Source organism: Streptomyces sp. NPDC048331 (assembly GCF_043201215.1).
Taxonomy (GTDB): domain Bacteria; phylum Actinomycetota; class Actinomycetes; order Streptomycetales; family Streptomycetaceae; genus Streptomyces.
Window position 1 is genome coordinate 130,705 of the sequence record NZ_JBICYT010000013.1, and the last position, 54,900, is coordinate 185,604.

Annotated in this window: 58 protein-coding genes (1 of these 58 only partly in view); 24 read left to right on the forward strand and 34 right to left on the reverse strand. The window is 70.9% G+C overall.

Translation table 11 applies throughout. The features are described from left to right. Positions 1-207: 207 nt before the first annotated feature. Complete coding sequence (locus tag ACGFYY_RS20475; RefSeq protein WP_393711069.1) at positions 208-1,935, reverse strand: lytic transglycosylase domain-containing protein; 1,728 nt, start codon at positions 1,933-1,935, stop codon at positions 208-210. Between the two features lie 366 nt (positions 1,936-2,301). Here ACGFYY_RS20475 and ACGFYY_RS20480 point away from each other — a divergent pair, with 366 nt between their 5' ends. Continuing rightward, positions 2,302-2,898: a dihydrofolate reductase family protein gene (locus ACGFYY_RS20480; RefSeq protein WP_393711072.1), complete on the forward strand. Its 597-nt coding sequence runs from the start codon at positions 2,302-2,304 to the stop codon at positions 2,896-2,898. Between the two features lie 28 nt (positions 2,899-2,926). On the opposite strand, the gene ACGFYY_RS20485 is transcribed toward ACGFYY_RS20480, so the two are convergent. From ACGFYY_RS20485 to ACGFYY_RS20500, 4 genes are all read right to left on the reverse strand, one after another. Continuing rightward, positions 2,927-3,457: a hypothetical protein gene (locus ACGFYY_RS20485; RefSeq protein WP_393711074.1), complete on the reverse strand. Its 531-nt coding sequence runs from the start codon at positions 3,455-3,457 to the stop codon at positions 2,927-2,929. 105 nt (positions 3,458-3,562) lie between these two features. Next, complete coding sequence (locus tag ACGFYY_RS20490) at positions 3,563-5,197, reverse strand: alpha/beta hydrolase (RefSeq protein ID WP_393711076.1); 1,635 nt, start codon at positions 5,195-5,197, stop codon at positions 3,563-3,565. A 94-nt stretch (positions 5,198-5,291) separates the two neighbouring features. Beyond that, entirely contained in the window at positions 5,292-7,163 is a 1,872-nt protein-coding gene (locus ACGFYY_RS20495; protein ID WP_393711194.1) for an AMP-dependent synthetase/ligase, read from the reverse strand. A 99-nt stretch (positions 7,164-7,262) separates the two neighbouring features. Beyond that, positions 7,263-8,174: an NAD(P)H-binding protein gene (locus ACGFYY_RS20500; protein ID WP_393711078.1), complete on the reverse strand. Its 912-nt coding sequence runs from the start codon at positions 8,172-8,174 to the stop codon at positions 7,263-7,265. Between the two features lie 244 nt (positions 8,175-8,418). Here ACGFYY_RS20500 and ACGFYY_RS20505 point away from each other — a divergent pair, with 244 nt between their 5' ends. From ACGFYY_RS20505 to ACGFYY_RS20525, 5 genes are all read left to right on the forward strand, one after another. After that, positions 8,419-9,207, forward strand: a complete 789-nt coding sequence (locus ACGFYY_RS20505; protein WP_365267691.1) for a septum formation family protein — start codon at positions 8,419-8,421, stop codon at positions 9,205-9,207. A 229-nt stretch (positions 9,208-9,436) separates the two neighbouring features. Then, positions 9,437-9,880 (forward strand): hypothetical protein, encoded by a 444-nt coding sequence (locus ACGFYY_RS20510; RefSeq protein ID WP_393711080.1) that lies wholly within the window; start codon positions 9,437-9,439, stop codon positions 9,878-9,880. Beyond that, the gene (locus tag ACGFYY_RS20515) at positions 9,877-11,277 is read left to right on the forward strand and encodes a hypothetical protein (RefSeq protein ID WP_393711082.1); all 1,401 of its coding nucleotides are present in this window, start codon (positions 9,877-9,879) and stop codon (positions 11,275-11,277) included. Before ACGFYY_RS20510 ends, ACGFYY_RS20515 begins: the two co-directional genes overlap by 4 nt. Beyond that, positions 11,274-11,594, forward strand: coding sequence for a hypothetical protein (locus tag ACGFYY_RS20520; RefSeq protein WP_393711084.1), 321 nt, complete (start codon positions 11,274-11,276; stop codon positions 11,592-11,594). The genes ACGFYY_RS20515 and ACGFYY_RS20520 overlap by 4 nt, the downstream gene beginning before the upstream one ends. A 7-nt stretch (positions 11,595-11,601) precedes the next feature. Further along, positions 11,602-11,925, forward strand: a complete 324-nt coding sequence (locus ACGFYY_RS20525) for a hypothetical protein (RefSeq protein WP_393711086.1) — start codon at positions 11,602-11,604, stop codon at positions 11,923-11,925. A gap of 87 nt (positions 11,926-12,012) precedes the next feature. Here the strand turns inward: ACGFYY_RS20525 and ACGFYY_RS20530 are convergent, their stop codons facing one another. The 5 genes from ACGFYY_RS20530 to ACGFYY_RS20550 form a co-directional block, all read right to left on the reverse strand. Then, complete coding sequence (locus tag ACGFYY_RS20530) at positions 12,013-13,332, reverse strand: dicarboxylate/amino acid:cation symporter (RefSeq protein ID WP_030757993.1); 1,320 nt, start codon at positions 13,330-13,332, stop codon at positions 12,013-12,015. A 371-nt stretch (positions 13,333-13,703) separates the two neighbouring features. Then, positions 13,704-13,976 (reverse strand): DUF4229 domain-containing protein, encoded by a 273-nt coding sequence (locus ACGFYY_RS20535; protein ID WP_393711196.1) that lies wholly within the window; start codon positions 13,974-13,976, stop codon positions 13,704-13,706. A 146-nt stretch (positions 13,977-14,122) separates the two neighbouring features. Further along, a complete protein-coding gene (locus ACGFYY_RS20540; protein ID WP_393711089.1) occupies positions 14,123-14,647 on the reverse strand; it encodes a GNAT family N-acetyltransferase in 525 nt (174 codons plus the stop codon). Between the two features lie 109 nt (positions 14,648-14,756). After that, positions 14,757-15,920, reverse strand: coding sequence for an aminofutalosine synthase MqnE (gene mqnE / locus ACGFYY_RS20545; protein WP_150258694.1), 1,164 nt, complete (start codon positions 15,918-15,920; stop codon positions 14,757-14,759). 64 nt (positions 15,921-15,984) lie between these two features. Then, the gene (locus ACGFYY_RS20550; protein WP_030710106.1) at positions 15,985-16,440 is read right to left on the reverse strand and encodes an Lrp/AsnC family transcriptional regulator; all 456 of its coding nucleotides are present in this window, start codon (positions 16,438-16,440) and stop codon (positions 15,985-15,987) included. A gap of 122 nt (positions 16,441-16,562) precedes the next feature. On the opposite strand from ACGFYY_RS20550, the gene ACGFYY_RS20555 reads away from it, so the two are divergent. Beyond that, positions 16,563-16,700, forward strand: a complete 138-nt coding sequence (locus ACGFYY_RS20555) for a hypothetical protein (RefSeq protein ID WP_167745572.1) — start codon at positions 16,563-16,565, stop codon at positions 16,698-16,700. On the opposite strand, the gene ACGFYY_RS20560 is transcribed toward ACGFYY_RS20555, so the two are convergent. Continuing rightward, a complete protein-coding gene (locus tag ACGFYY_RS20560; RefSeq protein WP_365267676.1) occupies positions 16,697-17,386 on the reverse strand; it encodes a UbiX family flavin prenyltransferase in 690 nt (229 codons plus the stop codon). The genes ACGFYY_RS20555 and ACGFYY_RS20560 overlap by 4 nt on opposite strands. 86 nt (positions 17,387-17,472) lie before the next feature. Here ACGFYY_RS20560 and ACGFYY_RS20565 point away from each other — a divergent pair, with 86 nt between their 5' ends. Beyond that, the gene (locus ACGFYY_RS20565; RefSeq protein WP_393711093.1) at positions 17,473-18,057 is read left to right on the forward strand and encodes a rhomboid family intramembrane serine protease; all 585 of its coding nucleotides are present in this window, start codon (positions 17,473-17,475) and stop codon (positions 18,055-18,057) included. Between the two features lie 40 nt (positions 18,058-18,097). Here ACGFYY_RS20565 and mqnP read toward each other — a convergent pair whose 3' ends face one another. From mqnP to ACGFYY_RS20580, 3 genes are read right to left on the reverse strand one after another with little or no spacing between them, the layout of a single operon-like run. Further along, complete coding sequence (gene mqnP / locus ACGFYY_RS20570) at positions 18,098-19,018, reverse strand: menaquinone biosynthesis prenyltransferase MqnP (RefSeq protein ID WP_393711095.1); 921 nt, start codon at positions 19,016-19,018, stop codon at positions 18,098-18,100. Continuing rightward, positions 19,015-19,515 (reverse strand): hypothetical protein, encoded by a 501-nt coding sequence (locus ACGFYY_RS20575; protein ID WP_393711097.1) that lies wholly within the window; start codon positions 19,513-19,515, stop codon positions 19,015-19,017. Before ACGFYY_RS20575 ends, mqnP begins: the two co-directional genes overlap by 4 nt. Further along, the gene (locus tag ACGFYY_RS20580) at positions 19,512-20,969 is read right to left on the reverse strand and encodes a menaquinone biosynthesis decarboxylase (protein WP_365267671.1); all 1,458 of its coding nucleotides are present in this window, start codon (positions 20,967-20,969) and stop codon (positions 19,512-19,514) included. The genes ACGFYY_RS20575 and ACGFYY_RS20580 overlap by 4 nt, the downstream gene beginning before the upstream one ends. 91 nt (positions 20,970-21,060) lie before the next feature. Between ACGFYY_RS20580 and ACGFYY_RS20585 the strand changes: the two genes are divergently transcribed. Continuing rightward, positions 21,061-21,381: a PLD nuclease N-terminal domain-containing protein gene (locus ACGFYY_RS20585; RefSeq protein WP_393711100.1), complete on the forward strand. Its 321-nt coding sequence runs from the start codon at positions 21,061-21,063 to the stop codon at positions 21,379-21,381. A gap of 49 nt (positions 21,382-21,430) precedes the next feature. Here ACGFYY_RS20585 and ACGFYY_RS20590 read toward each other — a convergent pair whose 3' ends face one another. Next, positions 21,431-21,796: a cupin domain-containing protein gene (locus ACGFYY_RS20590; RefSeq protein WP_393711102.1), complete on the reverse strand. Its 366-nt coding sequence runs from the start codon at positions 21,794-21,796 to the stop codon at positions 21,431-21,433. A 97-nt stretch (positions 21,797-21,893) separates the two neighbouring features. On the opposite strand from ACGFYY_RS20590, the gene ACGFYY_RS20595 reads away from it, so the two are divergent. Both ACGFYY_RS20595 and ACGFYY_RS20600 read left to right on the forward strand, forming a co-directional pair. Further along, a complete protein-coding gene (locus ACGFYY_RS20595) occupies positions 21,894-22,358 on the forward strand; it encodes a MarR family winged helix-turn-helix transcriptional regulator (protein WP_393711104.1) in 465 nt (154 codons plus the stop codon). A 44-nt stretch (positions 22,359-22,402) separates the two neighbouring features. Then, positions 22,403-22,945, forward strand: coding sequence for a hypothetical protein (locus ACGFYY_RS20600; RefSeq protein ID WP_393711106.1), 543 nt, complete (start codon positions 22,403-22,405; stop codon positions 22,943-22,945). Here the strand turns inward: ACGFYY_RS20600 and ACGFYY_RS20605 are convergent. From ACGFYY_RS20605 to hemL, 8 genes are all read right to left on the reverse strand, one after another. Next, positions 22,921-23,424, reverse strand: a complete 504-nt coding sequence (locus ACGFYY_RS20605) for an SRPBCC domain-containing protein (protein ID WP_393711108.1) — start codon at positions 23,422-23,424, stop codon at positions 22,921-22,923. The two genes, ACGFYY_RS20600 and ACGFYY_RS20605, sit on opposite strands and share 25 nt — an antisense overlap. Before the next feature lie 25 nt (positions 23,425-23,449). Continuing rightward, positions 23,450-24,553, reverse strand: coding sequence for a c-type cytochrome biogenesis protein CcsB (gene ccsB / locus ACGFYY_RS20610; RefSeq protein ID WP_393711110.1), 1,104 nt, complete (start codon positions 24,551-24,553; stop codon positions 23,450-23,452). Beyond that, positions 24,550-26,268: a cytochrome c biogenesis protein ResB gene (locus ACGFYY_RS20615; RefSeq protein ID WP_365267659.1), complete on the reverse strand. Its 1,719-nt coding sequence runs from the start codon at positions 26,266-26,268 to the stop codon at positions 24,550-24,552. The genes ccsB and ACGFYY_RS20615 overlap by 4 nt, the downstream gene beginning before the upstream one ends. Before the next feature lie 13 nt (positions 26,269-26,281). Next, entirely contained in the window at positions 26,282-26,989 is a 708-nt protein-coding gene (locus ACGFYY_RS20620; RefSeq protein ID WP_106983103.1) for a cytochrome c biogenesis CcdA family protein, read from the reverse strand. A gap of 70 nt (positions 26,990-27,059) precedes the next feature. Continuing rightward, positions 27,060-27,701 (reverse strand): TlpA disulfide reductase family protein, encoded by a 642-nt coding sequence (locus tag ACGFYY_RS20625; protein ID WP_365267657.1) that lies wholly within the window; start codon positions 27,699-27,701, stop codon positions 27,060-27,062. An 89-nt stretch (positions 27,702-27,790) separates the two neighbouring features. Continuing rightward, the gene (locus ACGFYY_RS20630) at positions 27,791-29,017 is read right to left on the reverse strand and encodes a hypothetical protein (RefSeq protein ID WP_393711198.1); all 1,227 of its coding nucleotides are present in this window, start codon (positions 29,015-29,017) and stop codon (positions 27,791-27,793) included. A gap of 220 nt (positions 29,018-29,237) precedes the next feature. Then, positions 29,238-29,936 (reverse strand): histidine phosphatase family protein, encoded by a 699-nt coding sequence (locus tag ACGFYY_RS20635; protein ID WP_030757955.1) that lies wholly within the window; start codon positions 29,934-29,936, stop codon positions 29,238-29,240. Beyond that, positions 29,933-31,255 (reverse strand): glutamate-1-semialdehyde 2,1-aminomutase, encoded by a 1,323-nt coding sequence (hemL, locus tag ACGFYY_RS20640; protein WP_393711113.1) that lies wholly within the window; start codon positions 31,253-31,255, stop codon positions 29,933-29,935. The genes ACGFYY_RS20635 and hemL overlap by 4 nt, the downstream gene beginning before the upstream one ends. Before the next feature lie 292 nt (positions 31,256-31,547). Here hemL and ACGFYY_RS20645 point away from each other — a divergent pair, with 292 nt between their 5' ends. After that, entirely contained in the window at positions 31,548-31,985 is a 438-nt protein-coding gene (locus ACGFYY_RS20645) for a hypothetical protein (protein ID WP_030008917.1), read from the forward strand. A gap of 20 nt (positions 31,986-32,005) precedes the next feature. Here the strand turns inward: ACGFYY_RS20645 and ACGFYY_RS20650 are convergent, their stop codons facing one another. The 5 genes from ACGFYY_RS20650 to ACGFYY_RS20670 all read right to left on the reverse strand — a co-directional run bounded on the left by ACGFYY_RS20650 (position 32,006) and on the right by ACGFYY_RS20670 (position 36,886). Continuing rightward, a complete protein-coding gene (locus ACGFYY_RS20650; RefSeq protein ID WP_393711115.1) occupies positions 32,006-33,262 on the reverse strand; it encodes an ABC transporter permease in 1,257 nt (418 codons plus the stop codon). After that, a complete protein-coding gene (locus ACGFYY_RS20655) occupies positions 33,252-33,932 on the reverse strand; it encodes an ABC transporter ATP-binding protein (RefSeq protein WP_393711117.1) in 681 nt (226 codons plus the stop codon). Before ACGFYY_RS20655 ends, ACGFYY_RS20650 begins: the two co-directional genes overlap by 11 nt. Beyond that, positions 33,925-35,478 (reverse strand): peptidoglycan-binding protein, encoded by a 1,554-nt coding sequence (locus ACGFYY_RS20660; protein ID WP_393711119.1) that lies wholly within the window; start codon positions 35,476-35,478, stop codon positions 33,925-33,927. The genes ACGFYY_RS20655 and ACGFYY_RS20660 overlap by 8 nt, the downstream gene beginning before the upstream one ends. 8 nt (positions 35,479-35,486) lie before the next feature. Then, entirely contained in the window at positions 35,487-36,431 is a 945-nt protein-coding gene (locus ACGFYY_RS20665; RefSeq protein WP_393711121.1) for a hypothetical protein, read from the reverse strand. Positions 36,432-36,502: 71 nt separating this feature from the next. Beyond that, positions 36,503-36,886, reverse strand: coding sequence for a peptidase inhibitor family I36 protein (locus ACGFYY_RS20670; protein ID WP_365267646.1), 384 nt, complete (start codon positions 36,884-36,886; stop codon positions 36,503-36,505). 580 nt (positions 36,887-37,466) lie between these two features. Between ACGFYY_RS20670 and ACGFYY_RS20675 the strand changes: the two genes are divergently transcribed. Beyond that, positions 37,467-38,033 carry a GNAT family N-acetyltransferase gene (locus tag ACGFYY_RS20675; protein WP_393711123.1) on the forward strand — a complete coding sequence of 189 codons (567 nt, stop codon included), beginning with the start codon at positions 37,467-37,469 and terminating at the stop codon, positions 38,031-38,033. 81 nt (positions 38,034-38,114) lie between these two features. Here ACGFYY_RS20675 and ACGFYY_RS20680 read toward each other — a convergent pair whose 3' ends face one another. After that, positions 38,115-39,011: an NADP-dependent oxidoreductase gene (locus ACGFYY_RS20680; RefSeq protein ID WP_393711201.1), complete on the reverse strand. Its 897-nt coding sequence runs from the start codon at positions 39,009-39,011 to the stop codon at positions 38,115-38,117. A gap of 152 nt (positions 39,012-39,163) precedes the next feature. On the opposite strand from ACGFYY_RS20680, the gene ACGFYY_RS20685 reads away from it, so the two are divergent. Both ACGFYY_RS20685 and ACGFYY_RS20690 read left to right on the forward strand, forming a co-directional pair. Beyond that, complete coding sequence (locus ACGFYY_RS20685; protein ID WP_365267642.1) at positions 39,164-39,580, forward strand: helix-turn-helix domain-containing protein; 417 nt, start codon at positions 39,164-39,166, stop codon at positions 39,578-39,580. Between the two features lie 41 nt (positions 39,581-39,621). Further along, positions 39,622-40,350, forward strand: coding sequence for a Mut7-C RNAse domain-containing protein (locus tag ACGFYY_RS20690; RefSeq protein WP_393711126.1), 729 nt, complete (start codon positions 39,622-39,624; stop codon positions 40,348-40,350). A gap of 56 nt (positions 40,351-40,406) precedes the next feature. Here the strand turns inward: ACGFYY_RS20690 and ACGFYY_RS20695 are convergent, their stop codons facing one another. Beyond that, the gene (locus ACGFYY_RS20695; protein WP_393711128.1) at positions 40,407-40,856 is read right to left on the reverse strand and encodes a hypothetical protein; all 450 of its coding nucleotides are present in this window, start codon (positions 40,854-40,856) and stop codon (positions 40,407-40,409) included. Positions 40,857-40,994: 138 nt separating this feature from the next. Between ACGFYY_RS20695 and ACGFYY_RS20700 the strand changes: the two genes are divergently transcribed. Together ACGFYY_RS20700 and ACGFYY_RS20705 are read left to right on the forward strand one after the other, a co-directional pair. Continuing rightward, positions 40,995-41,339, forward strand: a complete 345-nt coding sequence (locus ACGFYY_RS20700; protein WP_365267637.1) for a YnfA family protein — start codon at positions 40,995-40,997, stop codon at positions 41,337-41,339. 54 nt (positions 41,340-41,393) lie between these two features. Beyond that, positions 41,394-42,158, forward strand: a complete 765-nt coding sequence (locus tag ACGFYY_RS20705) for an SDR family NAD(P)-dependent oxidoreductase (protein ID WP_393711130.1) — start codon at positions 41,394-41,396, stop codon at positions 42,156-42,158. Here ACGFYY_RS20705 and ACGFYY_RS20710 read toward each other — a convergent pair. Beyond that, positions 42,088-42,600 (reverse strand): polysaccharide deacetylase family protein, encoded by a 513-nt coding sequence (locus ACGFYY_RS20710; RefSeq protein ID WP_393711132.1) that lies wholly within the window; start codon positions 42,598-42,600, stop codon positions 42,088-42,090. The two genes, ACGFYY_RS20705 and ACGFYY_RS20710, sit on opposite strands and share 71 nt — an antisense overlap. Positions 42,601-42,711: 111 nt before the next feature. On the opposite strand from ACGFYY_RS20710, the gene ACGFYY_RS20715 reads away from it, so the two are divergent. After that, complete coding sequence (locus tag ACGFYY_RS20715; RefSeq protein WP_393711134.1) at positions 42,712-43,545, forward strand: hypothetical protein; 834 nt, start codon at positions 42,712-42,714, stop codon at positions 43,543-43,545. A gap of 68 nt (positions 43,546-43,613) precedes the next feature. Here ACGFYY_RS20715 and ACGFYY_RS20720 read toward each other — a convergent pair whose 3' ends face one another. Beyond that, positions 43,614-44,807: an RtcB family protein gene (locus ACGFYY_RS20720; RefSeq protein WP_393711136.1), complete on the reverse strand. Its 1,194-nt coding sequence runs from the start codon at positions 44,805-44,807 to the stop codon at positions 43,614-43,616. Positions 44,808-44,997: 190 nt separating this feature from the next. Here ACGFYY_RS20720 and ACGFYY_RS20725 point away from each other — a divergent pair, with 190 nt between their 5' ends. From ACGFYY_RS20725 to ACGFYY_RS20735, 3 genes are all read left to right on the forward strand, one after another. Continuing rightward, positions 44,998-45,846, forward strand: a complete 849-nt coding sequence (locus ACGFYY_RS20725; protein ID WP_393711138.1) for a DUF3558 domain-containing protein — start codon at positions 44,998-45,000, stop codon at positions 45,844-45,846. A gap of 115 nt (positions 45,847-45,961) precedes the next feature. Then, positions 45,962-46,726: a DUF3558 family protein gene (locus ACGFYY_RS20730; RefSeq protein ID WP_365267628.1), complete on the forward strand. Its 765-nt coding sequence runs from the start codon at positions 45,962-45,964 to the stop codon at positions 46,724-46,726. Between the two features lie 166 nt (positions 46,727-46,892). Then, positions 46,893-48,239 (forward strand): DUF2637 domain-containing protein, encoded by a 1,347-nt coding sequence (locus tag ACGFYY_RS20735; protein ID WP_393711140.1) that lies wholly within the window; start codon positions 46,893-46,895, stop codon positions 48,237-48,239. Between the two features lie 94 nt (positions 48,240-48,333). Here the strand turns inward: ACGFYY_RS20735 and lysS are convergent, their stop codons facing one another. Further along, complete coding sequence (gene lysS / locus ACGFYY_RS20740) at positions 48,334-50,061, reverse strand: lysine--tRNA ligase (RefSeq protein WP_393711142.1); 1,728 nt, start codon at positions 50,059-50,061, stop codon at positions 48,334-48,336. A 91-nt stretch (positions 50,062-50,152) separates the two neighbouring features. After that, positions 50,153-50,701 carry a hypothetical protein gene (locus ACGFYY_RS20745; protein ID WP_393711144.1) on the reverse strand — a complete coding sequence of 183 codons (549 nt, stop codon included), beginning with the start codon at positions 50,699-50,701 and terminating at the stop codon, positions 50,153-50,155. A 118-nt stretch (positions 50,702-50,819) separates the two neighbouring features. Between ACGFYY_RS20745 and argS the strand changes: the two genes are divergently transcribed. The 3 genes from argS to ACGFYY_RS20760 form a co-directional block, all read left to right on the forward strand. After that, positions 50,820-52,589: an arginine--tRNA ligase gene (gene argS / locus ACGFYY_RS20750; RefSeq protein WP_365267620.1), complete on the forward strand. Its 1,770-nt coding sequence runs from the start codon at positions 50,820-50,822 to the stop codon at positions 52,587-52,589. Between the two features lie 154 nt (positions 52,590-52,743). Further along, positions 52,744-54,252: a hypothetical protein gene (locus ACGFYY_RS20755; RefSeq protein WP_393711146.1), complete on the forward strand. Its 1,509-nt coding sequence runs from the start codon at positions 52,744-52,746 to the stop codon at positions 54,250-54,252. Positions 54,253-54,453: 201 nt separating this feature from the next. After that, positions 54,454-54,900, forward strand: the start of a protein-coding gene (locus tag ACGFYY_RS20760) for a hypothetical protein (protein ID WP_393711148.1). Its footprint extends 1,698 nt past the window's final position; only the first 447 of its 2,145 coding nucleotides appear in the window; it begins with the start codon at positions 54,454-54,456; its stop codon lies off the right edge, out of view.

Below are 54,900 nucleotides of genomic sequence, written 5' to 3' on the forward strand. Positions count from 1 at the left end.
CCCGCGCCCCCCCCCCGGCCCCTGTCGCCCCGGCCGCCCACACTTAGCCCCCCCGGCGGGGGGGGGGCGCCCCCGCGCGGGGGCCCGCCGCGGGCCCCCGGGGGGGCCCCCAGCGCGTACGCGGGCGGGACCGGCGGCAGCGGTGCCGGGTGACGCAGTGGCCCCCGGCACCGTGGAAACGGTGCCGGGGGCCACTGGCGTACGGCCTCAGGGGCGGGCCGGGTCCTTCGCGGGGACCGGGTCCGGGGTCGGGGTCGTCGGGGTCGTCGGGGTGGTGGGTGTGGTCGGGGTGGTGGCCGGAGCGACGACCTTGAGCTCCAGGACGAAGGTCACCTTCTCCTTGGTGGTCAGGCGCACGAAGTAGGTGCCCGGGGCCACGTCCGTGGTGAACAGCTCCGGCAGGACGATCTTGCCGTCGGCGGCGGTCTTGGCCAGCAGCCGACCGAAGACCGGCTTCCCGGCCTCGTCCTTGAAGAACGGGGCCTTCGCCGTCTCCGGGTCCACCGGGACCCACGTGCCGTCGGCGCCCTTCACGACCAGGTCGGCGATGGCCTCGGTACCCGCGACGGGCTTCCCGGCGGCGGTGGCGAAGACCTCCACACCGGTGAAGCTCTTGCCGGCGACCGCCTCCGGCACCTTCGCGCCGTCCGCGCGGGACAGCTTGTCGGCGACCGTCACCGTGACCTTGCCGTCGAAGTTCACGGTGAACCCGCCCTGCGGGTCGTAGGCCGAGGCCCGCAGCGTGAAGGTGCCGGCCTTGGCGCCCGCCTTGAGCCCGGGCGCGGCGGCGATGCCGTCGGCGCCCGCCTTGACCACCAGGGAGTCCGCGGTCCCGAAGCGCGTGCCGCCGGTGGTGTCCTTCTCGACCGCGAAGACCACCTCCTGGTTGACGGCGGGCTTGCCGTCGCTCAGGAGCACCTTGACCCGGGGGACCTCCACGAAGGCGGCACCGGCCTCGGCCGTGAGGCCGGGACCGCCGAGGACCGTCAGCTCCGCCAGGCGCGGGGTGGTCGGCTTCGGCTGCTCCGGGGTCGGAGTCGGGGTCGGCGTCGGCGTCGGCGTCGGCTTGGGGGTCGGCGTCGGCGTCGGTGTCACCGGATTCGACGGGGTGACCGGCACCTGCGGGGTGGGCAGGGTGCCGGGCGGCTGCGTCGGGTAGTCCCCGACGGGCGGGTTCGGCACCTCGCCGACGCCGCCGGTCTGGTACTGGCGCATGAAGCCGAGCACGGTGTTCACGTACTCGCGGGAGTTGTTGTAGCTGAGGATCGCCTGGTCGAGCTTGGCCTCGTTCGACAGGTCGCGGTCTCCCGCGCACAGGTAGAGACCCGCGCCCAGGGCCGCGTCGTAGATGTTGTTCGGGTCCCGCTTGGCGTCGCCGTTGCCGTCGGCGCCCCACTTGGCCCAGGTCGAGGGGATGAACTGCATCGGGCCGACGGCCCGGTCGTACACCGCGTCCGCGTCCCACTCGCCCTTGTCCGTGTCCCGGATCTCGGCGAAGCCGTTGCCGTCGAGGCGGGGTCCGCGGATGGGCTTCTCGGTATAACCGTCCGCCTTCAGCCCGTAGCCCGAGGCGTGGACGGACTCCACCCGGCCGATGCCCGCGAGCAGCGCCCAGGGCAGCTTGCAGTTGGGGAGCGCGGCGGCCACCGACAGCTCGGCGCGGTGGTAGGCGTCGAGGGCGGTCGCGGGTATCCCGCTGGCGCCCTCCGGAGCCCCCACCCCGGTGGGCGGCGGGTCGGCGACGATGTCGGGCAGGTCCAGCCGGGCGTCACCGCGGTCGGCGGCCTGCGGACTGTCCGGAGTGGGCTCGGACTCTCCCGCGTCGGCGGTCGACGGGTTGCTCACGACCGCGGCGGTGGTCAGGCTGGCCGCGAGCGCGGCCGTGCACAGGACCTTGCGCGAGGTGTTGACGAGGTGGCGGTGAAGCGGCTTCACAGTGCGGCGATCCCCCCAAGGAGCCGTCAAATGTATACGGCTGGTCCAGCCGTGAATATCCACTGTCTATCAGGTATTCGCCGCCGACTCGCCGTCGCCTCCGGAGAAGTGACACACCATTCGTCTCGACTTCACCCGGGTCTCACGACCGATTGGACAGACGTCCGACCCACTCGCCCGAATCACCCCGGCGACAGTGGATTTCTACCATCTCCCGCCGGTCGGGAAGGCGGCCGAAGGCACTACGACAGCCGCCGATGATGTGACCCAGCTCACTCGGCAAAGTCCGGCCGGGTGCGATGAGTTCAGGGGAGCGCGGCGGTCTCCCTTCCGTACACACCGGACCGAGGCAGAGGAACGAACCCCATGCGCATCGTCATCACCGAGTTCATCAGCCTGGACGGGGTCGTGCAGGCCCCGGGCGGCCAGGGCGAGGACGACGACGGCGGCTTCGCCCACGGCGGCTGGTCGCACCCGTTCTTCGACCCGGAGGTGGTCGGCGGCTCCTTCAGCGAGGCGATGGAGAACGCCGAGGCCCTGCTGTTCGGGCGCCGCACGTGGCAGACGATGGCCGCGGCGTGGCCCGACCGGGCGGGCGACCCGTTCGCCGACCGGATGAACTCCGTCCCGAAGTACGTCGTCTCCCGGACGTTGGACGAGGCCGATCTGACGTGGCACAACACCACGCTCATCGCCGGCGACAAGGCCGTCGACCACCTCCGGGAGCTGCACGCGGCCGAGGGCGGCGACCTGGTGGTCATGGGCAGCCCCACCCTCGTACGCACCCTGTTGGGCGAGGGCCTGGTCGACGAACTCCGGCTGATGGTCATGCCGGTGCTGCTCGGCGGCGGTAAGTCGATCTTCCCGGCCGACGGCGGGCTGCGCACGCTCGAACTGGTCTCCACGGCGATCAGCCCGGCCGGTGTGCACGTGTGCACCTACCGCCCGATCGCCGAGAGCTGAGCCGCGCGGACGGCGGGGGCCGCGGCGGTCAGAAGATCAGCATGCCGATCTCGACCAGGATTCCGGCGACTGCCGCCGGCACGATCGCGATGACCAGGCCGGCCAGGGCGAGGAGGACATAGCCTTCGCCGTCCGCCACCCTGCCCTGGCGCGCGCAGGCGAACAGCCAGGCCGCCAGGACCAGGAAGGGCACCAGCAGCAGGCCGATGACGGTGCCGAAGCGGAACACGGCGCCGCCCGACAGTTCGTACGCCCTCCCCCGCGCCGTCCTGACCTCCACCCGGGTCCCGGGCCGGTAGTCGTCGGCGGCCGTGTCCAGCACCATGTCGCGGGGCGGCCCGTCCGACCGCCGGGGGGTGTACCGGCCGGTGCAGTCGGTACCGGTCGCATAGCCCTCTGCGTCGCTCGCCTCGTAGCACTCCTGGATGGACACGACCCCGTCGACGGGCCCGAACCCGAGCACCGCGGCCATCTGCGGCCCGGGCAGCAGCCACGTCAGCCACCCCGCGAGGCCGAGGACCACCACCGTCCCGACCCCGGCGACCCCCCGCCCCCACACGCGCGCACCACGCCCCACCACGCCCCGCCCCCCTCGGTCCCTCGGTGGCGCATACCCACGGGGAGGGGCGGCGACGCGGGGTGTCGGCGGAGGCCCGACGTCCGGTCACTCTCCGGCCACGCAGGACCGGGTCCCGGACGGCAGCCGCCCGTAGAGCAGGAAGTCGTTGATGTACTCCCGTACGCAGGGCGAGCTCGCGAATCCGGTGTGCCCGTCGCCCTTGTGGTCCACGATCACCGCCGAGCCGAGCCGTTCGGCCGTCTCCTCCGTCCATTCGTACGGCGTCGCCGGGTCGCCGCGGGTGCCGACCAGCAGCATCGGCGGCGCCCCGGGGTGGTCGATCTTCCGGATGTAGTCGGTGCCGGCGGGCCAGCCGTAGCACGCGAGCAAGGTCACCAGCTGCCGCGGCCCGAACACCTCGGAGACCTGGCGGAATTCGCCGTCCAGTTGCTCGAACTCCCGCTCCAGCGCGGCCGGGTCGGCCTTGTCGATCGACCGGTCCGGGTCATCGGCGCAGGACACGGCGGCGAGTGCGGCGGCGGCGTTGTCGGCGGGCACCGACCCGAAGCCGTCGCCCTGCGCCGCGTCCGGTGACTCCGGTGACGTCGGCGGGTCGGTCGGCGCGGGCGGTCCGGTCGGGTCCGTCGGGTCCGGCGACTCCTCCAGGCCGAGCAGCGCCAGCAGCCCGGCCGGGTCCTCCTCGGTCTCCGCCAGGGCCAGCGCCTTGGCGAGCATCGGCCAGGCCTGCGGTGAGTACAGGGCCTCGCCGATCGCGAGGGAGGCGGCGAAGCCGGTCACGTCCGTGCCGTCGCGGCCGACCAGCGGCTTCTGGTCGAGCCGCTCCACCAGGGCCGCCACCTTCTCCTTGGCGGTGCGGGTGTTCGTCCCGTAGACGCAGTCGATCTGGTGGGCGCACCAGGTCAGGAAGTTGTCCAGGGCCCGCTGCTGGGCGCGGGCCGAGGTGAGGGCCTGCTCGGTCATCGGTTCGGTGAGGGTGTCGATGCCGTCGAGGACCATACGGCCGGTGGTACGGGGGAACTGGGCGGCGTACACGGCCCCGAGCCGGGACCCGTAGGAGAAGCCGAGGTAGTTGAGCTTGTCGTCCCCGAGGACGCGGCGGATCACGTCCATGTCGCGGGCGACGTCGACGGTTCCGATGTGCGCGAGCACCGGGCCGGAGGCGCGTCGGCACTGGGCGACCGCTTCCCGCATGGCGGCGAGGATCGCGGCGGTGTCGGCGTTCGGGTCGATCTCGGGTTCCCGGGAGCCGGCGCAGGAGACGGGGTCGCTGTGGCCCACACCGCGGGGGTCGAAGCCGATGAGGTCGTAGCGTTCGCCGAGGTCGGCGAACGACTTGGGGTCGGCGGCGAGGCCGGCCATGCCCGAAGCGCCGGGGCCGCCGAAGTTGATCAGGAGCGAGCCGATGCGCCGGTCCGGGTCGGTGGCCGGGAGCCGGCCCAGGGCCACCTCGACCGTGCCCTTGCCCGGGGCGGCGTAGTCGAGCGGGACCTTGACGACGGCGCACCGCATCTCGGCGGGGACCGGTTTGTCGGGGCAGGCGCCCCAGTGGACGGGCTGGGTGTGGAACCGCGCCAGGGGGTCGGCGTCACCGCTGGGGGCGGGCGTCGGGCTCGCGGCGGGGCGCGGGGTGGGCGGCGGGGCGGCCCCCAGCGAGCCCAGGATCAGCACGCCGGCCGCTGCGCCGGCGGCTATGACCGTACGGAATCGGGAACGGTGCACTGCGCCCTCCTCGGGCGGCCCCCCGGACCCATCTGCCCACCATAGACCGGGGCCGCGGGGCCCGCCGGCCCGGTGGGCGCGGCCCCGGGCTCGCTCAGTCCTCCCGGGGCCCCCGGTACAGCTCCTGGATCCGGTCCGCGTAGTCCCGGGCGATCGCGCCCCGCCGGAGTTTCAGGGACGGGGTCAGGTGGCCGCGCGCCTCGGTGAAATCGGCGGCCAGGACGGTGAAGCGGCGGATCGACTCGGCCCGTGAGACCAGCCGGTTCGCCTCGTCCACCGCCCGCTGGAGGTCCGCCCGCAGTTCCTCGTCCCGTACGAGCTCGCGCATCGGCATGTTCTGCTTCTTGTGCATCTGGCGCCAGTGCTGCAGCCCGTCGGGTTCGAGGGTGATCAGCGCGGTGATGTACGGCCGGTTGTCGCCGACGACCATGCACTGGCCGACCAGCGGATGGGCCCGCAGCCAGTCCTCCAGCGGTGCCGGGGCCACGTTCTTGCCGCCGGAGGTGATGATCATCTCCTTCTTGCGGCCGGTGATGGTCAGGTATCCGTCGGCGTCGAGCTCGCCTATGTCGCCGGTGGCCAGCCAGGTCCCGTACGGGGCCGCCTGCGCGGCGTTCCAGTAGCCGGCGAAGACGTGGCCGCCGCTCAGCAGCACCTCCCCGTCGTCGGCGATCCGTACACCGGTGCCCGGCAGCGGCCAGCCGACGGTGCCGAGGCGGGGCCGCTGCGGTGGGGTCACGGTGCTGGCGCCGGTGGTCTCGGTCAGCCCGTAGCCCTCGAACACCTCGATGCCGGCGCCGGTGTAGAAGGCGGCGAGCCGTCGGCCCAGCGGTGATCCGCCGCTCAGGACGTACCGGACGCGGCCGCCGAGCGCGGCCCGGATGCGCCGGTAGACGAGCGGGTCGTAGACGGATCGGGCCAGGCGCAGCACGGGTCCGGGGGTCTTGTCCTCGGCGATCTCGGCGAAGCGCTGCGCGATGCGGGCGGCCCGGTCGAAGGAGGCGGCCCGGCCCATCTTCTCGGCGGTGGCGCGGGCGGTGTTGTAGACCTTCTCCAGTACGTAGGGGATGGCCAGGAGGAAGGTGGGTCGGAAGCCGGCGAGGTCGGCGAGGAGGTCCTCGGTACGGATGCTGGGCGCGTGTCCGAGCTTGACGCGGGCCCGCATGCAGCCGACGGCCACCATCCGCCCGAAGACGTGGCTGAGCGGCAGGAAGAGCAGGGTGGAGGCGGGGTCCTTGCTGACGGATCTGAAGACGGGGTGCAGCAGCTCCACCGCGTTGTCCACCTGGGCGAAGAAGTTCGCGTGGGTGATCACGCATCCCTTGGGCCGGCCGGTGGTGCCGGAGGTGTAGATGAGGGTGGCGACGGAGTCCGGTGTGCGGGCGGCCCGCCGGTGGTGCACCACCGCGTCGGGGATGCGTTCCCCGGCCTTGACCAGCCGGGCCAGCGCTCCGGTGTCGAATTCCCAGAGGTGGGTCAGCCAGGGCAGGTTGCCGCGTTCGCCGCTGATGAGCCGGGCCTGTGCGGTGTCCTCGACGGCGCAGGCCACGGCCCCGGAGTCCTGGATGATCCAGCGGGCCTGGAGGGCGGAGGAGGTGGGGTAGATCGGTACGGTGACCAGGCCGGCGGCCCAGCCGGCGAAGTCGAGCAGGGTCCACTCGTAGGTCGTACGGGCCATGATGGCGAGCCGGTCGCCCTCCCGGAGCCCTTCGGCGATCAGGCCCTTGGCCACGGCGAGCACCTCGGACGCGAACTGCGCGGCCGACACATCGTGCCAGACGCCGTCCCGGTCCTTGCGGGCGAGCACCGCTTCCGTCGGGGCCTCCCAGGCGTTCTGGAAGGGGATGTCCCCGAGGGATCCCCGGTCCGGGGGGCCCACCAGTGCGGGTACCCGGACCTCGCGGACCACTCCGTCGATCACGGTCTTGACGGGTTCGACCGGTTGTACGGCCCCGACCTGCCTCAGCTCGGCTCCCACGGCGCACTCTCCTTGGCTCGGTGCGAGGGTTACCGCCGGTAATTTACGTAGGGGTAACCCGCTCCGACCAGCCCTCGGAGCCGTTCTTCACGGACGCTCCACGCCACCGCCACCGCCCCACACGCCGGACGCGGCAGCCGTCCGCACATAGTCGGCGAAGTCCCGGGGCTCCCGGCCGAGCACCCGCTGCACGCCGTCGGCGAGGGTGGCGAAGCGGCCCTCGGCGATCCAGCCGTAGAGCAGGTTCAGCAGGCCGACGAACTCCTCCGGCACACCGTGGCCCCCGGCGTAGGCGGCGAACTCCTCGGGCGGGAGCGGACGGTAGGTGATGACCCGGCCGGTGGCCCGGGCGATCTCGTCGACCACGGAATCCAGGCTCAGCAGGCGCGGGCCGGACAGTTCGTAGGCCTGCCCGCCGTGCCCCTCCTCGGTGAGGGCGGCCACGGCGACCGCGGCGATGTCCTCGGCGTCGATGAACGGCTCGACGCCGTCACCGGCCGACATCACGACCTCGCCGCTCTGGACCTGCGCGTGGAGGAACGGGTCCTCGCTGAAGTTCTGGAAGAACCAGGACGGCTTGAGGATGGTCCAGCTCGCACCGGACTCGCGGACCGCGCGCTCGCAGGGGAGCTTCTCCTCGCCCTCAGGCACCACCCAGTCGCGGGCGGAGAGCAGCACCAGCCGCTCCACCCCGGAGGCCACGGCCAGCCGGGTGAACGAGCGCATCGACTCGGCGGCGTCGGGGAGTTGCGAATCGACCAGATAGGCCGCGCCGGCTCCCTCCACCACCTGCTCCCAGGTGTTCCGGTCGTTCCAGTCGAAGGTGACGGGCCCCTTGCGGGAGGCGCCCCGGACCTCGTGTCCGCGCCGGCGCAGCTGCGCGGCCACGCGGCTCCCGGTCCTCCCGGTGCTGCCCAGGACCAGGATCGGCTTGGTGGTCGTGTCGTTCGCCGTGCCGTTCCCCGTGTTGTTCGCCGTGTTGTTCTTCGTCGTCGTCATGTGACCAGTCAATCCGCCGCCGTCTGGACGCGACATGGTCGTCCCGCTCAGATACATGTCCCGGCGTCCAGGCTCCGGTCGGGCGGGCCGGGCGCGGGATCACCGGGGCGGGCGGCCCGAGGGCTGTCGGCGGTGGCAGGTAGCGTAGGGGCGGCGTAAAGACCACGTGCAGGCATGCGTCGGTGCGTTGCGACTGCCGGGCCGTTCGTTGCGTCTCACCCTCTGAGCAAGGAGCTCCACACGCATGTCCATACCACCGCAGCCTCCGTCGTCCCCCGGCCCGTACGGACAGCCCGGCCCGTACGGACCGCCGGGACAGCCCGTCCCCCCGCCGTACGGCGGCGCCCCGCAGGGCTGGTACCCCCCGCAGCCGCAGAAGACCAACACGCTGGCCATCGTCGGGTTCGTCATGGCGCTGGTCTGCGGAATCCCGCTGGTGCCCATCATCCTCGGCATCATCGCCCTCTCCCAGATCAAGGCCCGCGGCGAGAAGGGCAAGGGCCTGGCCATCTCGGCGATCGTCATCCACAGCCTGGTCATCGTCTTCTACGGGACCTTCGTGGTCCTCGGCCTCACCGGCGCGCTGGACGACGACACGACGAAGAAGCGCGACTCCGGCGGCACGGTCACCGGCCCGACCTCCAGCGGCGTGACCGAGATCCGCAAGGGCGACTGCTTCAACACGAACGACGACCTGGCCCAGTACAACGACGAGGACGGCACCCAGGCCGCCCGCTCGGTGCGCATCGTGCCCTGCGACCAGCCGCACAAGGGCGAGGCGTACGCGGTGTTCGACCTGGACGGCGGCACGTACCCGGGCACGGAGAAGGTCACCGCGGCCGCCGAGGAGAAGTGCAGCGGCACCGACCTCGCCTCGTACGTGGGCGACAACGCGAAGTCCTCGGAGAAGCTGGAGGTCTACTACTACTACCCGCAGGCCGCCAGCTGGCTCCTCGGCGACCGCGAGGTCACCTGCTTCGTGGGTGACCCCGCCGGCCCCACGACCGGATCGGTCCGCGCCACCGGCTCCTGACCCGAGCCGCCGCATCACCACCGCTCACCACAGGCCTCGCCCCGACAGGGGGCGGGGCCTGCGGCATGCGAGGAGGTACACCCAGGCCCGTCGCGGAACCGGACGGGCGGCTACCGCGTCTCGGGTCCATAGCGGGACTGCGAGGTTCCGTAGGCGGAAATCCCCGTATTAGCATGCACATGACCAGCTGATTCTGGCCATGTCCAGTTATCAACTATCCAGGGGATACATGTCGTTCGACGCGGAATGGGCCCAGCACAAGGCCGCCGCCCTCGCACAGCACTCACCCGTCATGCGCATCGACCACGCGCCCGCGGACGGCGGTGCGCCGGGAAGCCCCGCCGGCACCCTGGTGGCCGGCGCCACCTCCATCAACGGCAACGCCAACCTGCTGATCGAGATCGCCGCCCTCCTCCACGAGGGCCGGCCCGACGGCGACGCGAGCACGATGGCCCGCGCGCCGCGCGCCCATGGCGACGTCTCGGCCCAGGTCCTGCGCTTCGCACGGTTCGCCGACGACCAGTTCAAGGACACGATCGGCCTGTTCGCCGCCCTGGCCACCCGACTGAGGACGACCGGCACCCACTTCGCCCAGGTCGATGACGACACCGCCCGGTCCTTCCTCTCGGGCCTCCTCGAATCGGGCCGGTACGTGGAACCGGAGGCCAAGTGAGCGGGATCAGCCACCGCAAGGACGTCGAGTTCCTGGAGGAGTGCAACCCGGCCCTGGTGGAGCGCAACGCCGCCGAGTTCAAGCGCCTGCGCGATCTGCTCGTGCAGGTCGAGGAGCCCGCCCGACGCGCCGAGACCGGTACCCGGTGGCAGAGCGACGGGAGCCACACCTACACCGCGCGCCTGTCCGAGGCCCGGCAGCTCGTGCAGCACATCGCCGAGGGGTACGACAAGGCCGCGAGCGCCCTGCACGCGTACGCGGCGGCCCTGACGACCGCCAAGTCCCACTACGCGAACGGCAAGGGATCCGAACGCAAACTCGCCTCCCTGATCGCCACGAAGGGCACCGCCGTCACGCGCACGGCTCAGGAGGCGGAGCCCATGCGCCAGTGGGAGGACATGCGGGCGACGACCGGTTTCCTCGACGGTCTCGCCGAGCTCACGATGGACGTGGACGACATCCGCGACGAGGCGAACCGCCTCCACGACGAGGCGGGCGGCGACTTCCAGCTGGCGAAGAACGTCGAGCGGGAGGCGCGCGGCGTATGCGTCCACGCCCTGAAGCAGGCGTACGAACTGCTGCCCGAGTTCCGGCTGAAGGGCGGCGGGGGCGGGGTCGATCTCTACGCGGCCATGGCCGACATCCGCCGCGAGGCGGCCGAGGCCCGGACCGACCCGCTGACCCATCTGCCGGGCAGCGGCCCGAAGAAGGACATGACCGGCCCGGTGGGGCCGGACACCCCGGTCTCCCCGCAGCTCCGCGACATCCGGATGCGGGTCGCCGGGCTGCCGGACGCCGCCGACAACTACTGGGTCCCCCTGGTCACGGACGGCATGCACGCGGAGTGGATCTCCCAGAACAAGGAGGTCCTGCGGGCGGCGGCCAAGAACGCGGGCCTGCCGGAGGAGTTGGTCGCGGGCGTGGCCTGGCAGGAGATCGGCGGCTACCAGCCCGGCCTGCTGGACGACGTGACCGGCACGATCCGCGAACAGGCCGCGGCCCCCTGGGGCCTGAGCCCGGTCACCCCCGAGAACCTTCCGTGGCGCCTGGGCGGCAAGCTGGACGAGACCTCGTACGGACCGATCGCCATCCAGCTCCGGCGCGGCGCCGAAGTGCTCGGCTACGATCCGGCGAACCTCAGCGACCACCAGCGGACCCTGGTGGAGGAGGCGCTCCAGGACCCCAAGCAGAATGCGTTCATAGCGGCCGGTTTCCTGGCCCAGATCAAGGCGGAGAGCGGTCTCGCCGACGTGCCGGCCGATCAGATGACGGAGGCCCAGATGCGGGAGATCGCCGCCCGCTACAACGGAGGTCCCTACTGGGACCTTCCCAAGGCCCAGGGCTACGGTGACCGCTTCGTCGGGAACCTCGGCCAAGCGAAGGACGCAATGCGATGACGTACCCCCGCGAGAGCATCGACCTGCCCGAGGACCGGGGTTGCCTGCGGTGGGTGCTGGGTGTTCCGCTCGGGATCATCCACCTGCTGAACGCCGCCGCCGTGTTCGGGGCCCTGTTCGCCGGACCCCGGGGCGAGTGGGACGACCAGGGCTACGAGAACGTCGGCGCCCTGTGCCTGGTCTCCGTGTCCTTGAGCGTGCTGGGCCTGCTGATCACCGCCGTACCGAGCGTGCGCCGGGCCATGGGCCCGTGGTGGTTCGCCCCGCCCCTGCTCCTCGGACTGATCGCGTTCGTCCGCGGCGCGACGCTCGGATGAGGCGCGGATGAGGCGGACGAGGCTTCCCCGCGAGAGCATCGACCTGCCCGAGGACCGCGGCTGCCTGCAGTGGGTCCTCGGGATACCGCTCGCCCTCTCCTACGTCCCGGCACTGTTCACCTGCTGCACCGCCCTGTCGATGCGGCCGGACCCCGACGACGACGTGCTGCGCGGGGACGTCCGCTTCCTGGCCGGCTGCTCCCTGGTGCTGTGCCTCGTAGGGCTGTTGATCACCATCACCCCGTTGTTCCTGCGGACCATGGGCCGTTGGTGGTTCGCCCTGCCGTTCCTGCTGGCGACGGTCGCCTACGTCCGCGCGCAGACGGTCTGACGCCGCGGTCCGAGGAAACGCGAACGCCGCGGCCCCCGCCCGGTGGGGGGCGGGGGCCGCGGCGGACGCTCTGCGGAGCGGTGCGGGTCAGGCCGCGACCACGACCTGCTCGGCGGCCGGGGCGGGCTCGTCCAGCGGGGAGGCCGAGGCGGAGGCGTAGGCCTCCTTGTCCAGGATCCCCTCGCGGGCCGAGACGATGACCGGGACCAGGGCCTGGCCGGCCACGTTGGTGGCGGTGCGCATCATGTCCAGGATCGGGTCGATCGCCAGCAGCAGGCCGACGCCGGCGAGCGGCAGGCCCAGCGTGGACAGGGTCAGCGTCAGCATGACGGTGGCACCCGTCAGACCGGCCGTGGCGGCCGAGCCGATGACCGAGACGAAGACGATGAGCAGGTACTCCTTGATGCCGAGCTGCACGTCGAAGATCTGCGCGATGAAGATGGCGGCGAGGGCCGGGTAGATCGCGGCGCAGCCGTCCATCTTGGTGGTGGCGCCGAACGGGACGGCGAAGGAGGCGTACTCCTTCGGGACGCCGAGGCGCTCGGTGACCTTCTGGGTGACCGGCATGGTGCCGACCGAGGAGCGGGAGACGAAGGCCAACTGGATGGCGGGCCAGGCGCCCTTGAAGAACTGCAGCGGGCTGACCTTGGCGACCGTCGCGAGCAGCAGCGGGTAGACGCCGAACATCACGAGGGCGCAGCCGATGTAGACGTCGGCGGTGAAGGTCGCGTACTTGCCGATGAGGTCCCAGCCGTACGTGGCGATCGCGGTGCCGATGAGGCCGATGGTGCCGATCGGGGCGAGGCGGATGACCCACCACAGGGCCTTCTGGAGCAGCTCCAGGGCGGACTCGGCGAGGTCGAGGACCGGCTTGGCCTTGGCGCCCAGCTGGAGGGCGGCGATACCGGCGACGACGGCCAGGAAGACGATCTGGAGGACCTTCAGCTCGGTGAACGGCGTGACGATGTCCGTCGGCACGATCCCGGTGAGGAAGTCGATCCAGGAGCCGGTCTTCTTCGGGTCCTTGCCGTCGGCCGCGGTGAGGCCGGTGCCGGAACCGGGGTCGGTCAGCAGGCCGATGGCGATGCCGATGCCGACCGCGATCAGCGAGGTGATCATGAACCAGAGGAGGGTGCGGGAGGCGAGGCGCGCCGCGTTGTTCACCTTCCGCAGGTTGGTGATCGACACCAGGATCGCGAAGAAGACGAGCGGGGCGATGGCCAGCTTCAGCAGCTGGACGAAGATGTCGCCGGTCTTCTCCAGGGTGGTGCCGAGCCAGCTGATGTCCTGGCTGCGGGCTATCCAACCGAAGAGGACACCGAGGGCGAGACCGGCGACGATCTGGGCCCAGAAGGGGAACTTGAACGAGGCCTTGGCGGGGGCCTGGGGGGTCGCGGACACGGACACTCTCCGGAGGTGGCGCACGTAGACAGGGGGGAAGTACTGCGGTGGTGAAGCGGTGCGGCAGCAGCCAGAAGGGCCGGCCGGGACGGCTGCTGTATCGATTCAGCTCAACAGCAACAGGCCGCGGACGCGCGGCGGCAGAGGTCGACGTGCAGGCGCGTCACGAGCGGAACGCTCGTGATCATGGGGTGCGCAGCTGTGGTCAACATGTTGAACACGCTAACACTTCCCCTTTGAGAATCTCAAAGGGGTGCTTTGAGACAACGGCGCACGAGGCCCTCTTGCGCCGACCCGGAAACCACGACCGCCCCAGCGTTACGGGCGGTATACCCGATGCTGGGGCGGTTCGATGTGTGATGAACCCAACTATGGCGTTACGAGGTGACGCGCGCCGCGTCGTCCGCCTGGTCCTCCTGGCTGCGGTTCGCGGCGAGCTTCTCCTTCGCACCCGCGACGCGCCCGGAGATCTGCGTGGACATCTCGTCGCGCTGCTTGCGCAGCAGGACGAAGGAGAGGGGGGCGGAGATCACGATGGCGAGCAGGACGACCCAGGCGACATTGGCCTCCCCGAGCCCCGCGGGCACCCAGCCGAGCCGGACGAGGCCCGCGACGACGACGAGGCATCCGACGAAGATGCCCAGGCGCATCGCGGTGTAGCGGATCGTTGCGCTCGGCTTGAGGGACACGGTGACCCCTTCTCTCTCGTCGTGGTCGGCGGCTGGTGCCCGTCCAGTGAAGCACGCCGGGGACCCGCTCCCGCCCTCCGGGGTGCGGCGGCGGGCACGGCCGCACGTCAGTGCAGCGGCAGCAGCATCGTGATGTCGTCCCGGTCGTCGCCGGGGGCCACCCGGAGGGCGCCGGGGACGCGCCCGACCTCCTTGTAGCCGCAGGCGGCGTAGAAGTGCTCCAGGCCGAGACCGCCGCGACAGCCGAGGCGGATGGCGTCGATGCCGTCCAGCGTGCGGGCGGCGTCGGCGACGGCCTCCATCAACGCGCGGCCGGCGCCCCGGCCCTGGAGGTCGGGGTGGACCATGACCGTGTAGACCCAGATCCAGTGCCGCTGCAGCCGGTGCGAGTTGAACGCGAGGAACGCGGCCGCCCCGATCCGGCCGTCCCGGTCGCGCCCCACGACCAGGCGGTGCCGACCCTCGATCAGCGCCACGAGGTGCTTGATCAGCTCGGGCCGGATGTCGTCGCGGGTGACGGGCGGTACGAAGCCGATGGCTCCGCCGGCGTTGGAAGCGTCGGTCCACAGGTCGACGAGGCCCTCGCGCAGGGCGGGGTCGACGTTCGGATCAAAGGTGAAAGTAAGGGGCACCCGCGCAGATTATCTATTACTCATGCGCGGGGCAACGACACCGGGGACGCCGGAAGCCCCGGTCCACCGGGGACCGGGGCTTCCGGCTGCTCGAACCGGGATCGGCGCGTCAGACGCGCATCGCCTGCGGGGTCTCGCGCAGGTTCGCGTCCGGACCGGGGTACTCGCGGATGATCTCGTAGCGCGTGTTGCGCTCGACCGGGCGGAAGCCGGCTTCCCGGATCAGCTCCAGCAGGTCGTCACGGCCCAGCTTGTTAGGGGTGCCGTAGTTGTCCGCGTCATGCGTGATCTTGTACTCGACGACCGAGCCGTCCATGTCGTCCGCGCCGTGCTGCAGCGCGAGCTGGGCGGTCTGCACGCCGTGCATCACCCAGAAGACCTTGACGTGCGGCACGTTGTCGAAGAGCAGTCGCGAGACGGCGAAGGTCTTCAGCGCCTCGGCGCCGGTCGCCATCGTCGTACGCGCCTGGAGCTTGTTGCGTACCTTGCCGTCCTGCATGTCCACGAAGTCGTGCTGGTAGCGCAGCGGGATGAAGACCTGGAAACCGCCGGTCTCGTCCTGGAGCTCGCGCAGCCGCAGCACGTGGTCCACGCGGTGGCGCGGCTCCTCGATGTGCCCGTACAGCATGGTCGAGGGGGTCTTCAGACCCTTCTCGTGCGCGAGCCGGTGGATGCGCGACCAGTCCTCCCAGTGGGTGCGGTGGTCGACGATGTGCTGGCGGACCTCCCAGTCGAAGATCTCCGCGCCGCCACCGGTGAGCGACTCCAGGCCGGCCTCGATCAGCTCGTCGAGGATGTCGGAGGCCGACATCCCCGAGATCGTCTCGAAGTGGTGGATCTCGGTCGCCGTGAACGCCTTCAGCGAGACGTTCGGCAGCGCCTTCTTGAGCTCGGAGAGCGAGCGCGGGTAGTAGCGCCACGGCAGGTTCGGGTGCAGACCGTTGACGATGTGCAGCTCGGTGAGGTTGTCGTTCTCCATGGCCTTGGCCAGGCGCACGGCCTCCTCGATGCGCATCGTGTACGCGTCCTTCTCGCCCGGCTTGCGCTGGAACGAGCAGTACGCGCACGAGGCGGTGCACACGTTCGTCATGTTGAGGTGCCGGTTGACGTTGAAGTGGACGACGTCACCGTTCTTGCGCGTGCGCACCTCATGGGCGAGGCCACCGAGCCAGGCCAGGTCGTCCGACTCGTAGAGGGCGATGCCGTCCTCACGGGTCAGCCGCTCGCCGGAGCGGACCTTCTCCTCCAGCTCACGCTTGAGCCCAGCGTCCATGTACCGGTCGCCTCCTCTAGATGCCTCTGTCTGCCTGTCCTGCAAACCCTGCCCAACCGTACTCTCAGGCTTCCTCGGGCAGCTCCCCGACCCGGTTCTCCCACTTGGTGGAGAGCACGATGGTGGTACGGGTGCGCGAGACGCCCTTGGTTCCGGAGAGCCTACGGATGATCTTCTCCAGGCCGTCCACGTCGTTGGCGCGCACCTTCAGCATGAAGGAGTCGTCGCCGGCGATGAACCAGCAGTCCTCGATCTCGTTGAGGTCGCGCAGCCGCCGGGCCACGTCCTCGTGGTCCGCGGCGTCGGACATGGAGAGCCCGATCAGCGCCGTGACGCCGAGGCCGAGCGAACGCGAGTCCACCGTCGCGCGGTAGCCGGTGATGACCCCGGCCGTCTCCAGTCGGTTGATGCGGTCGGTGACGCTGGGGCCGGAGAGGCCCACGAGACGGCCCAGCTCCGCGTACGAGGCACGACCGTTCTCCCGGAGTGCCTGGATGAGCTGCCTGTCCACCGTGTCCATTACGTGGAGCCTTCCATTATTCGGCGATCCTGCAAGTCTAGGTATAGAATCTAAGGCACACAGGGTCAACACCCTGTGAAATCTTTCAGCTGATCAATGACGATCTTCAGGAGTGGTTCACCGTGCTCACGATCGAGATGGCCTACGCACACATGCGGGAGCTCCAGGAGCTGGCCAACCGATCCCGCGCCCACCAGCCCGCCGCGGCCCACCGCGTCGACAAGGCCCGCAAGCCCCTCGGCCGTAAGAAGAAGGCCTAGTCACCGGCGCTTGCCTCCCGGGGGGTACGGGAGCCTCCCAGCTCCCCCTCCCACCGGCGGTACAGCTGGTGCGGCACCCCTGCCGCGTCCAGCACCCGCCCCGCGACGAAGTCCACCAGATCCTGGATGTGCGTCGCACCCGTATAGAACGCCGGAGAGGCGGGCAACACGATCGCGCCCGCCTCGTCCAGCGCCACCAGATGCCGCAGCGTCTGCCCGTTCAGCGGGGTCTCCCGCACCGCGACCACCAGCCGGCGCCGCTCCTTGAGCGTCACGCTCGCCACGCGCTGGAGCAGGTCCTTCGACAGTCCGAGCGCCACCCCCGCCACACAGGCCGTGGACGCCGGGACGACGAGCATCCCCTTGACCGGGTACGAACCCGAACTCGGACCCGCCGCCAGGTCACCCGCACCCCAGTACCGGACGTCCTCCAGCTCGGGGCGCGCGAAGGTCTCGGGCTTCCCGTCGGCCCCACGCCCCAGCCACTCCGCCAGGTCCTCGCGCCAGTGCGCGTCACGGAAGGCGATCCCGGTCTCGTCCAGCAGGGTGAGGCGCGAGGCGCGGCTCACCACCAGGTCGACACTCTCCCCCGCGGCCAGCAGCCCGCGGAGCACCGCCGCCGCGTACGGCGTCCCGGATGCCCCGGAAACCCCGACCACCCACGGGGTGCGCTTGCGCTCAGTCATACCTCCGAGACTATCCGGCCACCGCCGATGGGCACTCAGTAAGGTGTCGGGACGTTCCCAGGACGGGACGCGGCGAGGGGGAGAAGATGAGCACGACGGTGGACGCCGATTGGACCCAGCTGGACCGGGCCAAGGCCGCCGGGAAGCTGATGGCCGGCTGGGTGGCCCTGTTGTGGCTCATCGAGCTGGTGGACCTGGCCACCGGCCACGCCCTGGACGGGTACGGGATCATCGCCCGTGAGCCGGACGGGCTCACCGGGATACCGCTCGCGCCCTTCCTCCACTTCGGCTTCGACCATCTGGCGTCGAACACCGTCCCGCTGCTGGTCCTCGGCTTCGTCGCCGCCCTCAGCGGCATCCGCCGCTTCCTCGCCGTCTGCGTCGCCGTCACGGTGGTGGACGGCCTCGGCGTCTGGCTGGTCTCGCCCTCCTACAGCATCACGGCGGGCGCCTCGGGCCTGATCTTCGGCCTCTTCGGCTACCTGCTGGTCCGCGGCTTCGTGGAACGGCGGCCGTCGGGCGTGGTGGTGGCGGTGGTGATCGCCGCCCTCTGGGGCAGCACGATCCTCCTCGGCATCCTGCCGACGGACTCGGGCGTCAGCTGGGAGGGCCACCTCTTCGGCCTCCTGGCGGGCGCGGCGGCGGCCTTCGCCTTCCCGCGCCGGGCGTAGGCCTCCCTGTCCCTGCACTCGATGGTCGGCCGCACGGTGGTCAGAAGGTCAGACCCCGCACGGCCAGATCGGCCAGAGCGCACACGAACAGGGCGATGCCGATGAAGCCGTTGACCGTGAAGAAGGCGCGGTTCAGGCGGGACAGGTCGTGCGGCTTCACGATCGTGTGCTCGTAGAGGAAGGCGGCGACGACGATCGCCAGGCCGATCCAGAACGGCACGCCCGTGTCCGTGGCCAGCGCGTACCAGACCAGCAGGGCCGTGGTCACGACGTGCGCACCGCGCGCGCCCCACAGGGCGGCCGGGACACCGAAGCGGGCCGGGACCGACTTGACGCCCTCCGCCCGGTCGGCGGCCACGTCCTGGCAGCCGAAGATCAGGTCGAAGCCGCCGATCCACACGCCCACCGCCAGGCCCAGGATCACCGCGTCCCAGGACCACTCGCCGGTGACCGCGAGCCAGGCCCCGACCGGGCCCATGGCCTGGGCCAGGCCCAGGATGGCGTGCGGGAAGTTCGTGAACCGCTTTCCGTACGGGTAGACCACCATCGGGATCACGGCGACCGGCGCGAGCGCCAGGCACAGCGGGTTCAGCAGTGCCGCCGAGCCGAGGAAGACGAGGAGCGCGATGCCGGCGCCGGTCCAGGCCGCGCGGACCGACACCGCGCCGGTGACCAGCTCACGGCCGGCCGTGCGCGGGTTACGGGCGTCGATCTCGCGGTCGATGATCCGGTTGGCGGCCATGGCGAAGGTCCGCAGCCCCACCATGCAGATGGTGACGAGCAGCAGGACGCCCCAGTGGATGCGCCGGTCGAGCTGGAACATGGCGGTGAAGGCCGCGATGTAGGCGAAGGGCAGCGCGAAGACCGAGTGCTCGATCAGCACGAGTCTCAGGAACGCCTTGACCTTCCCTACCTGTGGCGCCGGGCCGGGCCCGACGACGTCTTCGGCGGTGGTCATCATGCGAAGCTCCGGCGGAAGGAGGCGACCTCGTCGCGGAGTTCCGCGACGGGCAAGGTGCCCAGTTCGAGGTCCAGCGGGCCGCCCTCCCCCGCCGGTACGTCCCCGCCGGCCGGCGGGACGACCCGGGCGGTCAGGGCGACGCGGTCGTCGCCGGCGGAGTCGACGGTGACGGTCAGGGCGCCGTCGGACAGCTCCAGTTCGGCGCCGCCGCCGGTGCCGGCACCGGACAGGGCCGCCAGCAGCTCCTCGGTGAAGACCGCCACGTCCCCGTCGGACAGTTCCGGCAGCTCGAAGGTGCGGCCCTCGCCGTCCTGGCGGTCCGCCATCAGCTGCCAGACGTCGGACGGGCCGGCGAACTCCTCCGGGGTGACGCCCGCCTGCTCGGCGGCCGACCGCAGCCCGGGGTCGTTCACGTCGAGCTCCGGACGCACCAGGGCCACGCACGGCGTGCCGTCGCCGAGGAACAGGGCGGGGCCGCCCACCACGATCGGGCTCACAGGCCGTATTCCTTCCAACGTCGTGTCACGCGTTCGGCGGTCGCCGGGTCGGACTCGACCATGTCCGGCCAGCCCCCGTCGCGGGTGTAGCCCTCCTCGGGCAGCTTCTTCGTCGCGTCGATGCCCGCCTTGCCGCCCCAGAACTGCTGGTACGAGGCGTGGTCGAGGTGGTCCACCGGGCCTTCGACGACGGTGAGGTCGCGGGAGTAGTCGGTGTTGCCCAGCGCCCGCCAGGAGACCTCGTGCAGGTCGTGGACGTCGCAGTCCTTGTCCACCACGATGATCAGCTTGGTCAGCGACATCATGTGCGCGCCCCAGATGGCGTGCATGACCTTCTGGGCGTGCTTCGGGTACTTCTTGTCGATCGAGACGATCGCGCAGTTGTGGAAGCCGCCCGATTCCGGGAGGTGGTAGTCCACGATGTCCGGGACGATGATCTTGAGCAGAGGCAGGAAGAACCGCTCCGTCGCGCGGCCGAGCGGGCCGTCCTCGGTGGGCGGCCTGCCGACGACGATCGACTGGATGAGCGGACGCCTGCGCATCGTCACGCAGTCGATCTTCAGGGCCGGGAAGGGTTCCTGCGGGGTGTAGAAGCCGGTGTGGTCGCCGAAGGGACCCTCCGGGAGCATCTCGCCGGGCTCCAGCCAGCCTTCGATCACGACTTCGGCGTTGGCCGGGACCTGGAGCGGGACCGTCTTGCAGTCGACCATCTCGATCCGCTTGCCCGAGACGAAGCCGGCGAAGAGGTACTCGTCGATGTCGCCCGGCAGCGGCGCGGTGGACGCGTACGTCACTGCGGGCGGGCAGCCGAAGGCGATCGCGACCGGCAGCCGCTCGCCCTTCGCCGCGGCGACGGCGTAGTGGTTGCGGCTGTCCTTGTGGATCTGCCAGTGCATGCCGATGGTGCGCTTGTCGTGCCGCTGGAGCCGGTAGAGGCCCAGGTTGCGCACGCCGGTCTCGGGGTGCTTGGTGTGGGTCAGGCCGAGGTTGAAGAAGTCGCCGCCGTCCTTGGGCCAGGTGAAGAGGGCCGGAAGTTGGTCGAGGTCCACGTCGTCGCCGGTGAGGACGACCTCCTGGACGGGCGCGGAGTCGCCCTTCACCTTCTTCGGCGGCACGTGCACCATCGAGCCGAGCTTGCCGAAGGCCTCGCGGACCCCGATGAAGCCCTGCGGGAGCTCCGGCTTCAGCAGGCCGCCGATCTTCTCGCTGATCTCGCCGTAGGACTTGAGGCCCAGGGCCTTCAGGAGGCGGCGGTCGGTGCCGAAGACGTTCATGGCCAGCGGCATCGCCGAGCCGCGGACGTTCTCGAAGAGGAGCGCCGGGCCCCCCGCCTTGTTCACTCTGTCGACGATCTCCCCGACCTCCAGGTACGGGTCGACTTCGACCTTGATGCGCTTGAGGTCGCCCTCCCGCTCCAGAGCCCGGAGCAGCGAGCGGAGATCGTCGTAAGCCATAGGGGTCAGTATCCGTCACCAACTACCCTGGAGGCGTCACCGGGGCCCTGACGCGGGCCCCCCGTCACTGACTGGGAGTCGGTCCCACACCGTGCTGCGCTATCTGCCGTTCCTGCTGATCCTCGCGCTGACCATCTACGCCTTCATCGACTGCCTGAACACGCCGGAGGCGGAGGTCAAGCACCTCCCCAAGGTGGTCTGGGTGATCATCATCCTGCTCTTCTCCATCGTGGGGCCGGTCGTGTGGCTGTTCGCGGGCAAGGACGGGGTGGCGTCGGGCGGTGGCGGTGGCGGCCGGGGGCGCCGGGCGCAGTGGGTGGCGCCCGACGACAACCCGGAGTTCCTGAAGTCTCTGCGCGAGGAGCAGGAGAAGAAGGACAAGGACGAGAACACGGACAAGGACAAGGACTAGATCCGGGTCCGGGCCGGTCCGGGTCCGTCCGGCCGCCACGCCCGGATCGCTACCGGGCCCACGGCAGTACGCGGGTGCCCTCCTCCCCGGGGACCGTGACCACGCCGTCCGCGCGCATCACGACGTAGGCCTCGAAGGTCTCGGCGGAGTGGATGCGGCGCGGTACGTCCGGCGGCAGGACGAGGGTCCGGCCGGCGGTGATCTTCTCGGTGCGACCTTCCGAGGTGACCTCCAGGGCGCCGGCGGTCAGGATCCACACCTGCTCGCGGCTGACGGAGTGTTCGGGGCCGGTGCTGCCGGCGGACATCGCCACGTGCCAGCTGCTCAGTTCGGAGCTGCCGCGGCTGGGGGCGGCGAAGCCGGTCATGGTGGCGTTGGGGGTGACGGTGACGTTCTCGGGGGCAGGGCTGATCACGTGCAAGGCGGGACCTCGTCTTCCGATGACATGCGAGTAAAGCTCCTTTACTTCGAGTGAGTAAAGCAGCTTGACCCAGCCGTGTCACCATATTTGCGTGAAGAGAAACGAGAACGAGGGCGTCGAGCTGCTGTTCCTGCTCGGGCTGGGCTTCCAGGCGCTGCTGGGGGAGTTCACCCGGCGCGTCGCCGAGGCCGGCTATCCGGACCTGCGGCCGGTGCACGGCATGGCCTTCCAGGCCCTCCAGGCCGCCGGTGCCACCGCCACCGAGCTCGCCGAGCGGCTCGGGGTGACCAAACAGGCCGCCGGACAGATCGTCGACGACCTGGAGAAGCGCGGCTACGTCCGCCGCGAGCCGCATCCCGAGGGCGGCCGTCGCAAGCTGGTGGTCCTGACCCCGGCGGCCCGGCAGCACCTCGCCGTCGCGGGCCGGATCCTGCACGAGCTGGAGGCCGAACTGGGCCGCGGCACCGATCTCACCGCCCTGCGCGCAGGGCTCGGGGAGGTCGTGCGCACCTTCCACGGGGAGGGACCGTTGCCGCCGCTGCGGCCGGTGTGGTGAGCAAAACTATTGAACACGTTCAATAACGCTGGCATGCTGATCACATGCCTAAGAACAGCAGGCGCCGGACCGGTCGCACGGTCCTGCGCGATCTGCTCACGTACGGGATCGCCGCCACTGCCCTGCTCACCCTGACCGGCTGCGGTGCGCCGGCGCACGTGAGCCGGGGCCCCGTCCAGGACGCCCGTCCCTCACAGATCTCCGGCACCTGGCGGTACGCCGAGGGGGCCGAGGTCGTCTTCCGGGCCGACGGTACGGCCGAGGTCACCATGCTCGACGGGCAGGAGGCGGACTACGACCGCGACTGGCGCATCTCCGGCCCCGCCACCTGGGAGCTGACCTCCGACCAACCGGCCGGCCGGACCCCTGGTCAGCACGTCCGGCTCTACCTGCCCGAGCGCGACGGCGCCATGTGGCGTTCCACCGTCGAGGCCTGGGACGGTACGCAGAGGGAGGCGGCACCCCCGCCCGAGGCCTACACCTGGATGTTCGAGCTGCGGCGCGACGAGCGCGACCGGTTGGAGCTGTACTTCTACGTGGGGCGCTGGAGCGAGAACGTCACCTACGTCCTGGAGAAGGAGGCGTAGGCCTCGCGCAGTGCCGTCCGGCGGATGTCCGTCCAGGCGGACCAGTCGGCCGGTCGGCCGGCCAGGGCGGAGTCCAGCAGCTCGAAGTGCTCGTGCCAGCCCGCCAGGCGGTCCAGGCGCTCCGTCTCCGGACCGCGCCGTTCGTTCACGAAGCGGATCACGGTCGAATCGGTCCCGACGGGCTCCAGGTGGAAGCGGATCCGCCCGTGTTCGGTGACCGTGTACTCGGCGACCCGCTCCACGTCCCAGGCGGTGACCCGCCCGGTCGCCACGGCCGTGGTGTTCAGCCACCGCAGCGTGATCGCCCCACCGAGCCGGCGCTCCAGGACGTCGGCGGCGGCCAGCCAGCCGCGCAGCCCGTCCGGCGTGGTCAGGGCGGGCCACACGGCCGCGTAGGCGTGCGGCAGGTGCAGTTCGAAGCGGAGCAGCCAGTGGTTCTCGCCGCGCCGCTCGCCGGTGGCATGGCTCACGAGAGACATGCCACCAGCGTCGCACTCCCGCCGGTCAGACGCCCGCGTACGAGTGCTTGCCACTGAGCAGGATGTTCACGCCGTAGTAGTTCCAGATCCAGCAGGCGAAGGCGAAGAGCGCGAGGTACGCGGCCTTGCGGCCCTTCCAGCCGGCGGTGGCACGGGCGTGCAGGTAGCAGGCGTAGGCCACCCAGGTGACGAAGGACCAGACCTCCTTGGGGTCCCAGCCCCAGTAGCGGCCCCAGGCGTCGCCGGCCCAGATCGCGCCCGCGATGATCGTGAAGGTCCACAGCGGGAAGACGGCCGCGTTGATGCGGTACGAGAACTTGTCGAGGGAGGCCGCCGAGGGCAGCCGCTCCAGGACCGAGCTGCGGAACTTCCCCGGGGTGCGGCCCGCCTCCAGCTGGCTCTCGTAGGAGTCGCGGAAGAGGTAGAGGACCGCGCCCGCGGCACCGATGTAGAAGACGGCGCCGCAGAAGATCGCGGTGGAGACGTGGATCCACAGCCAGTACGAGTGCAGGGCCGGGACCAGCTGGTCGCTGTCGGTGTAGAGCCAGGTGACGGCGATGCCGAGGTCCAGCAGGACCGTGGTGACCAGGATCAGGCCGAGCCAGCGGACGTTCTTCTTCAGGGCGAGCAGCACCAGGTACGCGCCCACGGCCACCGTGGAGAAGGTGATCGAGAACTCGTACATGTTGCCCCAGGGGGCCCGCTGCACCGACAGGGCGCGGGCGACCACCCCGGCCGCCTCGACGAGGAAGGCGAGCGCGGTCAGCGAGACCGCGATCCGCCCGTACAGGTCGCCCTGCACGGTGCCGCCGGCGGCGCCGGGGCCGTCCGGGACGTCGCGGGTGCCGGCCGCCGAGCGGGTGGTGACCTTGGGCTGGTCGAGGACCGCGGTGGCCCCGCCCTTGCCGCGGACCTGCACGGCGGGGGCGGTCACGGCGGCTCCGGCCGCCGCGGCCCCCTTGGCGCCGGTCAGCGCGGCGGCCGTCCGGCCCACCTTGCTGCGGCTGCCGAAGGTCCACTCGGCGATGTGCGCGAAGAAGGCGAGCGTGTAGACCGCCATCGACGAATAGATCAGGTAGTTGCTGATCTCAGCCAGGTTCTCGTTGGCTGCGGCTGCGAGCGGCGTCATCCGCGCTCTCCTTCGGGGGTTTCTTCAACAGGATCAGACGCACTGGGCGCCTGCTGGTGCAGCCGGGCGGCGAGTTCCGCCAGCTCCTGCGGGAGCTTGGTGGACTCACTGCGGCCCAGGCCCGCCATCTCGACGACGGTCACGCCGTCCTCGCCGGTCACCGCGCGGACCCAGATCCGGCGGCGCTGGATGAACAGCGATCCGGCCAGGCCCGCGATGGCGGCGATCGCACCCGCGAGGGCGAGGCCGCTGCCGGGCTGGTGGGTGACGGAGAAGGTGGCCCACCGCTCGATGCCCTCGAACTTCACGGTGCCCGCCCCGTTCGGCAGGGTCATCGTGTCGCCGGGCGCCAGCTTCTGCTTGAACTGCTGACCCGACTCGTCCTTGAAGGGCTCCATCTTGGTGGTGGTGAGCCGGTAGACGTTCTGCGGCAGGCCCGAGTCCACGCCGAGGCTGCCGTGCCAGGCGTTGAGCATGAGCTGCGGGTTCAGGAGGGCGGGGAACTGGGAGAACATCGTGCCCATGCCCTCGCCGGCGAAGCTGGGCACGAAGACGGCGTTGAAGCCGAGCTGCTCCTTCTTGCCGTCCTTGTCCTTGTAGCCGTCGGTGACCTTGACGGCTCCGGTGGAGGTGAGGTTGGCGTCCTGCGGGAGCACCGGCACGGCGTCCTTGAAGATCACCTTGCCGGTGGGGTCGGTCACCGAGACGATCGGCGCGTAGCCGTGGCCGAGCAGGTAGACCTTGGAGCCGTCCACCTCCAGGGGCTTGTTGACCTGGATCTCCCGCTTCTGCGGGGTGCCGTGGGCGCCGTCCGAGAAGGTGACGTACGCCTTGAAGTCGCGCGGGGTGCCCCGCTGCGGGCCGGTCATCTCGTACGTCGCGTCGAACCGGTCCAGCGTGAAGCTGAACGGCGGCAGGTCGTCCGGGTCGAAGAGCGTGCCCGGCTTGAAGTCGTCGTACTGGGTGAGCGTGTTCGAGAAGCCCGTACCGCGCAGGACCAGCTTGCCGCCCTCGGACTTGAAGTACTGGCCCCAGGCGAAGGCCACCAGCATCACGATCAGCGAGACGTGGAAGATCAGGTTCCCGGCTTCGCGGAGGTAGCCCTTCTCCGCCGCCACGTGGCCCTGGCCGGCCTCGGTGCGGAAGCGGCTGCCGCGCAGCACGGTGCGCGCGTGCGCGAGGACCTCGTCCGGGGTCTTCTCGGTGCGCCAGGTGGTGTGGGCGGGCAGCCTGTCGAGGCGTCGGGGGGCGGCCGGCGGGCGGCCGCGGAGCTGGCCGACGAACTGCCAGGAGCGCGGCACGATGCAGCCGATGAGCGAGATGAACAGCAGCAGGTAGATCGCGGAGAACCACACCGAGCTGTAGACGTCGAAGAGCTGGAGCTTGTCGGCGACGCCCACCCAGGAGGAGTGCTCCCGCTTCCAGTCGACGACCTTCAGGGCGTCGACGTTGTTCTGCGGGACGAGGGAGCCCGGGATGGCGCCCAGGGACAGCAGGAAGAGCAGGATCAGCGCCACCCGCATGGAGGTGAGCTGTCGCCAGAACCAACGGGCCCAGCCGATCACGCCGATGCCGACGGCCGGCCCCGTGGGGCTGTCGTCCAGCGGGGCGGTGGAGAGCTGGGCACCGGCGGCGGCGTCGGCGGAATCGGCCGCCGCGGACGCGGGCGAGGCCTCGTCGGGCGTCTCGGTGGTCGCTTTGTCTGTCGTACTCATGTGCCTCTAGTCCTCAGATCCCCACCGTGAAGCTTTGGGTCCAGCTCTGCATGTCGCTGACGATGCTGGCCCACATTCCTGTGACGAGCAGCAGACCGGTCAGGATCAGCATGCCTCCGCCGATGCGCATCACCCATGCATAGTGCTTCTTCACCCAGCCGAACGCGCCGAGCGCCTTGCGGAAGGCGATCGCGGTGAGGATGAACGGCAGGCCGAGTCCGAGGCAGTAGGCGACGGTCAGCAGGGCGCCCCGACCGGCGCTGGCCTGGTCGAGGGAGAGCGTGGTGACGGCCGCGAGGGTCGGGCCCATGCACGGGGTCCAGCCGACGCCGAACAGGACGCCGAGCAGCGGGGCGCCGATCAGGCCCGCCGTCGGCTTCTTGTGGAAGCGGAACTCCCGCATCGTCAGACCCGGAATCGCGCCCATGAAGAAGAGCCCGAGCACGATCACCAGGCCGCCCAGGACCCGGGAGATGATCTCGTTGTTCTCCCGGAGGGTCTCTCCGAAGTAGCCGAAGAGCGCCCCCGTGGAGACGAAGACCGCCGTGAAACCGGCGATGAACAGGAGCGCACCCGCCAGCATCCTCCCGCGCCGGGCCTCGGCGAGGTCGGCGCCGCTGACGCCGGTCACGTAGGACAGGTAGCCGGGGACCAGCGGGAGCACGCAGGGCGAGAAGAAGGAGACCAGACCGGCGAGCAGCGAGACCGGGAGCGCCAGCATCAGCGCTCCGTTGAGGACGGTCGTGTTCACTCCGGTGGCCTCGGCGGCGAGGACGTACGCGACCACGCGGTCACTTCTCCGCGAGGACCGGCTCGATCATCGACCGCAGCTGCTCGTCGTTGACCGGGGCCAGGGTGCGGGCGGCGATCCTGCCCTGCTTGTCGAGGATGATCGTGGAGGGGATGGCGTTCGGGTTGAGCGTGCCCTTGGGGAAGCGCAGCATCAGCTTCCCGGCGGGGTCGTAGAGGCTCGGGTAGGTGATCCCGTAGTTCTCCTCGAAGGAGATCGCGCTCTGTTTGCTGTTGTCGCGCGTGTTGATCCCGACGAAGGCGACGTCCTTGCCGGCGTCCGCGTACTCCTTGGAGACCGTCGCGAAGTACTTGGCCTCGTTGCGGCACGGCGGGCACCAGGAGCCCCACACGTTGAGGACCACGACCTTGCCCTTGAGCGTGGTGGTGTCGAGGGTCTCGTCGTGGACGGTCTCGCCGTCGAGCTTGGGAGCCTCGGTGCGCTCCGCCTGGGACACGGTGGAGATGCCGCTCGCACCCGTGACGTAGTTACCGCCGGACCCGGTGACCGGCTTGCCGCTGTCCGGTCCCCCGCAGGCCGACAGCGTGAGGGCACCGGCCAGGGTCGCCACGGCCAGCAGGGTGGCACGGCCGCCGGTCGTGCGGCGGCTACTACGACGGATACGCGCGCGGACAAGGCTCATGTGAAAAGTTTCGCATGAGCAATTCGACGATCTTCCGCGCCCCCCGGGGCGATGCGCGCGCCCTCGTCGGGCGAGGCTTCGCCGCCCCGTCAGGCGGCGGTCAGGTACGCGCTCCAGCCGCCGGCCGGCGCCTGGCCCGGGGCGAGGCCCTGGAGCCTGGCGAGCACCTTGGGGTCCTGGACCTCCAGCCAGTCGGTGAACTGCCGGAAGGATACGAGTCGTACATCCCTTTTGTCCGCCATGCCCTTGAGTGCCTCCTCGACGGCGTCCATGTAGATGCCGCCGTTCCACTGCTCGAAGTGGTTGCCGATGAACAGGGGTGCGCGGTTCGTCTCGTAGGCCCGCCGGAAGCCGCCCAGGTAGGTGGCCGTCGCCTGGGTGCGCCAGCCCGGGTAGTGGGCGGGCACGCCCTGGGTCGTGCTCTTCGACTGGTTGGCGAGGATGTTGTAGTCCATCGAGAGGACCTCGAAGGAGTGCCCGGGGAACGGCAGGGACTGCAACGGCAGGTCCCAGATCCCGGACCTGCGCACCGGCCAGACCTGGAGGCCGCCGGGCGAGCTGGAGTCGTAGCGCCAGCCCAGCCGCTCGGCCGTCGGCAGGAGGCTGTCCCGGCCGAGCAAACAGGGGGTGCGGGCGCCCTTCAGTTCCTTGGCGTAGTCGAAGGGCAGGGGTTCGAGGTCGGTGAATCCGGTGTTCGTGCGCCAGTTGGTGACGAACGACACGGCCTGCTCGATCTCGCTCCCCCAGTCCTCCGGGGTCCACCGGGCGACCGAGCCGGATCCGGCGCAGAAGTGGCCGTTGAAATGGGTCCCTATCTCGTGCCCGTCCAGCCAGGCCTGGCGGATGTGCGTGAGGGTGGAGCGGACGTTCTCGTCCTTGAGGTAGCCGATGTCCGAGGCCCCGACGGGGTTGTTCGGCGGCCGGTAGAGATGCCGCTTCGACTCGGGCAGCAGATAGATGCCGGAGAGGAAGAAGGTCATGGCCGCGCCGTGGTCCTTGGCGAGCTTGAGGAAGCGCGGGAAGAGACCGTTGCCGATCTCCCCCGCGCCGTCCCAGCTGAAGACGACGAACTGCGGCGGGGTCTCGCCCGGCTGGAGCGGCACGGGCGGGTCCGGCTGGTTCGGCTGCGGGCCGGTGTCGGCGGTGGAGCCGTCACCGATCGGCCTGGCCGCCGGTTTTTCTCCGGGCTTCGGGTTCCTGACGGGTCCGGGAGAGCCGGAACCGGACGTGTCCGATGAGCCGCAGCCCGCGATTCCCATCGCGGCGGCCGCACCGAGTCCCAGTCCCAGCAGCCCCCTCCGACTGACTCCCCTGATGTCGCGCATGTCACCGTCCCCTATGTCGACCACCCATACCGAACCGAAGTCCATATAAACGGACAATCAGTTCGGACATGCGAGCTGACACGGTGATTCCCGCGCGACTTGTCTTTAGTTGGGCAGAACCGTAACGGCCTGTAACAGTCGGCCGATCAAGAACCGATCGAGGGCCGATCGGCCCGGCCGCACCGGCCGGGCCGCATCGATCGAACAGGGGTCAGGCGCCGAACGCCTTGGACGCACCCTTCACCGGCTTGGCCCCGGCCAGCAGGTGAGCCGGCACCAGGTCCCGGGCCGGCTCGCTGTATCCCACCGACACCAGCTTGTCGCCCTGGAAGGTGAACGAGGTCATCGAGGCGAGCGTGCACTGCCGACGCCGCGGGTCGTGCCACAGCCGACGCTTCTCCGCGAAGCTCCGCACGATCCAGATCGGCAGCTGGTGGCTGACCGCCACCGCCTCCCGGCCGCGGGCCGCGTCGCGCGCCGCCTCCAGCGCGCTCATCATCCGGACCACCTGCTCGACGTACGGCTCGCCCCACGACGGCTTGAACGGGTTCGTCAGGTGCTTCCAGTTGCCGGGCTTGCGCAGCGCGCCGTCGCCGACACCGAAGGTCTTGCCCTCGAAGACATTCTCCGCCTCCAGCAGGCGCGCGTCGGTCGCCAGGTCCAGGCCGTGGACCTTGGCGATCGGCTCCGCCGTCTCCTGCGCCCGCTCCAGCGGCGAGGACACCACGTAGGCGATGTCCCGACCCTTGAGGTGGTCGGCGACCCGGTCCGCCATCTGGCGACCCAGCTCGGAGAGGTGATAGCCGTCACGGCGCCCGTAGAGCACACCGTCGGGATTGTGCACCTCGCCGTGGCGCACCAGGTGCACGACGGTGAGATCGGGGGTGGCGGGCGTGGCGCTGCTGCTCATGCGGTGGCCTCCGCGGCGGCTCGGGCGGCGACCGGCAGCGCCGCCGCGATGCGCTCGATCGCCTTCTCGTCGTGGGCGGTGGAGACGAACCAGGACTCGAACGCGGACGGCGGCAGGTACACGCCCTGCGCCAGCATCGAGTGGAAGAACCCGTTGAAACGGAAGCTCTCCTGCTTCTTGGCGTCGTCGTAGTTGCGCACCTCGTCCTCGGTGAAGAAGACCGAGAACATGTTGGACGCGGTCTGCAGCCGGTGCGCCACGCCCTCCTTGGTGAGCGCGCCGGTCACCAGACCCTGGATCTCCTTCGAGACCGCGTCGACCTTCTCGTACGCGGCCGCGTCGAGCAGGCGCAGCTGTGCCAGACCGGCGGCGGTCGCGATGGGGTTACCGGAGAGCGTGCCGGCCTGGTAGACGGGACCGGCGGGAGCCAGGTGGCCCATGACGTCGGCGCGACCGCCGAACGCCGCGGCCGGGAAGCCACCGCCCATGACCTTGCCGAAGGTCATCAGGTCGGGCTTGACCCCGTCGACGCCGTACCAGCCGGCTCGGGAGGTCCGGAAGCCGGTCATGACCTCGTCGGAGATGTAGAGCGCGCCGTTCTCCCGGCAGAGGTCCGCGAGACCCTGGTTGAACCCGGCGGCGGGGGTCACCACACCCATGTTGCCGGGCGCGGCCTCGGTGATCACGCAGGCGATCTCACCGGGGTGCGCGGCGAAGGCCGCCCGTACCGCTTCGAGGTCGTTGTAGGGGAGCACGATCGTGTCGCCGGCCTGCGCGCCCGTCACACCGGGGGTGTCCGGAAGCGCGAAAGTCGCCAAACCGGAACCGGCGGCGGCCAGCAGGGCGTCCACGTGACCGTGGTAGCAGCCGGCGAACTTCACGACCTTGGCGCGACCGGTGAAGCCGCGGGCCAGCCGGATCGCCGACATGGTCGCCTCGGTGCCGGAGGAGACCAGGCGGACCTGCTCCACGGGTTCGATGCGCGCGACGATCTCCTCGGCGAGCGCCACCTCTCCCTCACCGGGCGTACCGAAGGAGGTACCGCGGGCGACGGCCGCCTGGACGGCCTCGATCACCTCGGGGTGCGAATGGCCGAGGATCATCGGCCCCCACGAGCACACGAGGTCGACGTACTCACGACCGTCGGCGTCGGTGAGGTACGGACCGGTCCCGGACACCATGAACCGGGGCGTACCGCCCACGGCGCGGAAGGCGCGCACGGGAGAGTTCACGCCGCCGGGGGTCACGAGGGAGGCGCGCTCGAAGAGCGTCTGCGAAACTGGGGCTTCATACGGGTACGGGTAGCTCACACCAGCCATGGTCTCAGAGGCCGCGACAGACTTGCGGACGGGCGTTTCACCGCGTCGCCGCGGGGGAGGTCACTGCCATGATGATCAGGCTGCGCGGCGGGGGCCGCGGAGCCGGGGCGAGCAAGACCAGTCGGGTGGAGATATGCAACGCGGTGGTGGACCGGGCGAGGGAACGGACGGCCTCGATCCGCAGCGCGCCCGCGAGGCCCGCCGCCGAGGCAAGCACCGCCGCGGTACGGAGGCGGCCGACGCCGTCCCGGAACCCACGTCCCCGTCCGACGACCTGCCCAAAGGCCGCGGTATGGGAGTGACGTACAAGTACTTCGGCGCCCCCGACGGCGCCACGGCGGCCCGGGTCCCGGTCACGATGCGGCCGGAGGAACTCGGCGGCGACGAGCTCGGCATGGGCGGCCTCTTCACCAAGATCAAGCCGGAGACGGTGGCCGCGATGGTCCTGACCGGCATCGAAGGCATACCCCTGCACAAGGTGCCCCCGCTGGAGCTGGTCGTCCTCCACCCCGACTACGCGGTGGTCAAGCTCCCCATGACCGTGGTCGACCCGCTGCGCGGAATCGGAGAGGAATCGGTGGGCGCGGCGGCCTTCATCTGGTCCACGGTCCCGGACCGCGGCGGCCCCAGCGACGCCTTCAACGTCTACCAGCTGCTCCACGAGTGGCAGGATTTCAGCCACCGCCTCCACGAGGCCGGCCACCAGCCGTACTGCCTCGTCTGGCCCTGACGGCCGAACACCTTCCCGGCCTAGACGCCCGCGCGCAGCGTCTCGGCGGGCAGGATCCGGGCGGCCGCCAGGGCCGGGTAGAGGCCCGCGGCCAGGCCCACGACGAGGCCGACGAGCGGTCCGGCGGCGGTGAGGGCGGGGTCGAGGACCACCAGCCAGTTCTTGGCCAGGCAGGTCACCGCCGTGATCTGGATGCCGAGCACCGTGCCCACCATCCCGCCGGCCAGTCCCACCAGGCCGCTCTCGACGCAGAACTGTCCGGCGACCGCCCGCCGCGAAGCACCCAGGGCCCGGCGCAGGCCGATCTCGGAGCGCCGCTCCAGTACGGACACGTAGGCGGTGTTGCTGACACCGAGCGCGCCCACGCCGAGGGAGACGGCGGCCAGGCCCAGGAACAGGGCCCGGGTCTGCGACTCGATGCCCTGACGTAGCGACCGGGGGTCCGGCGGCACCAGCGCGACGAGCTTGTCCGGGGCGCCCGGGGCCAGGGCGAAGGGGGCCTCCTCGCCGACCTGGTCGGCGGCGCCCAGATCCGTACGGATGATCATCTCCGCGGGGGCGAAGCCCAGCCCCGCCGGATCCTGCAGCGCGGCCCAGTAGGGGACGACCACCGAGCCGGTGAGGTTCGTGTCGCCGGTCGGCGCGCGGAAGACGCCGAGCACGCTGAAGGCGACCCCGTTGACATGGATCACGGAATTGCCCGCCCCGCCGTCCACGGTCAGCCGGGAGGCGGCGGCCGTGTCGATCAGCGCCACCCGCTCGCGCCGGGCCTCGTGACCCGTGTCGAACCAGCGGCCTCGCGTGAGCTCGGCCGACATGGCGAGCAGCGCTTCGGGCTGCGCGGCCATGACCGTGCCTTCGGGCAGGTCGTTCTCCTTGCCGCCGGGCAGCCGCGAGACGGCCGGCCGCTCGCCGGCCCTGCTGACCAGCCCGGCGCTGCGGACACCGTTGAGCTCGCGCACCCGCCGGCTGTCACCGCCGTCGGGCCGTGGCCGGACTCCGGCGACGGCCTCCGACGGGTACTTGACGGTCACCCGCGTCGCCTTGAGCGCGTCGAACTGATCGGAGACGGCGCCGGCCGCACTGGCCGTGATGCCGAGCGTGGCGAGGGCGGCGGCCAGCCCCACGGATATGCCCACCATGGTGAGCAGCGTGCGGAACCGGCGGCCGAACAACGCCAGGAACGCCTGGACGAGCAGATCCGTCGCCGAGGTACGGGGGTTCCCGAGCCCGGGCGCGGCCGCCTTCGCCCCGCCCCGCGCACGGCTACGAGACACGGCCGTCCACCACCTTGAAGACATGGTCGGCGCGGGCCGCGACGTCCGGTTCGTGCGTGACCACGACCACGGCCCGGTCCTGCGCGACCAGGCCGGCCAGCAGGTCCATGACGCGGGCCGAGTTGGCGGTGTCCAGGTTGCCGGTCGGCTCGTCGCACAGCACGACCGCCGGCCGGTGGACGATGGCGCGCGCGACCGCGACCCGCTGTCGCTCCCCGCCGGAGAGGGTGGTGGGTCTGACGTCGAGCCGGTGCCCGAGGCCCACGGACTCCAGGGCCCGCACCGCCTGCGACCGCCGCCGGCCGCGCGGCACGCCCAGGTGCACCAGCGGTAGGGCCACGTTCTGTACGCAGGTCAGGTGCGGGACCAGGTGGAACGCCTGGAAGACGAAGCCGAGCGTGGAGGCGCGCAGGGCGGTGCGGGCCCGTTCGGACAGGGCGGTCGTGTCGTGGCCCTGCAGCAGGTAACGGCCGCGGGTCGGGACGTCGAGCAGGCCGAGCACGCTCAGCAGGGTGGACTTCCCGGAGCCCGAGGGGCCGACGACGGCCGCCAGTCGGCCGGGCCGGATGTCGAGCGTGACGTCGACCAGCGCGTGCACGGGCGACGGCCCCGGATACGTCTTCGCGATGCCGGCCATCTCGATGACGGGCGCCGGCTCGTCCTCAGTCACCGGCACCTCCGGATGCGCCACCCGAGCCGTCACCCGAGGCTTCGTCCGAGCCGCTGTCCGAGCCGCTGTCCGCCGGGTTTCCGCGGCGGACGAGGACGACCGTCCGGCCGGCGGTGAGGTTCCCGTCGAGCGCGTGGACCGCGCTGAGGCCCTCGTGGGTGAACAGCACCTCGACCGGGATGTTCCGCTCCTTGCCGCCCTCGGTGACGGTGACCGTGGACGAGCCGCCGAGGTCGGTCCAGACCGCCGAGACGGGGACGGTCAGCGAGCCCTTGGGGCTGCGCCGGAGTTCGACGGCGATCTGCTGGGTGGCGCCCTCCGCGGCCTCCGCGCCGGAGGGCACGAACAGGGCCTCGTGCCGGCCGCCCGCGGAGCCGCTGCCGTTGCCCGCTCCTGCCGTGCCCGCTCCCGCTGTACCCGCTCCCGCCGTGCCGGCCGCGGCCGCGCCGTCCTGTCCCGCGTTCTTGCCCTGCTGGTCCCCGTTCTTGTCGTCCGCGGAACTGTCGAGGGAGCCCAGGGTGCCTTCCCTGCCCTCGTACGGGCCGGTGCCGAAGCGGATGACCGCGTCGGCCGGCAGATCGCGCAGCCGGCTGCGCTGGTCCGCGCTGAGGACGGCCCGTACCTGGCGGCCGCCGCTGCCGAGGACGAGGAGCGGCTTGTCGGCGGCGTCGCCGACCGCCGCGGTCACCTGCACCACCGTGGCCGGCAGGGTGCCGACGTACGCGACCTCCGCGGCCGGCAGCACCTCACCGGGCTTGGCCGGCCCGGCGGCGGGCGGTGTGTCCGCGCCGCGGGCGGGCGGCGCGCTCGCGCCCCCGGTTCCGGCCGCGCCGGTGCCGCCGTCGGTCTCCGCGCCGCCCCGGGGCGCCGCGCCGCCTCCCGCGGCCGCCCCGCCCGTGCGGGCCGTGCCGGGAGCGGAACCGCTTCCGCCGGTGGTGCTCGGCCCCTGCCCTGCGGGCGCCTCGTACCCGGCCGCCACGTACAGCTTGCGCACCGCCTCGACGGTGGCCGGGCCGTACGTGCCGTTCACCGCCGTCCCGTACAACGGCTGCAGTGCGCGCTGCAGTTGCTGCACGTCCGGCCCCTTGTCGCCCGCCTTCAGGTCCCGGTACGCGGGAAAACGCCCGGGAAGCAGCAGGACGGGCCGGCCCGACACCTCCGCGACGACGGCCCCGGCCTTGAGGCTCTTGCCCGCGGCCGTGGGCAGCGCCGTCACGACCGCGCGGTTCGTTCCCTGCGGCTGCACGCCGGTGATGGTGGTGCGGGAGGCCGTCTCGACCTTCCCGGTCAGCTCCATCCTCTCGACGAGCTGCTGGTCGGAAACCTTCCCCGTGATCCGGGAGGGCGGGGGCGCGGCGGCGTCGGAGGCACGCTGCTCCGGGGTTCTGGCCTGGGAGGCGATCCACCAGACGGAGCCGGAGCTGCCGAACAGCACGAGGACGACGGCGGCGATGACCAGGCCCCGCCGGGACCTCTGCCGCGCATCCGTCGCCCGCCCGCCGGACGGCCGGGCCACCTGGGTCCCATCGGGGTCTTCGAGGCTCATGACGGGTATCAGGATGTCTCTCGCAGGAGTTCCTGGGCCTTGCCCTTGGCCTTCGTGATGAGTTCCAGCCACGCCGTGATCTCCGCCTCGTGCTTCACCAGCGAGGCGGCCGAGGCCTTGCTCTTGGCCTCCCGCGCCTTCGTGTTGAGACCGACCTCGGTGCCGCAGTCGGCATCGGTGGTGGCCTGCTTGATCTCCGCGCGCTGGGCGTTGTCGAGCGCCGCGGTGTCACCGTCGGGGATATTCGCGTAATGCGCGAGCGCGGCTTCCCGAGCCTTTTCCGGGGTCGCGATATCCGCATATCCGCCGGACTTCATGCAGGAGGCCCATTCCGAGAGCGCCTTCTGATATCCGTCGTCATCGGCGAGGATATGCGCGCCGTTCTGCTTGACACTGTTGTAGACCGTCCAGTTGAGCCGAAGATATTCCTTCACGTCCCCGTAGACGGCTTTGAGGGTTTCACCGCGGCAGCCCTTCGACGGCACCATGACCTTGCCGCCGCCGAAGTCGAACTCCACACCGCCCTCGGGCTTGTCGACGTACCCGTCCATGGCCATGCTGTGGGCCCGCTTGACGTCCTCGGGCAGCGCGTCGAAGTCGTCCGGCCCGGCTTGCGACTTCTGGTTGTCCGACCTGCGCGGGTCCGCCCCGTAGCCCACGGTGCGGGCGGTGTCGGCCGACGGCGTGAGGTCCTCGCTGCGCTTCTTGCCGCTGTCGGTGGCGGTGCCGCCCGCCGGGAAGACCTTGAACCCCTTGTCGTTCATGCACTTGCGGATCAGCTTGGTCTCCGCGTCACGCTCCTGGTCCAGCGCCGCGTTGGCGCTGTCGAGCGCCGTCTGCGCCCTGCGGGCCGTCTCCATGTCCTGCGGGGCGTCCTCAGAACAGGCCGAGGCGCCCGCGCCCAGCAGCACCGTCACCGCGATCGCCGTCATACCCCGGGTGCGCTTCTTCAATGTCGTGTCCTCTTGAAGGTGCGGCCGGGCCGCCTCCGCCACGCGGGGGCGGCCCGGCCTTCAGGCGGTGATCAGCAGCTGCTGCCGTCGTTCAGGGTGTTGCTCGCGCCGTCGTCGTTGGCGTCCCAGTAGTAGTTCACGGAACCGCCGGGGACGAGGCAGATCTCCACGCCCCACGACATCCAGCGTCCGCCGTAGGTCTTGGACGACTGACCGCGGCGATTCCACCAGGAGCTGTCGTTCTCGTAGACGGCCGGCATGTCGATGTCCCAGCGCGCGGACTCGTACTTCGTCCGGTACATCGAGTTGCCGGTGCTGTAGTTGCTGTCCTTGTAGATGCAGAAGTTGCCGTCGTAACACGTACGGTCCACGGCCGCTGCGGACGGCGCCGCTGCGATGACGCCGGCCACGGCCGCCATCGCGATGAATCCGGCCGAAATCCTCTTACTCAGCACTCGTGACTCCCCCTCGTCGGGTGGTGACTGAAGCAGTGAGAGGACAGGGCAGCCGAAGCCCTTCCCCCCGGTCGGCTGAGTTCAGGCTAGGCCACGCCCACCGGAAACAAAAGGTCAATTGCCTTTACCAGAGGGGCTGTCGATGTTTGGAATTGATCATTCACCGACCGATATCCGCCGCGCGAATCCGCCATTCCGGCACACCGCCGTCCACCCGGGGAACCGGGGTCGACGCAGGTCAGCCCCACAGCCGCCGGAAGGGGGCGGTGGGGCGTCGACGGAGCCGGACCGCCCGGACGCGCGCGATCCGGATGATCCGTGAACTCGACCTGAAAATAGGCGCGTTCGTGACGTGCGCCACGCCGTGGAGCCCGAACCCCGTGGAGCCGCGGCGCCCGCCTCCGTAAGGGCTGTCCCGCAATCCCCGGCGGGCGCACGACGGCAGCTACGGCACCTCGCCGCGTTGCCGGAACGCCCTGATACGCCCAGTTTGAGGACGCCCCGCCGCCTTGCGATGCACCGCATCCGACGCCGTGCGCCGATCCACCGGGGATTACGGGACAGCCCTTAGGCTGGCCCGATGGAGACGTGCGTACGGCTCGAGCCTTGGTCCGCCGGGGACTTCTGGCTGCTGGAACGGAAGAACGAGCCGACCATGACCCGGTTCCTGGGCGGCCCCGAGCCGGCCGCGAAGCTCGTCGACCGACAGCGGCGCTACGAGGCGCTGAGTGCGCGGGAGCCGGCCGCCGGTCGGATGTTCCGCGTGGTGTGGACGCCCACCGGACAGGAACCCGGACAGGAACCCGGACGGGACCCCGACGGCGGCGGACGCGCCGAGAGCGTCGGATCCGTCGGCTTCTGGGAGCGGGAGTGGCGGGGCGAGCCGGTCTACGAGTCCGGCTGGGGCATCCTGCCCGAGTTCCAGGGCCACGGGTTGGCCGTGGCGGCGCTCACGGAGCTCCTGGCGTACGTCCGCGCCCACGGCTCCCGCGACAGCGTCCACGCCTTCCCCGGCACCGACCACCCGGCGTCCAACGCGGTGTGCCGGCGGGCCGGGTTCGAGTACCTCGGCGACGTCGACTTCGAGTACCCGCCCGGGGTGCCCCACCCGAGCTGCCACTGGCGCTACCGGGTGGAGCGACCGTAGGGCGGGGCGGCGGGGGGCCCGCGCCCTTGCCGGGCGGGTCCGCGCCGCCGCCGGGCGTACCCGAACCGCCGCCGGGCGGGCTCACGCCGTCAGGACGACGCGGCCCCGGACCCCGGGCGTCTCCAGGTGGGCGTGGGCCCGGGCGACCTCCGCGAGCGGGAACGTGTCGGCGACCCGGAGCGTCAGCGCGCCCTCGTCGACCAGGGCCACCAGCCGGGCCAGGTGCGCCCCGTCCGCCGCGACCTCCTGCTCCACGACCCGCACACCGCGCTCCGCGGCCGGGGCGTGGTGGGGGATCAGGCCCACGTAGACCCCGCCGTCGCGTACGGGGGCCAGCGCGGCCTCGCCCAGCACCGCCGCGTCCAGGACCCCGTCCACGGGCCCGGCCGGAGCCGTGCCGCGCGGGACGAACCCGGTCGCGCCCAGGGACCGTACGAACTCCTCGTCCTCGGCGCCCGCCAGCGCCGTCACCACCAGCCCGGCCCGCACGGCGAGCTGGACGGCCAGCCCGCCGACGACGCCCGCGGCTCCGGTGATCAGCACCGAGGAGCCGGGGGCGAGCTCCAGCAGGTCCACGGCGCGGGCGGCGGTGAGGCCGGCCAGCGGAAGCCCGGCCGCGGCCACCGCGTCCACGGTGGTCGGGGCGGACGCGACCGCGGAGGCGTCGAGCACCGCGTACTGCGCGTGGGTGCCCAGCGGCTTCACCGTTCCGTACTGCAGGCCCACGACGCGCTCGCCGACGCGCCGGCCGGTCACGCCCGCGCCGATCTCGTCGATCTCCCCGGACACGTCCCAGCCGAGACCGAGCCGCTGTCCGGCGCCACCGAAGATCCCGGCGCGGACCGCGCCGTCCACCGGGTTGAGCCCGGCGGCGGTGACCTTGACGCGAAGCTGACCGGCCGCGGGGCGAGGCACCGGGACCTCGGCCAGCGCGACCTTCTCCGGACCGCCGAACTCGCTCGCCACGGCCGCCGACATCGTCTGCTCGCTCATCTTCGTCTCTCCCGTTCACCGATTGCGATGCGCACGCTCGTTCGTGCGTTCTCGATGAGCACTAACCTAGGGAGAGGTACTCTCTTTTCGTAAGTACGCACTCGAAGGTGCGTACCCGACCCGGAAGTGGGGCACCCATGGCCACCAGCACCGCCGCGGCCCGCCGCGAGGAAGCCCGTCACGCCTACGACGCCTTCCTCAAGGAATGCCCCACCGGCCAGCTCCTGGCCCGCATCAGCGACAAGTGGGTCGGCCTCATCGTGAGCGCCCTCGGCCAGGCCGAGAACCGCACCCTGCGCTACAGCGACCTCGGCCGCAAGATCCCCGGCGTCAGCCAGAAGATGCTCACCCAGACCCTGCGCTCCCTCGAACGCGACGGCCTCGTCACCCGCACCGTCACCCCCACCGTCCCCGTCCGCGTCGACTACCGGCTCACCGACCTCGGCAGCAGCCTCGGCTGCCTCCTGTCCTCCGTGAAACTCTGGGCCGAAAACCACTTCGACGAGGTCAGCGCCCACCGCGACACCTACGACCGAGCCACCACGACGGCATAATTCGGCCGCACCCACCACCCCCGCGATGGCATGCTGAGCGAGTGAACGGACCCGGCATTCAGCTCACCCTCGCCCCCGAACTACGCCTCTTCGCCCCGCCCGCCCGGCGCACCGAACGCGTACCGACCACCACCGACGGCGCCTCCAGCCTCGGCCACGTCGTCGAATCGGCCGGCGTCCCGCTCACCGAGGTCGGCCGCCTCCTCGTCGACGGCCACGAGGTACCCGTCTCCTACGTCCCCCAGGACGGCCAGAACGTCGAGGTGTTCGGCGTCGAACGACCCCAACAGGTCCCCGGCGCCCCCCTCCGCTTCCTCCTCGACGTCCACCTCGGCACCCTCGCCCGCCGCCTGCGCCTGCTCGGCGTCGACGCCGCCTACGAGAACGAGGACATCGGCGACCCCGCCCTCGCCACCCGCTCCGCCGCCGAGCGGCGCGTCCTGCTCTCCCGCGACCGCGGCCTGCTGCGCCGCCGCGAACTGTTCGCCGGCGCCTACGTCTACAGCGACAACCCCGACGAACAGCTGCGCGACGTACTGGGCCGGTTCGCCCCCACCCTCGCGCCCTGGACCCGCTGCACCGCCTGCAACGGCCCGCTCCACGAGGCCGACAAGGAGAGCGTCGGCGACCGCCTGGAGGACGGCACGCACCGCTCCTACGACGTCTTCGCGCAATGCACCGCATGCGAACGCGTCTACTGGCGCGGCGCCCACCACGCCCGCCTGGAACGCATCGTCGACGAGGCCCTCGTGGAGTTCGGCACCGCCTGACGGGCCCTCTGGGGGACGACCGGGGCGACCGGGGCGACCGGGGCGACCGGGGTGCCCTAGAACGCGTACGTGTCGCCCGTGTCCAACGCCAGCACCACGTGCTCGTTGTTGGCATGGTTGCGGTCGGTCGCACCACCGTTCCACCACGTGTCCACCCGCACCGCCACCTCCGGGGCCGGCTCCCGCAGTTCCAGCAGCAGCGCGACGTGCCGGCCCCACCCGTGCAGCGGCAGCGGACCCGTCTCGCACACCACCTCACGCGAACCCGCCCGCGCACACCCCTCCGCCAGCCGCTGCCGGTCCGCGAGATCGGCCGACAGCCGCACCCGCAGCGTCGCGTTCGGCAGCGCCGCCGGCCCGTCGTTCTCCGGCACCAACCAGATCCGCAGCCGCGCCCCCGACAGGGCCACCCGGCCGTGGTACGCCACATCGGCCTCCGGCCCGTCCGCCACCGACGCCTGGGCCGACCCGGGAACACCCGCGCCGAGCGCCAGCAAACCCGCCACCACCACACCTCGTACGGCACCACGGTGCACCGACACCACCTCCTCGCGCGGAGGCTAGCCACCGACCACCCCCACCGGTCGGACCATCACACGAACGAGGGCGCGCCCGCCCCCATCTGCCCTGCGTACCTTTGAGCCATGCCGATCACCCTCCTGGCCCGCTCCGCCGCCCTCTTCCTCCTCGCCGCACTCCTGGAGATCGGCGGCGCCTGGCTCGTCTGGCAAGGCGTCCGCGCCCACAAGGGCTGGGCCTGGATCGGCGCCGGAGTCATCGCCCTCGGCCTCTACGGATTCGTCGCCACCCTCCAACCCCAAGGCGACTTCGCCCGCGTCCTCGCCGCCTACGGCGGGGTCTTCGTCGCCGGATCCCTCGTCTGGGGCGTCCTCGCCGACGGCTACCGCCCCGACCGCTGGGACATCGCCGGAGCCCTGGTCTGCCTCGCCGGCATGGCCGTGATCATGTACGCCCCGCGCGGCCGCTGAGCCACGCCTATGCTGGCGGGTAATCGCCCGTACGAACGACCGAGGAGCCCGCACATGAGCACGGCCGCCACCCGAACCGCCGTAGTCACCGGCGCGAGCAGCGGCATCGGCGCGGCCACCGCCCGGCAGCTCGCCGCAGCCGGCTACCACGTCGTCCTCACCGCCCGCCGCAAGGACCGCATCGAGGCCCTCGCCGCCGAGCTCACCGAGGCCGGCCACCAGGCCACCGCCTACGCCCTCGACGTCACCGACCGCACCGCCGTCGACGCCTTCGCCGCCTCCCTCGACCGCTGCGACGTACTCGTCAACAACGCCGGCGGCGCCATCGGAGCCGAACCCGTCGCCACCGGCGACCCCGCCGACTGGCGCACCATGTACGAGGTCAACGTCATCGGCACGCTCCACGTCACCCAGGCCCTGCTCCCGGCCCTCACCGCCTCCGGCGACGGCACCGTCGTCGTCCTCTCCTCCACCGCCGGCCACTCCACCTACGAGGGCGGCGCCGGCTACGTCGCCGCCAAGAACGGCGCCCGCGTCCTCGCCGAGACCCTGCGCCTGGAGATCGTCGGCCAGCCGGTCCGCGTCATCGAGATCGCCCCCGGCATGGTCAAGACCGAGGAATTCGCGAAGACCCGCTTCCGCGGCGACGCCGAGAAGGCCGAGAAGGTCTACGCGGGCGTCGCGGAGCCCCTCTCCGCCGACGACGTGGCCGACACCATCACCTGGGCCGTGACCCGCCCCAGCCACGTCAACATCGACCTCCTGGTGGTCCGCCCCCGCGCCCAGGCCTCGAACACCAAGGTCCACCGCGACCTCTGAGACACCCCTGGAACATCCCCGCCGCCCTCAGGCGCGGCATGAGGGCCGCCGACTGCAACCCGGCGGCCCTCGCCGCGTCCAGGGCCCGCTGAAGATCCGCCGCCGGCATCGGCGTGACGTGCAGCAGCACGATGCCCCCGGCCCGGAGCCGCGGCGTGGGCGGGGTCTCGCCCCAGGTGGTGAAATCGCGTGTCCAGGTGATCAGCGCCGTCACCCCGCACGCCTTGGCGGCGAGCCGCACCTCGTCGTCCACCGCCCCGTACGGCGGCCGCAACGACTTCGGCTCCCGCCCGAACGCCGCCCGGAGCCGCTCCCCGGCCCGGCACACCCCCGCGTCTTGCCGACCGCGTCGAGCGTGGACCTCCTCCTCGACGGCGACGAGCGCCGAACTCGACACGGACCATGTGACATTCCGCCATACGTTCGAGTGAACGGCGTTCATTCGGTCCGCAACACCCCGAACCCACACCTACGTTCAGCCACAGCAAGCGGCCCCCGACCGGGATGGCAGTCCCGCCCGAGGACCTCACCCACAAGGAAGAAGGACTTCCTCATGGCTGAACAGGACCCTAGCGCCGTCGTGCGCTTCATGGACCTCACGGACCCGCGGTATGCCTACATGTTCGGCTTCCTCCAGGCCGACGGGCACCTGTCCCAGCAGAGCCGGCAGCGCGGATGCCTCGCCGTCGAGCTCAACGCCCGTGACATCGATCTGCTTCACGCGTTCCAGCGCCTCACGCCGTACAACAGCTCCATCACCGAGCGCAGCCGGGCCACGAACTTCGCCGCGGAGTCCCACACCGCCAAGTGGTCGCTCTACAGCCAGGAAGCACGCACCATCGTCAACGAACTCGGCATTCCGTACGGGCGCAAATCCAAGATCATCGCACCGCCGCGCGTCGACTTCTCCCGACGCGACTACGTCCGGGGCGTGATCGACGCCGACGGTTCAGTCGGGTACACGGGGAAGGGTTTCCCCTTCCTCTCCCTGACGACCGCCAGCACCGCGGTCGGCGCCTACCTCTGCCACTACGCCAAGGAGGTCACCGGAGCGGAGCGCACCATCAAGCGCAATGCGCGCGATGGCGTCTACAACATCCTCTACACCAACGAAGCAGCCGTTGCGCTGGCCTCACATCTCTACTACGAGGGCTGCCTCGCGCTGGAGCGCAAGAAGACCTCCGCAGCATCCCTGAGCACGTGGATCCGCCCCGCGGACATGCCGAGGATGACCCCACGCCGCCGCTGGACTGTCGCAGAGGACCTCAAGCTGCTCGAAATCGGTGACGCCGCCACTGCGGCGGTCGAACCGAGCCGCACCGAATCCGGCTGCAGGCAGCGCCTCACACGCCTCCGCACGGGCTGCGGCCCCTGGCCCAGGGACTGACCCGCCCAACACCGGAAAGCCCGGAACCCCACGGGGTTCCGGGCTTTCCGGTGTTTCGCCACACGTTCTCAGCCCTTGACGCAGACCAGCGCCTTGAGCTTGGCCACGACCTGCACCAGGTCCGTCTGCTGGTCGATGACCTGCTCGATGGACTTGTACGCGCCCGGGATCTCGTCCACCACGCCCGAGTCCTTGCGGCACTCCACGCCCTTGGTCTGCTCTGCCAGGTCGCGTACGGAGAACTTCCTCTTCGCAGCCGTCCTGCTCATCTTCCGGCCCGCACCGTGCGAGGCCGAGTTGAAGGACTTCTCGTTGCCGAGGCCCTTCACGATGTACGAGCCGGTGCCCATGGAGCCCGGGATGATCCCGTAGTCACCGCTGCCGGCACGGATCGCGCCCTTGCGGGTGACCAGCAGGTCCATGCCGTCGTACCGCTCCTCCGCCACGTAGTTGTGGTGGCAGCTGATCTCGCGGTCGAAGGACACCTTCGCCTTCCGGAACTCCTTGCGGATGACTTCCTTGAACAGGCTCATCATCGCGGCGCGGTTGTACTTGGCGTACTCCTGGGCCCAGAAGAGGTCGTTGCGGTACGCCTCCATCTCCGGAGTCGCCGCCAGGAACACCGCCAGATCACGGTCGACCAGGCCCTGGTTGTGCGCAAGGCCGCGGGCCACGTTGATGTGGAAGTCCGCCAGCTCGTTACCGATGTTCCGCGATCCGGAGTGCAGCATGAGCCAAACCGCCCCGGACATGTCAGTTGAAACTTCAACAAAATGATTGCCGGAGCCAAGCGTTCCGGTTTGCCGCATGGCGCGGTCCCGCCGGAACTTCACCTCGTCCGCCAGGTGGTCGAACCGGCTCCAGAGGTCGTCGTACCCCTCCACCGAGAACCCGTACAGCCGCGACGGGTCCACCGGCTCGCGATGCATCCCCGCCCCCACCGGGATCGCCCGCTCGATCTTCGAGCGCAGACCCGACAGGTCCCCCGGCAGGTCGTTCGCCGTCAGGGACGTCTTCACCGCCGACATGCCGCAGCCGATGTCCACGCCCACCGCCGCCGGGCAGACCGCGTCCTTCATGGCGATCACCGAGCCGACGGTGGCGCCCTTGCCGTAGTGGACGTCCGGCATGACGGCCAGGCCCTTGATCCAGGGGAGGGTGGCGACGTTGTGCAGCTGCTGCATCGCGCCGTCCTCGACCGACGCCGGGTCGGTCCACATCCGGATCGGGACCTTCGCCCCAGGCACCTCTACATACGACACAAGGAATCAATCCCCCGAAAACCACAGAAAAGTCAGAATGCGCAAAAGCCTCGCTCTTGATCCCAAATGCGACAGGAGACCGGCGCCGGCACCAGCGTGTGCGATAGACATTGTGTCCAGCCGCACCCAAGTCGCGGCAACGTATTTTCCTGACCGTCGGGGGCCCGCCGGTCGAAGGGAGCCAGTGGACGTGCAGCGCAAGGCGGTTCGGCGGCGAGTCCTGCCAGGCATCGCGATGCTCACCGCGCTCGCGGCCGGGGCGGCCGGTCTGACCGGGTGCACCAGCGGGAGCGGCGGCGGAAGCACCAGCGACTCGAAGGCCGGTGGCAGCTCCGCCCCGCCCGCCCAACCGGGGAAGTACCGCAGCCTGCCCTCGCCCTGCAAGGCCGGCATCGACAGCAAGAAGCTCAAGGGCATGCTCCCGGCCGGGGACAGTCTCACTCCCGAGCAGCGCGACCAGATGTACGCCGGTGTCGCGGACGTCTCGTACGACGGCGACCGGCACGTCGGGTGCCGCTGGACCGGGCAGAGTCCCGAGGAGACGCGGCTGCTGTCGGTCGGCTTCGAGCGCGTGGTCTCGTACGACCGGACCACGAGCAGCGACGACGACAAGGCCAAGCAGGTCTACGTACGCCGGCTGACCGACGCGAAGCTGCCGTTCCCCGGCCCGACCGGGAGTCCCTCCCCGGCGGATCCCACCCCGGCCGCGCCGACCCCGGCCGCGCCGAGCCCGAGCGTGCCCGCGGTCCCTGGGGCGCCGGCGTCCCCGGCCGCGAGTCCGTCGGCGCCTGTCGAGCTCGGGTCCCGGGTCCTGGAGGACCTCGGCAGCGACGCCTTCCTGGAGGACAAACTCAGCCCCGCCGGGGCCAGTGCCGCGCAGTCCCGCACCGTGCGCATTGTGTTCCGTACCTCGAACGTCATCGTCACCATCGAGTACAGCGTGCAGCCCGCGCTGCCCGGAACGGTGCCGCCGAGCACCGAAACCCAGGACAGGGCAAGGCAGTTGGCGCAGGCCATGGCCGAGCGTCTGAGCGAGTGAGCGGTGGGCGCCGTGGTCTCGCGTGACGGCGCGCACAGCAGGCGGGTACTCGATCGGGCTACCGTTGCCCGGGTCCCGCGTCCGAAGAACAACCGACCAACGTACTGAAGGAACCATGCACCGATCAGCCTCGCGCCTCACCCGCGTTCTCGCCTGCGCAGCCGTCCCGGTGATCCTCACCGTCGCCGGGTGTTCGTCCGACTCGGGCAAGGAGTCGGGCTCGAACGGCGAGAAGAAGTCCGGTTCGTCCTCGTCGGCCAAGCCGAACCCGAAGACCTCCAAGACCCTGGAGAAGCCGGCGTTCGCCGCGCTCCCGGACCCGTGCAAGGCGCTCGGGACGCCGACGATAGACACGCTCGTCCCGGAGGCGAAGGACAAGGCCGGGACGGCGCCCAAGTCGAACGATCTGGCCACGCGTGCCAGCTGCTCCTGGAACGGTCTGGACGAGGACGGTCTGAAGGGGTCGCAGTACCGCTGGCTGTCGCTGTCCTTCTTCCGCTACGACTCCCAGGCGACGCTGGGCGACGCCAGCAAGCGTGCGGAGGAGCAGTACAACAAGGAGGTCGAGGCGGCGAAGACCGCCGAGGGCGCGAAGGACCCGCAGGCGGCGGCCGTCGGCGAGGTCGGTGACCAGGGGACGTCGGTCATCTACGCGGTGAAGAAGGACGGCAACGACCACTACAACACGACGGTCGTGGCACGTACCCAGAACGTGGTGGTCACGCTCGACTACAACGGTGCGGGGCTGGAGGGTGCGGCGGCGCCGGACCACGCGAAGCTGCTGCAGGACGCGATCGCGGCCGCGAAGGAGGCTGTGACCTCGGTGGGTGCGGCGAACAAGGCGCCGGCGGAGCAGTCGCAGTCGCCGCAGCCCCAGTAGGAACGGTCGCGGGGCGGGGCCGCCTTGGGCGTTGACATCGGGTCACCCGTACGCTGTGCCTGCTGCAGCTCGGTAAAGGCGCGGTAAGTGCAGTGCCCGGTACGCAGCTGCGGCAGTCTGCGCTCGGTATGTGCTCGACAAGGGGAGGGGATCGCGGGTGGCCGCGATGCAACTGACTCGTACGCACCGGATACTCATCGGCGTGGTGGTCGCGGGAGCCGTGGTCATCGCGGGGATCGGTTTCGCGGGCTCGTACTCCGCGGTGCGTGCCCTCGCCCTGCAGAAGGGGTTCGGCAGCTTCTCGCTGGTGTTCCCGATAGGTATCGACGCGGGCATCTGTGTGTTGCTCGCGCTGGACCTGTTGCTGACGTGGCTCCGGATCCCCTTCCCCTTGCTGCGTCAGACGGCGTGGCTGTTGACGGCGGCCACGATCGCGTTCAACGGTGCGGCTTCCTGGCCGGATCCGCTGGGTGTCGGGATGCACGCGGTGATCCCGATGCTGTTCGTGGTGACGGTGGAGGCCGCCCGGCATGCCGTGGGTCGGATCGCGGACATCACCGCGGACCGGCACATGGAGGGCGTGCGGATCACGCGGTGGCTGTTGTCGCCGATACCGACCTTCAAGCTGTGGCGCCGGATGAAGCTGTGGGAGCTGCGCTCCTACGAGCAGGCGGTCGGTATGGAGCAGGATCGGCTGATCTACCAGGCGCGGCTGCAGGCGCGGTACGGGCGTTCGTGGCGGCGGAAGGCTCCGGTGGAGGCGTTGATGCCGCTGAAGCTGGCCAAGATCGGCGTGCCGCTCGCGGAGACGACGGCGGAGGCGTTGGCGGCGACGGGCATCGAGCCGGCGGTGCTGCCGCCGGTGGACCCGCAGGGTCAGCAGCAGCTCCGGCAGGCTCCGGCGCCGGCGGCCGGCGTGCTCGGTCCTGGGCAGCAGGCGCAGCTCGCGCAGCAGGCCGCCGCGCAGGGGCAGCAGATGCCGCAGGGGCAGCCGCCGCAGCAGGGCCAGCAGGGCCAGCAGCCGAACGCGGCCGGTGTTCCGGGTGCGGTCCAGCACGTTCCGCCGGCTTTCGCGGTGGACCCGACGGCCATGCCGGCGGCCCACAACAGCGCGTGGTTCGCCGCTCCGCTGGCGCCGCAGGCGGCGTACGAGGGCGGTTACAACCCGCAGTACGTGGAGGGGCTGGAGCCGACTCCGGTCCTGCCTCCGATGGGCCCGGATGAGGAGCGGCCCGCGCAGCAGGAGGTGCCGATCCCGGCTCAGCGTCAGGAGGAGGCCTCGGAGGAGGGTCCCGAGACGCCGGACGAGGCCGAGTTCGCGGAGGTCGCGTACAAGGTGTTCTGTTCGTTGTCCGACGAGAAGCAGGACTATCCGTCGGCGGAGGCGCTCGACATACACCTGTCGGACGGTTACGGCGTGACGCACCCGCGCAGCGGTTCGTTGCTGCGCCGGATGATCCCGGCGTTCAAGCTGCGGTACAACAAGGACCGCGAGGCCGAGCACATCGCCTGACGGACACGGCCGCTGGGATCCGAAGCACATGTGAAGGGCCCGCACCCCCCGGGGGGGTGCGGGCCCTTCACATGTGCTTCGGATCCCAGCGGGGTCAGAAGGTGAGCAGCTTGCGCACGCGGTCGGCGCCCACGGCGAGCAGCAGGGTGGGCAGGCGCGGCCCGGTCTCGCGGGTCACGAGGAGTCGGTAGAGCAGCGCGAAGAAGGTGCGCTGCGCGACCTTGAGTTCCGGGGTGGGCTTGGCGTCGGGTTCGAGGCCGGCCATGACCTTGGGGACGCCGTAGACGAGGGTGGTGAGCCCGTCCAGGGACCAGTGCGAGTCGAGTCCGTCGAGGAGCAGCCGCAGCGATTCGCGGCCCTCGTCGTCCAGGGACGAGAGCAGTTCGGTGTCGGCGTCCTCGCGTACGAGGGTCCGCTGGTCGGCCGGGACCTGGGTGGTGATCCAGTTCTCGGCGCGGTCGAGACGCGGCCGTACCTCGTCGAGGGAGGTGAGGGGCTGGGTCGGGTCGAGGTCGGTCAGGATGCGCAGGGTCTGCTCGTCGTGGCCGGCGGTGATGTCGGCGACGGAGGCGAGGGTCCGGTACGGGAGCGGGCGCGGGGTGCGCGGGAGCTCGGCGGCGGCGGTGCGCACGGCGCGGGTGTGGGCGGCGGCGTCGGCGGGCAGGACGGTGCCGTCGGCGACCTTGGCCTCCAGCTTGTCCCACTCGTCGTAGAGCCGCTGGATCTCCTGGTCGAAGGCGATCTTGAAGGACTGGTTGGGGCGGCGGCGGGCGTAGAGCCAGCGCAGCAGCTGGGGTTCCATGATCTTCAGCGCGTCGGCCGGGGTGGGGACCCCGCCCTTGCTGGAGGACATCTTGGCCATGCCGCTGATGCCGACGAACGCGTACATCGGTCCGATGGGCTGCTCGCCGCCGAAGATGTGCACGATCTGGCCGCCGACCTGGAAGGACGAGCCGGGCGAGGAGTGGTCGACGCCGGAGGGCTCGAAGATCACGCCTTCGTAGGCCCAGCGCATGGGCCAGTCGACCTTCCAGACGAGCTTGCCGCGGTTGAACTCGCTGAGCTTGACCGTCTCGGTGAACTCGTCCTCGGTGCAGACGTAGGTCATCTCGGTGGTCTCGTCGTCGTACGAGGTGACCTTGGTGAAGTCCTTGCCGCACTGCCCGCAGTACGGCTTGTACGGGAAGTACCCGCCTTCGCCGGTGCTGCCGTCGTCCTCGGCGGCCGCGCCGGAGCCTTCCGCGGCTTCCAGTTCGGCTTCGTCGACCTGCTTCTGCTGGGGCTTCTTGCCGCCCGGCTTCTGCTTGGTGCGGTACTGGTCGAGGACGGCGTCGATGTCGCCGCGGTGCTTCATCGCGAACAGGACCTGCTCGCGGTAGACGCCCGTCGTGTACTGCTCGGTCTGGCTGATCGGGTCGTAGTCGACACCCATCTCGGCCATGGCCTCGACGAAGGCGGCCTTGAAGTGCTCGGCCCAGTTCGGGTACGCGGATCCGGCCGGCGCGGGCACGGAGGTCAGCGGCTTGCCGATGTGCTGGGCCCAGGACTCGTCGATGCCGGGCACGCCGGCGGGCACCTTGCGGTACCGGTCGTAGTCGTCCCAGGAGATGAGGTGGCGGACCTCGATGCCCCGGCGGCGGATCTCGTCCGCGACCAGGTGCGGGGTCATGACCTCGCGGAGGTTGCCCAGGTGGATGGGGCCGGAGGGGGAGAGTCCGGACGCGACGACGACAGGTTTGCCGGGTGCTCGGCGCTCCGCCTCGGCGATGACCTCGTCCGCGAAACGGGAGACCCAGTCGGTCTCGGTGCTGCTCTGAGCCACGACACGTCCTTCTATCTCGAATGCTGGCTTCAGCCATTCTCCCAGACGGAAGGGGCCGCTTCGGGGTTGCCTGCCGGCCCGTGCCGGTCTGTCATTCGGTGCCGAGCGGGATTCGACCGAGGCGTCGCACGGCGGCGAGGATCTGCGGCTGCGTGGCGTCGAGGGCTTGGGGCATCAGGACGAGCGGGCTGCCGTGCCGGCGGTTGTACGTCGCGGCGCGGCGTTCGGGCCGGCTGAAGGGTGCCGCGCTGGGCACCACGGGCAGCTCGACCCCGGGCCGGGGTATCAGCGCCACGGCGCCTTTGGTGGTGCGGGCCTCGCTCAGGTCCCGCCACGGGACGGTGGGTCCGTCGCCGACGGCGACCCCGTGCGGGTCCAGCCGCACGAGCACCCCCAGTGCCCGCTGCCGTGCCTGCACGATCAGCAGGAAAGGGAGGGCGACGGCCATGACGGCGCAGGTGACGGCGGCGAGCAGGAAGCGGATGCCGGTGGGCGCGTCGGGTGCCGTGAAGAGGTTCGCGGCGACGGGGAGCCCCAGCAGCAGCGAGACGAACAGCAGCCGGCCGGAGCCGGCCGCGCGGAGTTCCAGCGGTCCGACGTCGGGGAGAGCCGCTGCTCCGGGCAGGGTGATCCGGTCCATGGCGTCACCGTAGCGGCGGGGAAATCCTGGAATCCGGCCGGTCCCTCCGTGGGATACTCGGCTCTTGTCGGAACAACCAAGTGCACCTACCGGCACAACCTCACAGGAACGGCAGCTCATGGCCTCGGTCCCTTCCCTCGCTTCTTCCGTCAATCAGCGCGTCGCGGACGCCCTTGCCTCCGCCCTGCCGGAGGCCGGTGGCGCGGACCCGCTGCTGCGACGAAGCGACCGGGCCGACTTCCAGGCCAACGGCATCCTGGCGCTCGCGAAGAAGGCGAAGGCCAACCCGCGTGAGCTGGCGGCGACCGTGGTCGAGGGCATCCCGACGGGTGACCTGATCCAGGAGATCGAGGTCTCGGGCCCCGGCTTCCTCAACATCACCATCACCGACCGGGCGATCGTCGAGACGCTGGCCGCGCGGGCCGGCGACGACCGCCTCGGTGTGCCGCTCGCGGCGAACCCGGGCACCACGGTGATCGACTACGCGCAGCCGAACGTGGCCAAGGAGATGCACGTCGGTCATCTGCGGTCCGCGGTGATCGGCGCGGCGATGGTGGAGATCCTGGAGTTCACGGGCGAGAAGGTGGTCCGTCGCCACCACATCGGCGACTGGGGCACCCAGTTCGGCATGCTCATCCAGTTCCTGCTGGAGCACCCGCACGAGCTGGACCACAAGTCGGAGGAGGAGGTCTCCGGCGAGGAGGCCATGTCCAACCTGAACCGGCTCTACAAGGCCTCGCGCGCGCTCTTCGACTCGGACGAGGAGTTCAAGACGCGGGCGCGGGCGCGGGTGGTGGACCTCCAGGCGGGCGACGCGGAGACGCTGGCGATGTGGCAGCGGTTCGTGGACGAGTCGAAGATCTACTTCTACTCGGTCTTCGACAAGCTGGACATGGACATCCAGGACCCCGACGTGGTCGGCGAGTCCGGCTACAACGACATGCTGGTGGAGACCTGCAAGCTGCTGGAGGAGTCGGGCGTCGCCGTCCGTTCCAACGGTGCGCTGTGTGTCTTCTTCGACGACGTGAAGGGTCCGGACGGCAATCCGACCCCGTTGATCGTGCAGAAGTCGGACGGTGGCTTCGGTTACGCGGCGACCGACCTGTCGGCGATCCGTGACCGGGTGGGGAACCTGGGCGCGACCGAGTTGATCTATGTGGTCGACGCGCGGCAGTCCCTGCACTTCAAGATGGTCTTCGAGACGGCGCGTCGGGCGGGCTGGCTGAACGACGAGGTCAAGGCCGTTCAGCTGGCGTTCGGCACGGTGCTCGGCAAGGACGGCAAGCCGTTCAAGACCCGTGAGGGTGAGACGGTCCGGCTGGTGGACCTGCTGGACGAGGCGGTGGACCGCGCGACGGCGGTGGTGCGGGAGAAGGCCGCGAAGGTGGGCCTGACCGAGGCGGAGATCGTCGAGAACGGCCAGTACGTGGGTATCGGCGCGGTGAAGTACGCCGACCTGTCGACTTCGGCGGCGCGTGACTACAAGTTCGACCTGGACCAGATGGTCGCGCTGAACGGCGACACCTCGGTGTACCTGCAGTACGCGTACGCCCGGATCAAGTCGATCCTGCGCAACGCGGGCGACCGCAAGCCGGTCGCGCACCCGGAGCTGGAGCTGGCTCCGGCCGAGCGGGCGCTGGGTCTGCACCTGGACCAGTTCGGCGAGCTGATCGGCGAGGCGGCCGCGGAGCACGCCCCGCACAAGCTGGCGGCGTACCTGTACCAGCTGGCGTCGCTGTACACGACGTTCTACGACCAGTGCCCGGTGGTGAAGCCGGAGCCGGAGCTGGTGGTGGGCGAGAACCGCCTCTTCCTGTGCGACCTGACGGCCCGCACGCTGACGAAGGGCATGTCGCTCCTCGGTATCCGCACGCCCGAGAAGCTCTGACCTCGGTCTCGCGCAAACCCGCTCAACCCGCGCCACATGTGTACGGCCCCGGCAGCTGCTGCTGGGGTCGTACGCATTTCGTGACCTCCGAGACCTCCGCAGCCCCTTCACCCCCATTAATCTGAGCATGTTCAAAACTCAGTGGGGGAAACATATGAAGAGCATGAAGCGTCTGGCCGCCGTGGCCGCGGTGGCCGTCGCCGGTCCGACCATCCTGACCGCGACGCCCGCGATGGCCGCCGACCAGCCGGCCGTCATCGTCCCGGACGTGGCGCCGAAGGACGACGCCGCCGACGCGGGTACGCCGACCCCGGCCGTGCCGGACGTCCAGACCCCGGCCCCGGCCCCGGTCCCCGCGCCCGCCGTTCCCGCGCCCGCCGTTCCCGCGCCCGCCGTCCCGGACGTCCAGGCGCCCGCGCCGCAGCCGGCGCCCGTCGCCGACAAGGCGGCGAAGGACGCCAAGAGCGACGAGGACGCGCAGGACGCGGAGTCGGACGGGATCCTCATGGGTCCCGACGTCTCGGTGGCGGGCATCCCGAAGAACGGTTTCAAGGCCGACGGCAGCTGGACCCCGCTGCAGGTGACGGTCGACAACGGCGGCCACGTCGCCGTTCCGAACTACACGCCCACCCTCACCGTCGACGGGTACGGCGGCACGTTCAAGCCCTCCCAGGTCAAGGTCGAGTGGAAGACCGCCGGCGGAACCTGGCAGTCCGCCAAGCTGACCCAGGGCGAGGCGTTCGGCAGCAGCCTCCAGTACGGCTTCGGGACCGAGCCGAACCTCGCCAAGGCCACCTCCTACACGGTCGACGTGCGGATCGCGTTCGCCGCGGGCACCACGGTGATGCCCTTCGATCTGGTCTCGGCCGGCTACAGCCGCGTCGGGAACCACGTCAATCACTCGCCCTCCGCCTGGTACAACGCCAAGATCGCCGGTGCGGTCGACGACCGCGAGAACCCGTTCGTCGAGGGCCCGGCGCTGACGGTGAACGGCGTGCCGGAGACCATCAAGGCCGGCGGTGACTGGACGAACCTCTCCGTCCGCGTGGACAACGCCGGGAAGGAAGCCCTGAAGGGCTTCAACGTCGGGCTGGTCGTGGCCCGTCCCGACTGGGTCAAGATGAAGCCCTCCCAGATCAAGGTCGAGGTCCTGAGCAAGGACAAGAACGGCAAGGCCGGCTGGCACGAGGCCGAGGTCTGGTCCGAGGAGGAGAGCGTCTTCTTCGGCATCGATCTCGCGGGCGGCCCGGTCGCGGCCGGCCAGAGCTTCGACGTCCAGTTCCGGATCCGCTTCGCCGCCGACGCGCCGCTCGGCGCCGTCGGCATCTTCTCCTGGGGCACGTCCCAGGTCAGCCCGGACACCCCGACGCCGTGGGCGGACTCGCGTTCCAGAGCCCGCCTGACGACCATCGTCGCCGCCTCCACGAACACGGGCGGGAACGGCAACCAGCCGAACCCGAACGGTGGCGCCAAGCCGATCACCGACACGTCCGGCAACACGGGCACCGGTAACACGGGCACCACCGGCAGCACCGGCGGCGAGCTCGCCGCCACCGGCAGCGACCCGGCCACCACCTGGGCCCTCGGTGGCGCCGGCGTGGCCCTGGCCATGGGCGCCGCCCTGGTCGCGGGCACCGGTCGCCGCCGCCGCACCACCGCCTGAGGCACGACGCGCGTTCACCCGTACGGCCCGACCCGGGCCGTACGGGGCCACGCGGCCCCGTGGACACGGGTGGCGGAGGGACCGTACATATTTCGCAATCCTGTAGCCCTCTGCAAGCTCCCCCGGCCTCACTAACCTTGGCGCCTCCCAAGGGGTTTGGGGTGGCTCCGGACATGTCCGGAGCCCGGGGAGGTAAAGAGCATGCAGTTCAAGCGCATGGCCGTCGTGGCAGCAGCCGCGGTGGCCGGCCAAACACTCCTGATGGCCGCACCCGCGATGGCCGAGGAGCAACCGGCGGTGACCGCGCCGGACGTGGCACCCACGGACACCGCCGGGCCGACAGGCGAGGCGCAGGCCCCGGCGAAGGCGAAGAAGAGCCGGGGTCAGACGCCGGAGAAGGCCGAGGAGAAACCCGCGGGGCAGGCCGCGGGGAAGGACGCGGCGAAGCCGGAGCAGAAGGCCGGGGGGCAGGCCGAGGAGAAGGCGGGGCCGAAGGCCGGGGACACCGGCGCGCAGCAGCCCTCCGTACAGCCGGCCGTACAGGCCGTGGCGGCGCCGGCCGCGCCTGCCGCGCCCGAGGCACAGGAACAGGCACCGGCCCAGACACCGGCGCAGGCGCCTGCGGAGGCCGCTGCGCCCGAGGCCCTC

Bases quoted from the DNA above. Each gene is read 5' to 3' on its own strand.
- ACGFYY_RS20510 (WP_393711080.1), top strand. From the start codon at position 9,437: ATGTCGTTCGACGCGGAATGGGCCCAGCACAAGGCCGCCGCCCTCGCA.
- ACGFYY_RS20710 (WP_393711132.1), bottom strand. From the start codon at position 42,600: ATGAACGCCGTTCACTCGAACGTATGGCGGAATGTCACATGGTCCGTG.
- argS (WP_365267620.1), top strand. From the start codon at position 50,820: ATGGCCTCGGTCCCTTCCCTCGCTTCTTCCGTCAATCAGCGCGTCGCG.
- ACGFYY_RS20560 (WP_365267676.1), bottom strand. From the start codon at position 17,386: ATGACTGAGCGCAAGCGCACCCCGTGGGTGGTCGGGGTTTCCGGGGCA.
- ACGFYY_RS20480 (WP_393711072.1), top strand. From the start codon at position 2,302: ATGCGCATCGTCATCACCGAGTTCATCAGCCTGGACGGGGTCGTGCAG.
- ACGFYY_RS20660 (WP_393711119.1), bottom strand. From the start codon at position 35,478: ATGAGCCTCGAAGACCCCGATGGGACCCAGGTGGCCCGGCCGTCCGGC.
- mqnE (WP_150258694.1), bottom strand. From the start codon at position 15,920: ATGGACGCTGGGCTCAAGCGTGAGCTGGAGGAGAAGGTCCGCTCCGGC.
- ccsB (WP_393711110.1), bottom strand. From the start codon at position 24,553: ATGACGCCGCTCGCAGCCGCAGCCAACGAGAACCTGGCTGAGATCAGC.
- ACGFYY_RS20600 (WP_393711106.1), top strand. From the start codon at position 22,403: ATGCCTAAGAACAGCAGGCGCCGGACCGGTCGCACGGTCCTGCGCGAT.
- ACGFYY_RS20620 (WP_106983103.1), bottom strand. From the start codon at position 26,989: ATGCTGGCGCTCCCGGTCTCGCTGCTCGCCGGTCTGGTCTCCTTCTTC.
- ACGFYY_RS20675 (WP_393711123.1), top strand. From the start codon at position 37,467: ATGGAGACGTGCGTACGGCTCGAGCCTTGGTCCGCCGGGGACTTCTGG.
- ACGFYY_RS20500 (WP_393711078.1), bottom strand. From the start codon at position 8,174: ATGACGACGACGAAGAACAACACGGCGAACAACACGGGGAACGGCACG.
- mqnP (WP_393711095.1), bottom strand. From the start codon at position 19,018: ATGATGACCACCGCCGAAGACGTCGTCGGGCCCGGCCCGGCGCCACAG.
- ACGFYY_RS20625 (WP_365267657.1), bottom strand. From the start codon at position 27,701: ATGAGCCTTGTCCGCGCGCGTATCCGTCGTAGTAGCCGCCGCACGACC.
- ACGFYY_RS20755 (WP_393711146.1), top strand. From the start codon at position 52,744: ATGAAGAGCATGAAGCGTCTGGCCGCCGTGGCCGCGGTGGCCGTCGCC.
- ACGFYY_RS20535 (WP_393711196.1), bottom strand. From the start codon at position 13,976: ATGCGCCTGGGCATCTTCGTCGGATGCCTCGTCGTCGTCGCGGGCCTC.
- ACGFYY_RS20730 (WP_365267628.1), top strand. From the start codon at position 45,962: ATGCACCGATCAGCCTCGCGCCTCACCCGCGTTCTCGCCTGCGCAGCC.
- ACGFYY_RS20745 (WP_393711144.1), bottom strand. From the start codon at position 50,701: ATGGACCGGATCACCCTGCCCGGAGCAGCGGCTCTCCCCGACGTCGGA.
- ACGFYY_RS20645 (WP_030008917.1), top strand. From the start codon at position 31,548: ATGGGAGTGACGTACAAGTACTTCGGCGCCCCCGACGGCGCCACGGCG.
- ACGFYY_RS20520 (WP_393711084.1), top strand. From the start codon at position 11,274: ATGACGTACCCCCGCGAGAGCATCGACCTGCCCGAGGACCGGGGTTGC.
- ACGFYY_RS20505 (WP_365267691.1), top strand. From the start codon at position 8,419: ATGTCCATACCACCGCAGCCTCCGTCGTCCCCCGGCCCGTACGGACAG.
- ACGFYY_RS20525 (WP_393711086.1), top strand. From the start codon at position 11,602: ATGAGGCGGACGAGGCTTCCCCGCGAGAGCATCGACCTGCCCGAGGAC.
- ACGFYY_RS20685 (WP_365267642.1), top strand. From the start codon at position 39,164: ATGGCCACCAGCACCGCCGCGGCCCGCCGCGAGGAAGCCCGTCACGCC.
- ACGFYY_RS20705 (WP_393711130.1), top strand. From the start codon at position 41,394: ATGAGCACGGCCGCCACCCGAACCGCCGTAGTCACCGGCGCGAGCAGC.
- ACGFYY_RS20680 (WP_393711201.1), bottom strand. From the start codon at position 39,011: ATGTCGGCGGCCGTGGCGAGCGAGTTCGGCGGTCCGGAGAAGGTCGCG.
- ACGFYY_RS20565 (WP_393711093.1), top strand. From the start codon at position 17,473: ATGAGCACGACGGTGGACGCCGATTGGACCCAGCTGGACCGGGCCAAG.
- ACGFYY_RS20635 (WP_030757955.1), bottom strand. From the start codon at position 29,936: ATGAGCAGCAGCGCCACGCCCGCCACCCCCGATCTCACCGTCGTGCAC.
- ACGFYY_RS20605 (WP_393711108.1), bottom strand. From the start codon at position 23,424: ATGTCTCTCGTGAGCCATGCCACCGGCGAGCGGCGCGGCGAGAACCAC.
- ACGFYY_RS20550 (WP_030710106.1), bottom strand. From the start codon at position 16,440: ATGGACACGGTGGACAGGCAGCTCATCCAGGCACTCCGGGAGAACGGT.
- ACGFYY_RS20715 (WP_393711134.1), top strand. From the start codon at position 42,712: ATGGCTGAACAGGACCCTAGCGCCGTCGTGCGCTTCATGGACCTCACG.
- ACGFYY_RS20700 (WP_365267637.1), top strand. From the start codon at position 40,995: ATGCCGATCACCCTCCTGGCCCGCTCCGCCGCCCTCTTCCTCCTCGCC.
- ACGFYY_RS20580 (WP_365267671.1), bottom strand. From the start codon at position 20,969: ATGGCTTACGACGATCTCCGCTCGCTGCTCCGGGCTCTGGAGCGGGAG.
- ACGFYY_RS20735 (WP_393711140.1), top strand. From the start codon at position 46,893: ATGCAACTGACTCGTACGCACCGGATACTCATCGGCGTGGTGGTCGCG.
- hemL (WP_393711113.1), bottom strand. From the start codon at position 31,255: ATGGCTGGTGTGAGCTACCCGTACCCGTATGAAGCCCCAGTTTCGCAG.
- ACGFYY_RS20615 (WP_365267659.1), bottom strand. From the start codon at position 26,268: ATGAGTACGACAGACAAAGCGACCACCGAGACGCCCGACGAGGCCTCG.